Here is a 44,658-nt window from a genome sequence, read left to right on the forward strand (position 1 = left end):
GAAGAAGTTCAGCGCGAGGGTCTTCTGCGCCCGGAACGGGTCGATGAACGCGGTCGCCACGTCGGGCAGCAGCAGCATGTCCGACTCGTGGATCGCCTGGAAGCCGCGGATCGACGAGCCGTCGAAGGCGAGGCCGTCGGTGAACAGGCTGTCGTCGACCGACTCGACCGGCAGGTTGAAGTGCTGCATCACGCCGGGCAGGTCACAGAAACGAACGTCGACGAACTTCACGTCCTCGTTCTTGAGGTAACGCAGCAGTTCCTCGGGATTGGCGAACACAGGTCCTCCTGGCGGGTCCACTCCGGTCGCTGTCTACCTGGCGACGCTATGGCCGCGGGGTTGCCCGGCCGTGTCTCCTCTGTTTCCGCCGTGTTACGTCCCTCGCGGAGCGTCATCCTGGCCGATCAGCCGCCTCCGGCTCGCCGTTCGACCGTACCCGCTGCTCCACTCTTGCGCTGTTTGATGGGTTTGGTCCAGTTTCCCGCTGCGTGCCGAAGCGGCGTACCCGGGCAGTGATCCACACCCCGGCCCGCCGCGGCGCTCCCGGCCGTGGGCCGGCCGCTGGCTACCCTGGCCGCTGTGACCGATACCGCCGCCGCGCCGGTGCCGCCCGCCGCGGACCCGACCTTCACGCCCCCGAGCATCGGCCGCCGCTTCGGCGCGCTGATCATCGACTGGGTGCTCTGCCTGCTGATCGCCAACCTCTTCGCCGACCCGGTCCGCGACGGTTGGGCGCCGGTCCTGGTGCTGATCCTGGAGTACGGCTTCTTCCTCGGCCTCTTCGCCCAGACCCCCGGCATGTACATCACCCGGATCCGCTGCGTGTCCTGGGCCGACGGGGGCCGGATAGGGCTGATCCGGGCGCTGCTGCGCGGCGTGCTGCTGGCCCTCGTGGTGCCCGCCCTGATCATGGACGGGCACCGGCGCGGCCTGCACGACCGGCTCACCGGGTCGGTCGTCGCCGACGCTCCCCGCCCCACCCGCCGCTGACCCGGGCACAGACGACGAAGGAGCCGGCCCCGCGCGGGACCGGCTCCTTCTCGCGTACGACGGGGGTCAGCGACCCCGGGTCTGGCGGAACGCGCCCCGCGGCGGCCGCATGTTCTTCGGGATCGCGCCCTTGGGCATCTGCGGGCGGGCGGTGAGCGCCTTGAGCCGCTTGTCGAGAGCGTTGACGTCCTTGGGGGCGAGGCTGCGGGGCAGCCGCATCAGGGTCATCCGCAGCTTGCGGATCGGCAGCTCGCCCTCGCCCTGCCCGATCACGTAGTCGTGCAGCGGGGCGGAACCGATCACCTTGGCCAGCCGGCGCTTCTCCTGGCCGAGCAGGCCGCGCACCCGCTGCGGGTTGCCCTCGGCCAGCAGGATCACGCCCGGCCGGCCGATCACCAGGTGCACCATGTCCATCTGCGTGGTGGAGCTGACCGCCGGGGTGACCCGCCAGTCGCCGCGCATGCTCTCCATGATCTGGGCCGCGGCGCCCGGCTGCCCCTCGGCGGCGTTCATCATCGCCTTGTTGGACCGCAGGTTGAGCACGATCAGCACGGCGAGCAGGATGAACAGGATGCCGATCGGCAGCCAGATCCAACCCCAGAGGAGCACCGCGACCACGGTGAGCGCGAGCGGAATCAGCACCGCCGCCGCGGTCAGCGGCGCGAACCACCGGTCCTGCTTGGCGGTGAACTGGAACACCATCCCGATCTGCTTCAGCCGCTGGCCGAACGAGACCTTCTCCTGGGGCTTTGCCATGCCGCAGAGTCTAGTGGTCGTCGCCCGGCCCGTTGATCCGTGGCCGCCCTCCGCCGCGCGGCTGAGTACCTTACGTCGCCGCCGGGCCGCTGAGGCCCCCGGGTAAGGAGGGGGAACGGCCGAAGATCAGGCAGCGCACCCATGCCCCGGGGGCACCTTCGCGCGGAAAGTCGATGTCGACAGCGAGAGACACCGCACGACAGGAGAACCGAGATGTTCGGCAACGACGCAGACCTGCTCCTCAGCATCCACCGCAGCCACGCCTCCGAGCTGCAGGCCGACGCGGCCCGCGACCGGCTCGCCCGGTCCCTGCCCCGCCGCCACCCGCGCGGCTGGCTGGGCCGCCGGCAGCACGCCGCCCGCGTCTCCGACACCCGCCGGTGACCGCCCCGGCGCTGCCGGCGCCCCCGACCACCACGCCGCCCGCCCCGGACCCACCCACCCCGGCCGTCGCCGACCGGAGCGGTGCGGCCGGGGCGGGCTCCGTTCCCGCCGGTCCGGCCGGGTCGGGTTCCCACAACGTCGGTCCGGCCGTCTCTGACGGGATTGGTGCGGCCGGGTCTGGTTCCCACAGCGTTGGTCCGGCCGTCTCTGACGGGATTGGTGCGGCCGGTTCGGGTTCCCACAACGTTGGTCCGGCCGTCACGGGGGCGGCCGGGCCGGCGGGGAACGGGCCGGTCGGCCGGGCCGGTGCGGGCGTGCGTCATGGCATGCTCGACGGCGTGACCGCACGCGCCGCCAGCACCGTCCTCGTCGGCCGCCAGTCCGAGCTGACCGGGCTGCGCGAGGCCCTCGGCCGGGCCCGCGCCGGGGACCCGGCGACCGTCCTGGTGGGCGGTGAGGCCGGGGTCGGCAAGACCCGGCTGCTGGAGGAGTTCGGCGTGCACGCCTCCGCGACCGGCGCGCGGCTGCTCGTCGGCCAGTGCCTGGAGCTCGGCGAGGCCGGCCTGCCCTTCGCGCCGTTCGCCGCCGCGCTGCGCGACGTGCTGCGTCACGACGGCCCGGCCGCCTTCGCCGGCTACGAGGCCGAGTTCGCCCGGCTGCTGCCCGAGCTGGCCCGGGTGCCGGCCGGGGTCGCCGCGCCGGCCGGGCTGCCCGTCTCCGACACCCCGCGCGGCTACCTGTTCGACCTGGTCGCCGACCTGTTCCGGCGGCTCGCCGAGGAGCGGCCGCTGGTGCTGTTGATCGAGGACCTGCACTGGGCCGACCGGTCCACCCGCGACCTGATCGGCTTCCTGGTCCGCGCCGCCCGGGCCACCCGGCTGCTGCTGGTCTGCACCTACCGCACCGACGAGCTGCACCGCGGGCACCCGCTGCGCCCCTTCCTCGCCGAGCTGGACCGGGCCCGGGGAGTGGACCGGGTCGAGCTGGGCCGGCTGGACCGGGACGGTACCGCCGCCGTCCTCGCCGACCTGCTCGGCGTCGAACCGGCGTCCCGCGCCGTCGACGACGTGCACGGGCGTACCCAGGGCAACCCGTTCTTCATCGAGGAGCTGGCCGCGGCCGGCGACCCGGTCGGCTGTGCGGTGCTGCCGGAGACGCTGCGCGACCTGCTGCTGGCCCGGGTGGACCGGCTGCCCGAGCCGGCCCAGCGGGTGCTGCGGATCGCCGCCGCCGGCGGCACCCGCTTCGCCCATCAGCTGCTCGCCGAGGTGGCCGGCCTGCCCGAGGCCGAGCTGGAGGACGCGCTGCGCGCCGCCGTGGCCGGCCAGCTCGTGGTGGCCGACCCGGACGGCGACTACGAGTTCCGGCACGCGCTGGTCCGCGAGGCGGTCCACGACGACCTGCTCCCGGGCGAGCACGCCCGGCTGCATGCCCGGTACGCCGCCGCGATCGAGGCGCAGCCGCACCTGGTGGCCGCCGGCCGCGCCCCGGCCGAGATCGCCCACCACTGGTACGCGGCACACGACCACCCGCGCGCCCTGCTCGCCGCCCGGACCGCCGCCGCTGCCGCGGCTGACCGCTACGCGTACGCCGAGCAGAGCCGGCTGCTGGAACGGGTCCTCGAACTGTGGGAGCTGGTGCCCGACGCCGCCGACCGGCTGGGCATGGACCACCTGCGGGTGCTGGAGGAGACCCTCGCGGCGGCCACCACGGCCGGCGACTACAACCGGGCGCTCACCCTGACCCGGGCCGGGCTGGCCGAGGTGGACAGCGCCGCCGAGCCGCTGCGCGCCGCCGGCCTGCTCTACCGGCGCGGCCGGCACCTCGCCCTGCTCGGCAAGAGCGACGGCACCGCCGAGGTACGCGAGGCGTACCGGCTGGCGGCCGGGGTGCCGGACACGCCGGAGCGGGTGCGGCTGCTCGCCGACATCGCGGCGCACCTGGTCAAGATCGACCCCGAGCAGGCCGCCTCGGTCGCCGACGAGGCGATGGCCGCGGCCGAGGCGGTCGGCGAGGACGTCGCCCTGCTGCCCACCCGGATCGCCCTGCTCTGCCGCACCGACAAGGCACCCGATCTGGGGCTGGCCGAGCTGCGCCGGGCCGAGGCCCTGGCCCGGGCCACCGGCAACGCCCCGGCGCTGGTCAGCGCCCTGGTCTACCTCTCCGACGTGCTCTACGAGCTGGGCCGGTACGCCGAGAGCGAGGAGGCCGCCGCGGCCGGGGTCAGCGAGGCGCGCCGGGTGGGGATCAGCCGATCCACCGGGGCGTACCTGCTGTCGAACCGGGCCGAGGCGCTCATCGCGCTGGGTCGCTGGGACGAGGCCGACGCGGCCTGCGCCGAGGCGTCCCGGATCGACCCGCCGGGCGTCTCCGGGCTGCACTGGCTCCAGCTCCGGGCCGGGCTGCGGCTGGCCCGGGCGCATCCCGCCGCCGACGAGCTGGTCGGCCGGGCACTGGCCTTCCTGGCCCGGCCCTACCTCTGGCCGAACCACCGGCTGCCGCTGCGCGAACTGCGCATCGAGGCCGCCCTGGCGGCGGACGACAAGGTGGCGGCGCTCGCCGCGAGCCGGGCCGCCCTGGCCGACGAGCGCCTGGTCGACCTGCCCCGCGAGGGCTGGCCGGTACTCAGCGCGGTGGCCCGCGCCGCCGCGTTGGCCGGCGACGCCGGGCTGGCCGCCGAGGCGTCCGCGGTGGCCGCCGCGCTGCCCGCCCGTTATCCGGCGGAGGAGGCGCACGCCGCCCAGGTCACCGCGATCCTCACCGGCGTCGCCCCCGCCGCCGACGGCGCGTTCCCCGCTCCGGCCGAGCTGTCCGGATCCTCCGGCGAGCGGCCCGGTGCGGCCGCTGACCGTCGCGGCGGGCCCGCCCGGCCGCCGGATGGGGCGCTGCCGGCCTGGCGGACGGCCGTGGCGCGGTGGCGCGCGGTCGGGCAGCCGTACCCGCTGGGCCGGGCCCTGCTCGCGCTCGCCGAGACCGCCGCGGCGGCCGGCGAGCGGGACGAGGTCGCCGCTGCCGTCCGTGAGGCCGCGGACATCGCCACCCGGCTCGGCGCCGCCCCGCTGGGCGAGCAGGCCGCCACCCTGGCCCGGCGGGTCGGGCTGCGCGGCGCCGGCCGCCCCGGCCCGGACCTGCTGACCAGCCGCGAGCAGGAGGTGCTCCGGCTGGTGGCCGAGGGGCACAGCAACAGCCGGATCGCCGAGCGGCTCTTCATCTCGCCGAAGACGGCGAGCGTGCACGTGTCCCGGATCATCGCCAAGCTGGACGTGACCAACCGGGTGGAGGCCGCCGCGCTGGCCCACCGCCTCGGCCTGCTCGACCCGGCGCCGCCCGCCACTCCGGCTCAGCGGCGGGGCAGGTAGATCCGCCAGCCCGTGACGTCGATGACCCTGAGTGCGCCCGGCCCGGGCCCGAGCCGCTCGTCGAGCCGGGCGGCCAGCGGCGACCCGGCCGGGGCCACCCAGGCCGCGCCGGGGTCGGCGTCCACCGCTCGCCGGTATTCCGGCAGGCGGTCGAACCCGGGGCGCAGCTCGTCGTCGACCACCGCGCAGCGCACCTCCTCGCCGCTGGCGAAGGCGAGCCGGTTGCAGGTCCAGTAGCCGGCGCGGACGTGGCGCAGGCTCAGGTCGCCGAGGGCGTCGACGAGCACCCGGTGCCGGTCGGCCTCGGCGTGGGTGGCCGGCACGGTCCCGACCGCGCCGGCCGTCGCGACCGCCCCGGTGCCGAGCATCCCGGCCAGCACGGCGACCGCCGCCACCCCGGCCACCCGGGTCCATGTCCGGCCCCCCGAGCCCGGATTGATCGACTCCCGCTCGCCGGGCTGGCGGGGTGCAAGTCGACGGGCGGCCTGCCAGAGCGGCCAGAGCAGCGCCGGCGTGGCGACCGCCAGGACGGAGAGGTAACGGGCGCTTTCGCTCGGCGTCCGCCCGGCCGCGTTACTCGCCGCGTAGGCGGCCAGCACCGCCGCCGCCCCCGCGAGCAGCGCGAGCCGGACCGCCGCCGACACCCGCCGGTCCGCCGCTACCGCGGGCGGGACCGGCGGGACCGGCCGGCGGAGGGTGCGCCCGGCGGCGACCGCGGCGAGCAGCAGCAGGACGAGGAACGTCGGCGCCCACCAGAGTTGCCAACCGGTGCAGTGGCCGGGGGAGCAGAAGCCCATGGCCAGGGGTGGGCCGAGCACCAGGCCTCCGTACAGCCGCTCGCCCCAGCTCGCCACCTCGTCGGCGCCGCTGGCCGCCAGCACGGCGGCGAGCGGGTCGCGGCCGTGCCGGAGGCTGTCCAGCAGCATCGGCGCCGCGCCGAGCAGCAGCCCTCCAGCCAGGGCTGCCCCGGCCCGCCCGGCCAGCTCCCGCCGGCGCCACCCCACCAGCACCGCGCCGAGCACCAGCACGAACGGCAGGATCAGCGGGTCGACCCAGAGCAGCAACCCGGAGACGAACCCCCAGCCCGCCCAGCGCAGCAGCCGCCCCCGCTTTGGGGACGCGGCCGCCCGAAGAGGCAGCCGCGCGCCCGGCCCGCCTGCGCACAGCCCCACCGTGAGCAGCGCCAGCGCCGCCCCGGCCGGGTTCAGCTCCGGGTAGCCGCCGCCGGCGATGAGCTGGTTCTTGACCACCCGGTCCGAGCCGAGCGCGAGTACGGCGACGACCAGCAGGGCGTACCAGCGGTCGCCGCCGAGCCGGCGGGTGAGCCGCCAGGACAGGGCGAGGAAGAGGGCGTACAGGGCGAGGGTCGGCAGCCGGAGGGTGAGCACCGACGGCCCGGCCAGGGCGACCAGCGGCGCGGCCAGGTACGCCTCCAGCGTGCCCATGTACGCCTGGCCGTAGAACCAGACCGGGAAGTCCTCGGCGCGGGCAATGTGCAGGGCGGCCAGCCCCATGGTCGCCTCGTCGCTGTTGCTGGGCGGCGCGTCGGCGAGCAGCAGGGCCAGCCGGTAGCCGATCCCGGCGCACCCGACCAGCAGGGCGAGCAGCGCCGGCAGCCGGGTACGCCGGGGTGTACGCGGGCGGGTGGCCTCGCGTGGCTCCTGGCGTACCCCGGCGGTCATCCCTGGGATCATGGCATCCGGCGGGCGGCCGGCGGTGCGTGACGCGGTGGACGGCCGGCCTCAGCCGGCGGCGACGACCTCGTCGCGGGCGGCGAGCGCCTGCTGGTAGAGCCGCCCGGCCCGGTACGACGAGCGGACCAGCGGGCCGCTCATCACGCCGGCGAAGCCGATCTCCTCGGCCTCCTCGCGCAGCTCGACGAACTCCTCCGGCTTGACCCAGCGGGTGACCGGGTGGTGCCGGGGGGAGGGGCGCAGGTACTGCGTGATGGTGATCAGCTCGCAGCCGGCCTCGTGCAGGTCGCGCAGCGCCTGGGAGACCTCGGCCCGCTCCTCGCCCATGCCGAGGATCAGGTTGCTCTTGGTGACCAGGCCGTCGGCGCGCGCCTGGCGGATCACGTCGAGGGAGCGCTCGTAGCGGAACGCCGGGCGGATCCGCTTGAAGATCCGCGGCACGGTCTCCACGTTGTGGGCCAGCACCTCGGGGCGGGACCCGAAGACCTCGGCGAGCTGCTCGGGCACCGCGTTGAAGTCGGGGATCAGCAGCTCGACGCCGCAGCCGGACTGGAGGGCGTGGATCTGCCGGACCGTCTCGGCGTAGAGCCAGGCGCCGCCGTCGGGCAGGTCGTCGCGGGCCACGCCGGTGATGGTGGCGTAGCGCAGGCCCATCGCGGCGACGGACTCGGCGACCCGGCGGGGCTCGTCGGCGTCGAACTCGGCGGGCTTGCCGGTGTCGATCTGGCAGAAGTCGCAGCGCCGGGTGCACTGGTCACCACCGATGAGGAAGGTGGCCTCCCGGTCCTCCCAGCACTCGTAGATGTTGGGGCAGCCGGCCTCCTGGCACACGGTGTGCAGCCCTTCGCGCGAGACGAGCCCGCGCAGCTGGGTGTACTCCGGGCCCATCTTGGCCTTGACCTTGATCCACGGCGGCTTGCGCTCGATCGGCGTCTCGGCGTTGCGCGCCTCGATCCGCAGCATGCGCCGCCCCTCGGGGGCGACCGTCGCGGTGCGCGCTGCCTGCTCAGTCGTCGGCGCGGAGTGCTCGATCGTCACAAAAGCGAGCCTACGCCGGTCGGTGGCCGTCGATGAACGTCGGGCGACGGGCGTCACGCCGCGAACCATGTGACACCGGACACCAGCCGTCAGAAATCCCCGTCACACGTGCCAGGGAAGGGTGCTAGCGTGCCGGGCAGAGCTGCGACGGAGCCGAGTAGCGCGCCGATCCGCCAGCGCAGAGAGCCGCCGGTTGCTGAGAGGCGGTCTGGCGCCGGTGCGTGAAGACCCTCCCGAGCTGCGGGAAGAACGGCGCCCTGCCTAGTAGAACCCGCCCGGCTGGCCCCGGTGAAAAGGCGACGAACGAGGCCTCCGCTTCGGCGGAGGTAAAGGTGTGGTGGCACCGCGAGGTTTCCCGCTCGCCCACACCTCCCGGGGATCGCGTTGCGATTGATCGAGGAGGTAACCGCCGTGCAACGCATCCTGTCCTCCCAGCTCAACCACCATGTCGGCGCGACCGTGCGGATCGCCGGCTGGGTGCACCGCCGCCGGCTGCTCAAGTCGGTGGCCTTCCTGATCGTCCGGGACGCCGCCGGTCTGGCCCAGGTGGTCGTCACCGACGCCGCCGTGCGCGCGGCCGTCGAGTCGCTGCCCGAGGAGACCGTCGTCGAGGTCACCGGCACGGTGGTCGCGAACGCCACCGCGCCCGCCAGGGTCGAGCTGGCCGACCCGGCGGTACGGCCGCTCGGCCCGCCCGCCGTCCCGCCGCCGTTCGACCTGTACCGGCCGGTGCTCACCGCCACCCTGCCCACCCAACTCGACCACGCGCCGACCGCGCTGCGCCACCCGACCCGCTCGGCGGCGCTGCGGATCTCGGCGGCGGCGGTGGCCGGCTTCCGGGCCGCCCTGGACGCCCGCGGGTTCGTGGAGATCCACACCCCGAAGGTGGTCGCCTCGTCCACCGAGAGCGGGGCGAACGTGTTCGCGCTGGACTGGTTCGGCCGGCCGGCGTACCTGGCCCAGTCGCCGCAGTTCTACAAGCAGCTCATGGTCGGCGTCTTCGAGCGGGTGTACGAGGTCGGGCCGGTGTTCCGCGCCGAGCCGCACGACACCGTCCGGCACCTGGCCCAGTACACCTCGCTCGACGTCGAGCTGGGCTTCGTCGCCGACCACCGGGACGTGATGGCCGTGCTGCGGGAGACCCTCGCCGGGATGCTGGCCGAGGTGGCCGTACGGGCCGGCGGGGCGCTCGCCACCCTGGACCTGGCCCTGCCCGAGGTGCCCGCCGAGATCCCGGCCGTGCACTTCACCGAGGCGCTGAAGATCGCCGGGGCCCCGGCCGACGAGCCGGACCTCGCCCCGGCGCACGAGCGGGCGCTGGGCGAGTGGGCGCGCCGCGAGCACGGATCGGACTTCCTCTTCGTGACCGGGTACCCGATGGCGAAGCGGCCGTTCTACACCCACCCGGACCCGGCCCGGCCCGCGTACTCCAACGGCTTCGATCTGCTGTTCCGGGGGATGGAGCTGGTCACCGGAGGGCAGCGGCTGCACCGCCACGAGGACTACCTGGCCGCCCTGGCGGCCCGCGGCGAGCCGGTCGAGCCGTACGCCGGGTACGTGGACGCGTTCCGGCACGGCATGCCGCCGCACGGTGGCTTCGCCATCGGGCTGGAACGCTTCGTCGCCCGGCTCACCGGCGCGGCCAACGTGCGCGAGGTGACCGCCTTCCCGCGGGACCTGCACCGGCTCACCCCCTGACCGGGGATCACGCCGCCGCGATCCGGGTACCCCGGGTCGCGGCGGCGGCCGGGAGGTGAGGGGCGGCATGGGCGAGCAGATGCGGGCGACGCTGCGCGGCCTGCTGCACGTGCGGCCCGCGCCCGGCGCACACCGGGTCGCGCTGCGGGCCGGGGTCAGCGTCCTCGTGCCGCTGCTCGCGGTGCTCGCGGCCGGCCGGCCCGGCTGGTCGGTGTACGCGGTCTTCGGGGCGTTCACCTCGCTCTACGGCCGCAACCACGTGCACCTCTCCCGGGCCGCCATGCAGGCCAGCGCCGGAGCGGCCCTCACCGCGACGGTCGTCCTCGGCGTGCTGGTCGGGGCGCTGCCGTCCCGGGAGTGGGTCGCGGTGCCGGTGGCGTCGGCCGTCGCGGCGCTGGGCGCCGTGCTGGCCGCCGCGCAGGACTGGCACCCGCCGGGGCCGCTGTTCCTGGTGTTCGCGTTCGGCGCGGTGGCCTCGGCGCCGCACGCCGTGTCGGACGTGCCGGTCGCCGCCGCGCTGGCCGGGGCGAGCGCCCTGTTCTCGCTGCTGGTCGGCAGCGTGGGCAGCGTGCTGCGGCGGCAGCGCAGCCGCCCGGCCCGGCTCGCGCACGTGTGGACCTGGCAGCCGGTGCGCTACGCCCTGGCCGTGGTGCTCGCCGGGGGCGTGGCGACCGCCGTCGGGATCGGCCACCCGTACTGGGCGATGGTGGCGGCGGTCGCCCCGCTCAGCGCGGCGGGGGTCACCGCCCAGCTGGTCCGTGCCGCGCACCGGATCCTCGGCACGCTGCTCGGGCTGCTGACCAGCGCGGTGCTGCTCGCCCCGGCGCTGTCGCCGTACGCCGTCGTGCTGGTGGTCGCGGTGCTCCAGATCGTCACCGAGCTGCTGGTGGGCCGCAACTACGGGCTGGCGCTGCTGTTCATCACCCCGATGGCGCTGCTCATGGGGCAGCTCGCGGTGGCCCGGCCGGCCGGGCAGCTGCTCTACGACCGGGGCGTGGAGACGGTCATCGGCGGGATCGTCGGCGGCGCGATCGTGCTCTGCGAGCCGTGGTTGCGGTCGCGGTTCGCCGCCGGCCCGCCCGCCGGCCCCGACATCTAGGGCGCGATCGGGAGCCGGCGCTTGTGGTCGGTGGCGCGGTAGCGGGCCACCAGCGCCGCCTCCACCCCGGCCGGCACCGGCCGGCCCTCCAGGTAGTCGTCGATGTGCTCGTAGGCCAGGCCGAGGGCGTCCTCGTCGAGCTTGCCCGGGGCCAGGGTCTCCAGGTCGGCCGTGGGCGCCTTGCCGACCAGCTCGGCGGGCGCGCCGAGCGCCGCAGCCAGCGCCCGCACCCGCCGCTTGGTCAGGCCGGTCAGCGGGACCAGGTCCGCCGCACCGTCGCCGTGCTTGGTGAAGAAGCCGGTGACCGCCTCGGCGGCGTGGTCGGTGCCGACCACCAGCCCGGCCTCGGCGCCGGCCACCGCGTACTGGGCGATCATGCGCTGCCGGGCCTTGACGTTGCCGAGCACGAAGTCCTGCTGGGCGTCGTCGCGGAAGGTCAGCCCGGCGGCGACCAGCGCGGCCAGGGCGGCGTCGGCGGCCGGCTTGACGTCGACGGTGAGCACCCGGTCCGGACGGATGAACGCCAGCGCCGCCTGGGCGTGGTGCTCGTCGGCCTGCACCCCGTACGGCAGGCGCATGGCGAGGAAGGCGGCCGGGTGACCGGCGGCGCGGGCCCGTTCCGCCGCGAGCTGGCAGAGCCGGCCGGCCGTGGTCGAGTCGACGCCGCCGCTGATGCCCAGGACCAGCGTGGTGAGGCCGGTGTCGACCAGGCGGTCGGCGAGGAAGACGACCCGGCGCTCGATCTCCTCGGCGGCGTCGAAGGTCGCCGGCACCTGGAGCTCCTCGGCGATCCGGTGCTGGGTCGACATCACGTCGGTCATCGGGGTCCTCTCCTCGTCAGGCGGGACCGAGCAGGTCCCAGGGGTTGCCGGCGAGGTCGCGGAAGACGGCGACCCGGCCGTACGGCTCGGTGCGCGGAGGCTTCACGAACTCGACCTTCGCGTCGACCATCCGCCGGTAGGTGGCGTCGAAGTCGTCGACCTGGAGGAAGAAGCCGACCCGGCCGTGGGTCTGGTCACCCACGGCGCCGGCCTGCCGCTCCCCGTCGGCGCGGGCCAGCAGCAGCCCGGTCCCGCCGCCCGGCGGGCGGACCACCACCCAGCGCTTCGGCCGGCCGTCGTTGGTCAGCGACGGCTTGTCCTCCACCAGCTCGAAGCCCAGCACCTCGGTGAAGAAGGCGATCGCCGGGTCGTAGTCGGCGACGACCAGGGTGACGAGATCGATCCGCACCCGGTCAGTCCTGGACCGTGACCAGGGTCGGCAGGTGCCGCTCGACCACCGGCAGCACGTCGGCGACGGTGATCGGGCGGCCCAGCTCGGCGGTGAGCGAGGTGACGCCGGCGTCGCGGATGCCGCACGGGACGATCCGGTCGTAGTACGTCAGGTCGCAGTCGCAGTTGATCGCGAAGCCGTGCAGGGTGACGCCCCGGGCCACCCGGATGCCGATGGCGGCCACCTTGCGGGCCGGACCCCGGTCGTCCTCCGGCACCCAGACGCCGCTGCGCCCCTCGACCCGGCCCGCGGCCAGCCCGAACTCGGCGCAGACGTCGATCAGGAGCTGCTCGGTGCGCCGGACGTACGCCACCACGTCGACCGGGTCGGGCAGCTTGACGATCGGGTAGCCGACCAGCTGCCCCGGCCCGTGCCAGGTGATCTTGCCGCCGCGGTCGACGTCGACCACCGGGGTGCCGTCCATCGGCCGGTCCCACGGCTCGGTCCGCTTGCCTGCGGTGTAGACGCTGGGGTGCTCCAGCAGCAGCACGGTGTCGCCCCGCTCGCCGGCCACCACGGCCTCGTGCAGCCGGCGCTGCTCGTCCCAGGCGGCCTGGTACTCCAGCAGCCCGGCACGCACGGCACTCAACCCGGATGTCGTCACGCTCACGGCTCCACCCTAGTCCTGACGGCGCCGGTCGGTCCGCGTGAGCCTCGTCGCCCTCCCGCGCGACCTTGCACTTCCGGCCGCCGGTTCGCGGGATCCGCACCCGATGCCGGGGCGGCTACCGCACGATCGCGGCGGTCAGGACGGCGGGACCCGCCACACCCAGACGTCCTCGACCCGCTCGGGCGGGCCGAGCAGGGCCGTGGCGGTGCGGCGGATCGCGTCCTCGTCGACGTCGAACTTCGCCCCGTGCACCCGGTCGGCCAGCACCACCGTCTCGACCCCCCAGTAGCGCAGGTCGGCCCGGGACTCCCGGATGCTGCCCTCGGTGACGATCGGCACCAGCCCGGTCCGGCCGGCCTGGTCCATGAGTGCGCTGAACGTACGCGGCACCGGGCCGATCCGGCCCCGGCCGTCCGGCCCGCCCGGGCCGAGGAAGAAGCCGGCCGGGATGCGGAACTCGCCCTGCCGGTGCGCCAGGGCGTACGCCTGCCAGCGCTGGCCGTCCGGATAGAGGTCCACGGTCAGCGGCAGCGGGGTGAGCACCCCGCCGGGGGAGACGTAGCGCTGCCAGGCGCCGGTGGTGATGAACGCGGGCACCGGCTCCCGATCGTGGGTCAGCAGCGGGGTGGGCAGCAGCGGCAGCAGCGCGGCGGTGAAGCCGAGCGCCCAGGCCAGCGCGGTGGCGCGGTGCCGGGGCGGCCGGGCGCGCAGCGCGTCGACCGTGTACGCCAGCAGCAGCCCGATCACCGGGGCCACCACCAGGGCCAGCCGGGAGGGCAGCGCCGCGTTGATCACCGGCAGGTTGTCCAGCACCCCGAACGGCAGCAGCTGGTCGGTGCGCCGGCCGTTCCACTTGGCCGTGGGCCCCCAGGAGAGCACCGCGAAGACCACGGCGGTCACCCCGAGCGCGGTGAGCGTGGCCCGGAACGCCCGGTCGGCGCGCCGCCAGAGCAGGGCGAAGCAGGCCACGGCGAGCAGCAGCAGCGGGATGCCGAAGAAGGAGTTCTCCTCGGTCGGGTTGGGCGCGAGGGAGGTGCCGAGCCCGGCCCAGCCGGCCAGCGACCGCCGCGGGTACGACCCGTACGCGGCGATGTCCTCGGAGTGGATGAGCGGGTCGAAGCCGGTCCCGTGGAACCGCTGCGGCCCGGCGAAGTGCAGCCACAGCGGGTACGCCAGCAGCACCCCGGAGACGAGCGCGGTCACCCCGAGCCCGCGCAGGAAGCTGGGCAGCGCCTCCCGTACCTCGGCCCGGCGTACCGGGTGCAGTGCCCACACCAGCAGGAACAGCGCGACCGCCAGCGCCGTGAAGAAGAGCCCCTCGGCGGCGATCGAGAAGGCGACCGCCACCAGCACGCCGAGCACCACCCCGCCGAGGATCGCCCGGCCGGGGCGGCGCAGCCGGAGCACGCCCCAGATGAGCAGCGGCACCAGCCAGCCGGCGGTCCAGTTCAGGTGCGCGTTGGCGTGCGACACCATGGCGGGGCAGTAGGCGATGAAGAGCCCGCCCACCCCGGCGGCCAGCCGGCTGGTGACGAGGTGCCGGCTGAGCAGCCAGTACCAGGCCACCGCGGTGGCCGCGAGGTTGAGCGTGAGGATCACCAGGAACGTCGCCGGCGGCCCGACGAGGTACGTCAGCGGCGCGAAGACCACCGCGTACGCGGTGATCGAGGTGTTGACCGCCAGGTTCACCCCGTCCGGGACGTTGATCAGGTGGGTGAAGAACGGGTTCTCCCCGTGGGTCACGGCGTGGCCGCCGAAGGCCAGCAGCCACTCGAACAGGGCCTGGTCGCTGGAGTTCACGGTGATCGTGCGGGTGTTCGGGTCCCGCCACAGCCCGCTGGTCACCCAGAGGGCCAGCGCCACCGCGGCGAGCACCAGCAGCAGGTCGGCGCGCCGGTTCCGGGAAGCGGGCGCGGTCGACGGGCCGGTGGCCAGGGACGGGGAGGACGGCACGCAGCGGACGTTACCAACCGGACCTGGACACGCCGGTCAGACACGAAACCCGGTGGGCACAAAGCCATCAGCACACTTCGGCGTTCATGAATGTGTGAGCCGCGGCCATTCCGGGGCGTGAAACACGGACGTAACGTCGCGGCAACTCGAAGGTGACCCAGTTCACAATTCGCCGTCAGGAGGTCGCCGTGCGCCGCTCCTCATCCCTTCTCACCCGCCTGGCCGGGGTGGCGGCCGGGGTCGTGCTCGCCGCGGCCACCGTCCTCGTCGCCGCTCTGCCCGCGCAGGCCGCCACGCTCACCCAGGTCACCGGCTTCGGCTCGAACCCCGGCAACCTGGCCATGTACGCCTACCGCCCGGACGGCCTGCCGGCCAACGCCCCCGCCGTGGTGCTGCTGCACGGCTGCACCCAGAACGCCACGACCTACTTCACCAACTCCGGCTGGCAGAAGTACGCCGACCAGTGGAAGTTCGCGCTGATCGTGCCGCAGCAGCCCTCGGCCAACAACGCCAACTCCTGCTTCAACTGGTTCGAGACCGGGGACACCGCCCGGGGCCAGGGCGAGGCGCTGTCGGTCAAGCAGATGGTCGACTACGCCAAGGCCAACTACTCCGTCGACGGCAGCCGGGTCTACGTGAGCGGCCTGTCCGCGGGCGCGGCGATGAGCGCCGTCATGCTCGCCACCTACCCGGACGTCTTCGCCGCCGGCTCGGTGATCGCCGGCCTCCCCTACCGCTGCGCCACCAGCATGACCAACGCCTTCAGCTGCATGAACCCGGGCGTGGACAAGACCCCGGCGCAGTGGGGGGACCTGGTCCGCAACGCGTACGCCGGCTACACCGGCAAGCGCCCCCGGGTGGCCATCTGGCACGGCACCTCGGACACGACGGTCGCGCCGCTGAACGCCGCCGAGTCGCGGGACCAGTGGACCAACGTGCTGGGCGTCTCCCAGACCCCGACCAGCACCGCCTCGCTGCCGGCCGGCACCAGCCTGGAGGTGTACGGCAGTGACCAGGTGCGGCTCTACCGGGTCTCCGGCATGGGCCACGGCACCCCGGTCGACCCGGGCTCGGCGGCCGACCAGTGCGGCACCGCCGGGGCGTACTTCCTGGACACCATCTGCTCGACCTACCGCGACGCGCTCTTCTTCGGCTTGAACGGCGGGAGCACGCCCAGCCCGACCCCGACGGCGACCGCGTCACCCTCGCCGACCCCGACCCCGAGCCCGACCCCGACGACCGCGCCGGTCTGCGTGACCGCCAGCAACTACGCGCACGTCACGGCCGGCCGCGCCTACCAGTCCGGCGGCTACGCCTACGCGCTGGGCAGCAACCAGCGGATGGGCCTGTACAACACCTTCTACACGAGCACCCTCAAGCAGACCGGCCCCGCCTACTGGGTGATCGGCTGCTGACCGTGCCGCCGCCGCCCTCGCCGGCTCAGTCGGTGAGGGCGGCGCGCAGCGCCCCCGGCAGGTCCGGATGGGTCCAGGCGAAGCCGGCCCTGCCGAGCACGCCGGGCAGGACCCGGGTGCTGGTGAGCGCCTCGTGGGCGAAACCGCCGAGGGCCACCTTCAGGGCCAGCGCGGGGATCGGCATGATCGCCGGCCGGTGCAGTTGGCGGGCCAGCTCGCGGGTGAACTCGGCGTTGGTGACCGGGGCCGGGCCGACCACGTTGACCGGGCCGGCGACGTCGCCGCGGGCCAGCAGGAAGGCCACCGCGTCCAGCCAGTCGTGCAGCGAGATCCACGGCAGCCACTGCCGGCCGTTGCCCAGCTTGCCGCCGACACCCAGCCGGAACGGCAGCAGCTGCGGCTTGAGCATGCCGCCGTCGCGGTGCAGCGGCAGCCCTGTGCGCAACCGCACCACCCGGGTCCCGGCGTCCTCGGCCGGGCGGGTGGCGGCCTCCCACACCCGGCAGACGTCGGCCAGGAAGCCCTCACCGGCCGGCGAGTCCTCCTCGACCGTCCGGTCGCCGGTGTTGCCGTACCAGCCGACGGCGGAGGCGTTGAGCAGCGTCGCGGGCCGGTCGGCGGCGGGCAGCCCGGCGACGGTGATCGCCAGCGTGGTGGTGCTGTCCACCCGGCTGGACCGGATCAGACCCTTGTACGCGTCATCCCAGCGCTTGTCGCCCACCCCGGCGCCGGCCAGGTTCACGACCGCCTCGGCGTCGGCCACGACCTGCGGGTCGAGCTGGGCGGCGGACGGATTCCACTGCCGCTCGTCGGGGGTGCGCGGTGGGCGGCGGACCAGGCGGGTGACCTGGTGCCCGTCCGTGGTGAGCCGGTCGACCAGTCGGGTGCCGAGGAAGCCGGACACTCCGGCCATGAGGATCCGCATGGGCATATCTTCGTGTACGTATCCGGACTTGGCTGCGTTGAGCGAAATCACTCACTCGTCGTTCGCGCTCCGGCCGGCGTGGGACGGCCGTTCACTCCCCGGTCCGGCCGTCGATCGCCTCGCGCAGGATGTCGGCGTGTCCGAGGTGGCGGGCGTACTCGTCGATCATGTGGGCGAGGATCCAGCGCAGCGGGTATTCGCGCCCGCTGTCGGGGTGGCGGCCCACCGCGTCCAGCGGGCGCTCGGCGGTGATCCGCCGTGAGGTGGCCACCTCCGCCCGCCAGAGCGCGAAGGTCTCCGCCCCGGTGGCCCCGGCGACGTCGGTGAACGGGGCGTCCGGGCCGCCGGTGAGGTCGAAGAGGTCGCCCGGGAAGGCTTCGGCCAGCACCGCCTGGAAATACCACCGCTCCACGGTGGCCAGGTGCCGGACCAGGCCGATCAGCGACAGGCCGGACGAGGGCACCGGCCGCAGCCGCAGCTGCGCGTCGGTGAGCCCGGCGCACTTGCGGACCAGGGCTTCACGCTGGAAGTCCAGGAAGGTCTCCAGCAGCGCGCGTTCGTCCACGGTGGCCGCCAGCGCGAAACGTTCGTCGTCCACGGCCCGCATCGTACGCGTGTTCGACGTGTGGCGGGTGCCCCCGGCTCAGCCGGCGAGACGGGGGAGCAGCGGTCCGAGCTGGTCGACGGCGTCGGTGCGTACCACGAAGCGGGTGATCCCCCAGCGGCGCCGGTGCTCCGCGACGGCGGCGACGATCTCCTCCGCCGTGCCGATCAGCACGAACGGGGTGGCGAGCACGTCGGCGACGGTCAGCCCGGTGTCGGCGGCGATCGCGGCGGCGGCGGCCTCCGCGTCGTCGGTCACGGTCACCTGCTGCACGAGGGCCTCCAGCGCGGGCGGCACGTCCCGCCCGGCCGCTCCGGCCGCCACGTGCGCGAGCTGCGCCTCGATCTGGTCGGCGCGCCACCGCACGTCGTGCTGGTGGCCGTCGGCGAGGGTACGCCCGAAGCCGGTCAGGCCGACCACGTCGGCGTGCGCGCCGGCCCAGCGCAGCAGCGTCGAGTTGGCCGTACCCATGGTGAGCGGCACCCGGTGCTGGACGGGCCGCAGTTCGGTGAGGCGCGCCGCATGGGCGGCCAGCTCCGGGGTGTCCACGGTGACCTCGTCGCCCGCGAGCAGGGCCTGCAGGGCCTCGGCGACCGCGACGCAGCGGCGGACCCGGGCGGCCACGTCGGGGCGCTCCCGGCCGACGGCCCGCCACTCGGCCGGGGTGTGGCCCGCCCCGAGACCGAGCCGGGCCCGGCCCCCGGAGACCACGTCCAGGGTGGCCACGTCGGTGGCGAGCAGGATCGGCTCCCGCACACCGGCGTTCGACACGTACGAGCCGAGGCCGAGCGTCGACGTCACCGCCGCCGCGGCGGCGAGGGCCACGAACGGCGACGCGCCGTGCCCCGGGTGGTCGGAGGCCAGCAGCGCGTCGAAGCCGGCGGCCTCGACCCGCCGGGCCAGGCCGGTCCAGCTCGTCGCGTCGATGGGCCGGGCCTGCACGGAGAAGATCACCATGGCCCCAGCATCGTCGGAGACCCGCCGCTCCGGCCAGCCCGGGCGGGCTGATTCTGCCGACGGCCGAACCCGGCCGGAGGTGGGAAGGGGCCCCCGCGCGGGGGCCCCTTCCTCTCACGCGGACTCGTGCACGGCGGCGAGGCGGGACAGGTCGTCGTCGGTGAGCCGCAGGGCGCCGGCCGCGACGTTCTGCTCCAGGTGCGCCGGGTTGCCGGTGCCCGGGATGGCGAGCACGTTCGGCCCCTGCCGCAGCGTCCAGGCCAGCCGGACCTGCGCCGGGGTCACTCCGTGCTCCCGGGCCACGGCGCGCACCTCGTCGTGCTCCTCGCCGCTCGCCCCCGCCTCCCGCCCGCTGGTGGCGAGGGAGAAGAACGGCACGAACGCGGCGCCGTGCGCGGCGCAGTCCCGGATGAGCGCGTCGTTGCTCCGGCGGTAGCCCAGGCCCCACGAGTTCTGCACGCAGACCACGGGGGCGATGGCGCGCGCCTCGGCGACCTGGCCCAGCGTCACCGCCGAGACGCCGAGGTGCCGGATCAGGCCGGCGTCGCGCAGCTCGGCGAGCGCGCCGAAGTGCTCGGCCAGCGGCTCCGGGCCGTACACCCGGAGGTTCACCACGTCGAGGTGGTCACGGCCGAGCTGGCGCAGGTTCTCCTCGACCTGGCCGCGGAGCTGGTCCGGCCGGGCCATCGGCAGCCACCGGCCGGACGGGTCCTTGCCCGGCCCGACCTTCGTGACGATGACCAGATCCTCCGGGTACGGCGACAGCGCCCGGTTGATCAGTTCGTTGGCCGAGCGCAGCGGCGAGAAGTAGAAGGCCGCCGTGTCGATGTGGTTGATGCCCAGCTCCACCGCGCGGCGCAGTACCGTCACCGCCCGGTCCCGGTCGCTGGGGCTGCCGTCGGCGTTCGCGGTCAGCCGCATCGCGCCGAAGCCGATCCGGTTGACGGTGCGGTCGCCGAGCCGCCAGGTGCCCGCCGCGGCGGTGTCGACGGTGTCGATGGTCATGCGGTCTCCGTCCGATCGAGAAGGTCCCCGGTGTCGGGTGGCGTGACGCCGAGCAGTTCCACGGGGTCGCCGGCCAGCCGGTTCAACGCGGCGACGATCTTCCTCTCCTCGTAGCTGAAGTGGGACTCCAGCAGCGCCGCCAGCCCGTCCAGCTCGGTGCGGACGGTCCGGCCGTCGGCCGCCCCGGCGAGCAGGGTGTCGATCCGGCGCAGCAGGTCGGCGACCATGCGGTGATCGGCGCTCAGCTCGGCGAGCACGGGCCGCAGCTCGGGCACCTGCTCGGCGAGGGCCCGGAACGCGCCGCCGTCCTCGCCGGTGTGGTGGCGGTCCAGCGCCGCGCAGAACCCGGCGCAGTGCGCGCGCAGCTCCCGGGTCAGCGTGGCGGTGCCGCCGCCGGGGGAGTCGAGGCTCGCGCGGAGCCGGGCCAGCTCCTCGCGGAGCCAGTGGTGGATCTCGATCAACTGGGTGCCGAGCGCGGTCAGCCGCCCGCTCGACGGATGGGATGGGTGCACATGGTCCCCTGCAGTCCCGCGCCTCCATGCCCACGACGGCCTCCGTGCCGGGTGCACCGCGACGCTGCCGGGAGTCTACGCGCCGTCGCGTCGGGGCGGGGACCGTGATGAGTCCGGCTCCCGGTCAGCGGCCGGCGGCGGGCCGGGTTGCGGGCTGGAGCCGGAACGAGACGCCCTCCATGAGGCGCTGGTGCCGGGTGTTGTGAAAGGTGGCGACCCGCCAGTCGCCGTCCGCGCCCCGGACGAGGGTCCAGGTCTGGATCTTGTCCGGCTTCCCCGGCCGCCCCTTGCCCGTGGCGCCGCGACTCACCAGCACGGCCACGTCGTCGGTGAGGAACCGCAGGTCGTCGACCTCGATGGTGAGCCGGGTCCCCTTGAGGAAGCTGTCGAAGAGCGCCTGGTGCGCGGCGCCGATCTCGGCCGCTCCCCGGTAGTGGGTGCCGGCGTAGGTGACGTAGCTGGCGTCGTCGGTGAAGGCGGTGCCGTAGCCGGTGCCGTCCCCGCGGGCCCAGGTGTCGGCGAGCTGGTCCAGCACGGTGTGGATGGCGGCGATGTCCCGCTGGCTGTCGGCCTGTCGCATGGTCTAACCTCCGTTGGTAGCTGCTTCAAGGAAGCCTCTTCCTTGAAGAAGTCTCTTCCTTCAGGAAGAGATTAGAAAGAGGGTCGGTTCGTGTCAACTCCGCAGACGCGCCCGGACGCCGCGGTCTACCGGCGCTACCTGAGCGCGGTGCTGCTGCACGGCCACGCGAGCGCGAAGGAGTGCGGCCTGGGCGGCACCGACCTGTACGCGCTGAACATCCTGGAGCTGTCCGGGCCGATGACGCCGGGCGAGCTGGGAGTGCGGACCGGCCTCACCACCGGGCCGACGACGCGGCTGATCGACCGCCTCGAACAGGCCGGCTACGTACGCCGGGTGCCGTCGCCGGACGACCGGCGGAAGGTGATCGTCGAGCCGGTCGGCAAGCCGGCCGGCCTGGACGAGGTGCTGGCCCCGGCCCGCCGGAGGATCGGCGAGATCCTCCAGGGCTACGCCCCGGAGCAGCGGGAGGTCCTGTTCGACTACTTCGCCCGCGCCGCGGCCGCGTACGAGGAGGCCGCCGCCGAGCTGCGCCGCTGAGGCCGGAGCCGGCTCACTCGCCCTCGTCGCGCTCGTGCGGCTCGTGCCAGCGCGCCCGGTAGGCCGCCTCGTGCGCCTCGTGGCTGGTGCGCTCCTCGAAGACCAGCCCCCGCAGCGCCCGCCGGCCCTCGTCGAAGACGATCACCTCGGTGGCCACCATGCCGACGGTGATCGCCGTCAGCAGGGTCAGGGCGGCCAGCGCGGGCAGGTGTACGGCCAGCGGGATGCTCACGGCCAGCAGCAGCACCGTGCCGACCCGGGTCCAGCTCAGGGTGCGCAGGGTCCGGAGCTGGAAGAGCATGTTGCCGCAGAGGTAGCAGATGACCCCGCCGAAGAGCAGCGGTACGCCGGGGCCCTGCGTCGGCAGGTGCTGCGGCACGTGCGGGTCGGCGACCTGGTGCACGATCATCTCCGCGCCGAGCGCGAACAGGATGATGCCGGCGATCATCGGCAGGAACAGATACGCGTAGGCATCCCGGGCCATGGCGACGCGGGGACCGTCCTCGGCGGCGTGCAGGGCGATCCGGGCGGCCGGCCCGATCATGTCGTAGTGCGCCCACCAGAGCGCGGCGGTGAAGAAGATGCCGAGCACGGCAGCCGCCACGGCCTCCCAGGTCGGCGGCTGGCCGAGCAGGTTGCTGCCGACGCCGACCGAGATGACCGACTCGCCCAGCGCGATGATGAGGATGAGGTCGTACCGCTCGGTCCAGTGCTCGGCGGAGGCCACGCCCCAGCCCCAGGTGCCCGCGATGAGGCCGGTGGAGTACTGGAGCACCACGACGGTCGCCCACAACCCGTCCCGGACCGCCGCCGCGGAGAGCAGGTCGTCGATCTTCGGCGGGATCAGCGCGGCGACGCCCAGCAGCAGGGTGCTGCCCACCAGCTCGGGCATGAACCGGAGGAGCTGCCGGCGCTCGTTCGGGCTGTCCCGCACCGCGTGCAGGTAGAGCAGCAGGTGCACGCCCCGGATGACGGTGTAGCTGACCGCCGCGACGATCGGCCCGGCCGCGTTGCCCCGCGGGTCCCGGAACGCGTTCGGCAGGGACAGGGCGAAGGTGAACAGGGCCGCCATGCCGACCGTCATGAGGACCGGGACGAAGCCCTCGCCGAGCCGGATCCGGGTCGCCACGATGCTGTGCACCACCCACGACCACCAGAGCACGGCCAGGACCAGCAGCGCGTGCAGCAGCGCGCTGCCGCTGACCTGGAGCGCGGTGGCCCGGGTGATGATGAAGAACGAGAAGACGAAGACCAGGTCGAAGAAGACCTCGAACCGGTCCACCCGGGCCCCGGGCGCCACCGGCACGGCGGGCCCGAGGCGCCCCCGCCACCCGAAGCCGCTCACCGGACGAGTCTGTCAGCGCGGGGTCGCCGCCGGGCCGGATTCTGCCCAGGCCGGCCGGTGGCGCGGACCGCCGACCGGCGTTACCTCGCCGCCGGCCGGGGAAACCGCGGGAACCGCGGCGTCCAGCAGCCGCGCGACCGGCCCGTGCCGCCACCGACAAGGATGGATCATGACCAGCAGCGCACCCGTCAGCACGCCGTACTCCCGTGAGACCACCGCCCTGGAGGTGGTCCGTGACCTCGACCTGACGGGCCGGCGGGCCGTCGTCACCGGCGGCGCCTCCGGCATCGGCATCGAGACCGCCCGCGCGCTCGCCGCCGCCGGGGCCGACGTCACGATCGCGGTCCGCAACACCGAGGCCGGACAGCGCGCCGCCACCGACATCACGGGCAGCACGGGCAACGACCGGATCCTGGTCGCACCGCTCGACCTGGCCGACCTCGGCTCGGTCGCCACCTTCGTCCGGACCTGGGACGGGCCGCTGCACATGCTGGTGAACAACGCGGGCATCATGGCCTCGCCCGAGATGCGCACCGAGCAGGGCTGGGAGATGCAGTTCGCGACTAACCACCTCGGGCACTTCGCGCTGGCCACCGGGCTGCGCCCGGCGCTCGCCGCGGCCGAGGGCGCGCGGATCGTCTCGGTCAGCTCGGCGGCCCACCTGCGGTCGCCGGTGGTCTTCTCCGACATCCACTTCCGGCAGCGGGCGTACGACCCGTGGCTGGCGTACGGGCAGTCCAAGACCGCGAACGTGCTCTTCGCGGTGGACGCCACCCGGCGCTGGGCCGATGACGGGATCTACACCAACGCGTTGATGCCGGGCGCGATCCGGACCAACCTCCAGCGCTACATCAGCGAGGAGGAGCTGGACCGGATGCGCTCGCAGAGCGGCGGTGGGGCGGCGTACTGGAAGAACCCCGAGCAGGGGGCGGCCACGTCGGTGCTGGTCGCCGCCTCACCGCTGGTCGCCGGGGTCGGCGGCCGGTACTTCGAGGACTGCCAGGAGGCCGGGCCGAACCAGCCGGGCACGCGCACCGGCTACGCCCCGTACGCGCGGGACCCGGAGGCCGCCGAGCAGCTCTGGGACGTCTCCGAGGAGCACCTGCGCGGCTGACCCGGAGACGACGAGAGGGGCGCGCGGCCGAAGCCGCACGCCCCTCTTCCGTCCGGGGGGTCAGAGCCCCAGTTCGGCCTCGAAGTTGCCGGCCTCCAGCCGCTCCTTGACCGCGACGAGGAAGCGGGCCGCGTCCGCGCCGTCGATCAGCCGGTGGTCGTACGACATGGCCAGGTAGACCATCGACCGGACCGCGACGACCTCGCCCAGCTCCGGGTCGTTGACCACGACCGGGCGCTTGACCACGGCACCCGTGCCGAGCATCGCCGACTGCGGCGACGGCACGATCGGGGTGTCGAAGAGCGCGCCCCGGCTGCCGGTGTTGGTCAGCGTGAAGGTCGCACCCGCGAGCTCGTCCGGGCTGATCTTGTTGGTCCGGGTGCGCTCGGCCAGGTCGGCGACCCGCTTGGCGATCCCGCCCAGGTTGAGGTCACCGGCGTTGTGGATGACCGGCACCAGCAGGCCCCGCTCGGTGTCCACGGCGATGCCGAGGTGCTCCGCGTTCGGGTAGGTGATCGTCCCGCCCTCCAGGTCCAGCTGGGCGTTGACGATCGGGTAGGACTGGAGCGCCTCGACGGCGGCCAGGGCGAAGAACGGCAGGAAGGACAGCTTCACGCCGTGCCGCTGCAGGAAGGAGTCCTTGGCCTGGGCCCGCAGCTTGGCGATCCGGGTGACGTCCACCTCGATCACCGTGGTGAGCTGCGCCATCTCGTGCAGCGACTCGTGCATCCGGTTGGCGATGGCCTTGCGGATCCGGGGCAGCTTCTCGACGGTGCCACGCTTGCTGCTCGGCTGCGGCTTCGCGGCCGGCTTGGCCGGGGCGGGAGCCGCGGCGGCAGCCGGCGCGGCCTGGGCGGCCTTCGCCTTCTCGGCCGCCTCCAGCACGTCCTGCTTCCGGATCCGCCCGCCGACGCCCGTGCCGTTGACCGAGGAGAGGTTCACCCCGTGCTCGGCGGCCAGCTTGCGGACCAGCGGGGTCACGTAGCCGGCGCCCTCCTCGCCACCGGCCTGGGCCGGGACGGTCGGCCGCTGCGGCGTGGCGGTCGGCGCGGCCGGCTGGGCGGCCTGCTCGGCCTTGACCGGCTGCGCGGCCCGCTCCGTCTCGGCGGCCGGCTCGTTGTAGGACATGCCCGGGGTCGGCTCCTCGACCTTCGGCTCGGGCTTGGGCTCCGGCTTCGGCTCGGGCTTCGCCTCGGCCTTGGGCTCGGGCTTCGGCTCCGGCTTCGGCTGGGCCGGCGCGGCACCGGCCGCGCCCACGATCGCCAGGACGCCGCCGACCTCGGCGGTCTCGTCCTCGGGAACCTTGATCTCCAGCAGCGTGCCGGCGACCGGCGACGGGATCTCGGTGTCGACCTTGTCGGTGGAGACCTCCAGCAGCGGCTCGTCCACCTCGACGGTCTCGCCGACCTGCTTGAGCCAGCGGGTCACCGTGCCCTCGGTGACGCTCTCGCCCAGGGCCGGCATGGTGACCGGGGTGCCCTCGCCGGACGGCGCGGCGGCCGGGGCGGGCTCCTCGACGGCCGGCTGCTCCGCCTCGGCCTGCGGCTCGGCGGCGGCCTGCTCGGCCTGCTCCGCCGGGGCCTCCTGCTGCGGGGCGGCCCCGCCGGCCTCCTCGCCCTCGCCGGCGATGACCGCAAGCTCGCTGCCGACCTCGGCGGTCTCGTCCTCGCCGACCACGATCCGGCTCAGCACGCCCGCCGCGGGCGACGGGATCTCGGTGTCCACCTTGTCGGTGGACACCTCAAGCAGCGGCTCGTCGACCTCGACGGTGTCGCCCTCCTGCTTGAGCCAGCGCGTGACGGTGCCCTCGGTGACGCTCTCGCCGAGCCGGGGCATGGTGACCGATACCGGCATGTTCTCCAGACTCCTTCATTTCCCTGGTGGGATCATCGCCCGTCGCCGGACGCCGCGGTTGTCGTGTCAGGCGTGCGCGTGCAGCGGCTTGCCGGCCAGGGCCAGGTGTGCCTCGCCCAGAGCCTCGTTCTGGGTCGGGTGGGCGTGCACGAGCTGCGCCACCTCGGCCGGGTAGGCCTCCCAGTTGTAGATGAGCTGCGCCTCGCCGATCAGCTCGCCGACCCGGGCGCCGACCATGTGGACGCCGACCACCGGGCCGTCCTCCACCCGGACCAGCTTCACGTGGCCGGCGGTCTTGAGGATCTGGCTCTTGCCGTTGCCGCCCAGGTTGTAGTTGTAGGTCTTGACCTTGTCGGCGCCGTACTGCTCCTTGGCCTTCGCCTCGGTCAGGCCGACCGACGCCAGCTCGGGGTCGCAGTAGGTGACCCGCGGGATACCGGCCTCGTCGATCACGGCCGGGTTCTTCCCGGCGATCTCCTCGGCGACGAAGATGCCCTGCTGGAAGCCGCGGTGGGCGAGCTGGAGGCCGGGCACGATGTCGCCGACGGCGTAGACGTTCGGCACGCTGGTGCGCAGCCGCTCGTCGGTCAGCACGTAGCCGCGGTCCATCTTGACGCCCTGCTCCTCGTAGCCGAGGTTGGCGGTGGTCGGGCCGCGGCCGACGGCGACGAGCAGCAGCTCCGCCTCGACCGTGTCGCCGCCCTGGATGGTCAGCTTCACGCCGTTCTCGGTCTTCTCGACCTTCTCGAACGGCTTGCCGACCTTGAAGTTGATCTTCCGCTTGCGGAACGCCCGCTCCAGCGCCTTCGAGGACTCCTCGTCCTCGGCCGCGACCAGGCGGGGCAGCGCCTCGACGATGGTCACGTCGACACCGAAGGACTTCCAGACGCTGGCGAACTCCACGCCGATCACGCCGCCGCCCAGCACGATCGCCGAGGAGGGGACCCGGTCCAGGGTCAGGGCGTGGTCGCTCGTGATGATCCGCTCGCCGTCGATCTCCAGGCCGGGCAGGCTCTTGGCGTACGAGCCGGAGGCCAGGATGATGTTGCGGCCGGTGTAGCGCTTGCCGTCGACCTCGACGACGTTCTTCCCGACCAGCTTGCCGGCGCCGGCCACGAAGGTGATCTTCTTGGCGCCGCCCACCAGGCCCTGGAGGCCCTTGTAGAGGCGGGAGATCACGCCGTCCTTGTACGAGTTGACCGCCGCCATGTCGATGCCGACCAGCTCGGCCTTGACGCCGAACTGCTCCGACTCACGGGTCTGGTCGGCGATCTCGGCGGCGTGCAGCAGGGCCTTGGTCGGGATGCAGCCGTTGTGCAGGCAGGTGCCCCCGAGCTTGCCCTTCTCGATCAGCGCGACGGACAGGTCCAGCTGGGCGGCACGCAGCGCCGCCGCGTAGCCGCCGCTACCACCTCCGAGGATGACGATGTCGAAGGTTGCGTCGTTCGGCTCGCTCACGTCCAACTCCCAGGTCGCGTCGCTGCATCGGGGGTTACGGCGGAGTAACAGGCACACCCCACCTCGGTCATCTTGTCACCACCGGGGTCGGAGCGCGTACCGAGGTGCCCAACGACACGTCCGCGACACGTACGCTTGGCACCGTCTTCGATGACGGACGGGGGAGGAGTGGGTTCGGTGGGGCTGTTCCGACGACGCAAGCAGGCGGGCGCGGTGAGTCGCGACCGGGCCGCCGACCGCGCCGATCTGGACCATCTTGAGAGCTTCGTCCGCACCCGGCGGGGCGTCGAGGCGTATCTGGAACCCCGGACCACGGTCACCGAGACCACGATCATGCTGATCGCCGACGACGGCGAGTGGACCCGGCGGCGGGTCGGCGGGCCGGAGGAGGGCCGCCGGTTCGCGCACCGGCTGGCCATCCCGATCTACGACGTCCGGCTCATGGGCTACCCGCAGCGGATGCGCGACTACAACGAGCGCCGCAAGCGCCGCCCCGAGCTGTTCTGAGCCCGGCACGCCGACGGGGCGCCCCCCGGCGAGGGGAGCGCCCCGTTGCGGCGTGCGTGCGCGTCAGCCGTTGGCGGCGACGTCGTCGACCAGGTGCAGCAGGGTGCGCACCGGAACGCCGGTGCCGCCCTTGGTCCAGTAGCCGGTGGCCTCGCCCGAGTGGTAGCCGGGGCCGGCGATGTCGATGTGCGCCCAGGCCACCTCGTCGGTGACGAACTCGCGCAGGAAGACACCGCCCTGGAGCATGTGGCCCGCCCGGTCCATGCCGGCGTTGACCTGCGAGATGTCGGCGACCTCGGAGTCCATGCCCTTGCGTACGTCGTCCGGCAGCGGCATCGGCCAGGCCGGCTCGCCGGTCGCGTCACCCGCGGCCCGGACCCGCTCGCACAGCTCCGGGGTGCCCATCACGCCGGCGATCCGCTTGCCCAGCGCGATCACCTGGCCGCCGGTCAGCGTGGAGGTCTCGAACAGGTAGTCGGTGCCGTCCTCGCAGGCCCGGGCGATCGCGTCGGCCAGGATCATCCGGCCCTCGGCGTCGGTGTTGAGCACCTCGACCCGCTTGCCGCTGTACATGGTGATCACGTCGCCCGGCCGGTAGCTGGTGCCCGACGGCATGTTCTCCGCCATCGGCAGGTAGCCGGTGACCGCGACCGACGGCTTGAGCGCCGCGACGGCCAGCATGGCCGCGCCGACCGCCGCCGCGCCCGCCATGTCGGACTTCATCTCCCACATGCCCTGGGCCGGCTTGATCGAGATGCCGCCGGTGTCGAAGGTGATGCCCTTGCCGACCAGCGCCACCCGCTTGCCGTTGCCGCCGCCCTCCGGCGTGTAGGTCAGCTTGACCAGCCGCGGCGGGGCCTCCGAGCCCTGGCCGACGGCCAGGATGCCGCCGTAGCCACCGGCGGCCAGCGCCGCTTCGTCGAGCACCTCGACACCGAGCCCGGCCTCCCGGGCGGCGGTGGCCACGGCCTCGGCGAACGACGGCGGGCGCAGCTCGTTCGGGGCGGTGTTGACCCAGTCCCGGCTGGTCAGCACCGCGCCGGCCACCGCCTGCGCGCGGGTGACCTCGCCCTGCGCGGTCGCGTCGGCCGCGTCCGGCACCGCGACCAGCACCTCGGCCACCGGCTCGCGCCGGGCCGGCTGCGGCTTGGTCTTGTAGCCGGCGAACCGGTAGCCGCCGAGCAGCGCGCCCTCGGTCACCGCGCGCAGCGCGGCCGGGGCGTCGGCGTCGTCGGGCAGCGGCAGGGCGAGCGCGACGCGGGACGCGCCGGCCAGGGCGCGGACCGCCGCGCCGGCGGCCCGGCGCAGGGTCTCCGGGGCCGGGGCGGCGCCGGACGGCTCGGGGCCGAGCCCGACGGCGGCGACCACGGGCGCGGTGACCGTGCCCAGCGTGGCCAGCTTGATCACCTCACCGGGACCGCCGGTCGCGCCGAGCAGGGCCAGCGTCTCGGTCAGCTTGCCGTCGAACGCGGCGGCGATGCTCTCCGCGCCGCTGGCCAGCAGCAGTGCGCCGGCGGGTGAGCCGGAATCCTGCTCGGTGGTCTGGCTGTGCACGCCGATCACGATCGCGTCGACGGCGAGTTCGGCGGGGTCGGTGTCGACCAGGCTGAGGGTGGTGCGGGGCGATGTCACGAAAGCTACTCCGGGCGGGCCGGGCCGGCCGCGGCGTCGCGTACCGGCGATGAAGGTCTCCGGCGGCGAACCTACCCGCCGGACGCGTGGCTGTCCCGCCGAAAGGCACAGGCGGGCGTCCCGCCTGCACCTGACGGGTACCGGCGGGGGTCCCGCCGATGCTAACCAGCCGGTCATCGGCCGGTAAGTTCGCACCCATGACCGAGGTGACCTCCGACGCCGCCGCGACCCGGCTGCGCCGTTCCCCCCTGCACGAGCGGCACACCGCGCTCGGCGCCAAGTTCGCCCCCTTCGGGGGCTGGGAGATGCCGCTCGAGTACGCCGGCGGTGGCGTGCTGAAGGAGCACACCGCCGTGCGTACCGGGGTCGGCGTCTTCGACGTCTCGCACCTCGGCAAGGCCCGGGTCACCGGGCCGGGCGCCGCGGACTTCATCAACTCCTGCCTGTCCAACGACCTCGGCCGGATCGGCCCCGGCAAGGCGCAGTACACGCTCTGCTGCGACGACGCCACGGGCGGCGTGGTGGACGACATCATCGCCTACCTGTACGCCGAGGACCACGTCTTCCTGGTGCCGAACGCGGCGAACACCGCCGAGGTGGTCCGCCGGTTGCGCGCCGCCGCGCCCGACGGCGTGGTCGTCACCGACGAGCACGAGGCGTACGCGGTGCTGGCCGTCCAGGGGCCGCGCTCGGCGGAGCTGCTGGGCGCGCTCGGCCTGCCCACCGGGCACGACTACATGAGCTTCTCGGCCGCCACGCTCAACGGCGTCGAGCTGACCGTCTGCCGCACCGGCTACACCGGCGAACTCGGCTACGAGCTGGTCGTGCCGGCCGGCGACGCGCTCGCCGTGTGGGACGCGCTGTTCGCCGCGGGCGAGGCGGAGGAGCTGCGCGCCTGCGGTCTGGCCGCGCGGGACACGCTGCGCACCGAGATGGGGTACCCGCTGCACGGGCAGGACCTCTCCCTCGACATCACCCCGGTGCAGGCGCGCTCGGGCTGGGCGGTCGGCTGGGACAAGCCGGCCTTCTGGGGCCGCGACGTGCTGCGCGCCGAGAAGACGGCCGGCCCCGCCCGTACGCTGCGCGGCCTGGAGGCCGTCGACCGGGCCATCCCGCGCCCCGGCATGGCCGTCTACGCCGGCGACAAGCAGGTCGGCACGATCACCAGCGGCACGTTCAGCCCGACGAAGAAGCAGGGCATCGCCCTGGCCCTGGTCGACACCGACCCGAAGCTCCCCGACGGCGAGGTGCTGGAGGTCGACATCCGCGGCCGCCGCGCCCAGATGCGCCTGACCCGGCCACCCTTCGTCCAGCCCAGCGTCCGCTGACGCACCCTTCCCGTTGATCAAGAGGTTTGCGTCAGGATCCGGCCCGCCGGAGACGCAAACCTCTTGATCGACAAGGACGACTCAGTCCGTGGGGGGTTCGCCGGCGTCCAGGACCGCCTGGGTCCAGCCGCCCTCGATGACGCCGGTGCCGTCCAGCACGGCCCAGTCGACGACGTCGTCGGCCTCCACCACGACCGGGGCGCCGATCCGGACCGTGGGGTCGCCGGCGGCGTCGCTGGCGCTGGCGCCGACGATCCGCTCCGGGGTGTCCCACGAGGTCACCCCGGCCCAGACGTACTCGGGGCCGTCGTCGCCGGGCAGCCCGTACTTGACGACGAGCTGGCTCTCGGCGGGCAGCAGGCCGGCCAGGAAGCGCGCCCGGATGTCGTCCAGCGCGGCCCGGGCCGTGGCGATGGCCCGGCTCATGGCGTCGCCGGAACGCGCGTACCGGACGTCGGGCTGGATGCCGTTGAACAAGGTCGCGCAGGCGGCGGCGAAGTAGCGGCCGGGCGGGCCGGGGTGCCCGGGCGGCGGGTTGAGGGTGAGGAACGAGTCGGCGTCCGGGTCGGTCGCCGGATCCAGCTCCAGCCGCAGCAGCACCGGCGCCGTCGCGCCGTGCTGTTCCGGATTGCCGTACGCCACCGCGATGTCGTGCCCGGTCACCGTGGCCAGCACCGGGAGCTGCACGAATGCCGGCACCTCCTCGCCGGCCAGCCCCTCGGTCCAGTCCCGCAGCAGGCGCCGGGCGGCCCCGGTCATCACGGCGCCCCAAGCCCGGGTGAGGTGGTCCGGCACGCCCTGCGCCTGGAGCTCCAGCAGCCCGAAGCGGCGCAGCCCCTTCGTGGTGAACCAGAGTCCGTCGGCGTCCGACGAGTAGGGCACCAGCACCCAGTCGACCAGCCGGATCCGGCCCTGCTCGTCGGGCAGGGACCGCAGCGCGGCCGCCGGGTCGAGGAACTGGAGCCCGAAGACGTCCACCACGTCCCCGTCGACCGTTTCGGCGACCGCCGCGGCCACCGCCCGGGCCGCCCACTCGTGCGCCGGCGGCCAGCCCGGCCGGTATTCGGCCTGCACGACCACCAGGTGCGTGGCGGCGGCCAGCCGGGCCAGCTGCGGCTCGGTCGCCCCGAACGCGGTGAGCAGATCCGGCGGCAGCTCGGGGAACTCGCTGACCGGGCGGGTGTCCACGGTCATCAGCGGGCTGTCGAGCATCTGCCGGGCCAGCCCGTGCACCGGCTCGGCGAGCCGGCCGGCCAGCCGCTCCACGGCGGTCTTCGGGCTCACCTTCGGCAGGCCGACGATCGGCACCAGATAGGTCGCGTCCAGCGACTCGGGCACCGGTACGGGCAGGAAGTCGTCCGTGATGAGCATGCCGTCCCCCTCGACCGCGCCGGTGCACCTCGCCTGAGAACGCTACCCGCCCGGACGGGTGACCCTCAGCCGGACAGCACCAGTCCCAGGTAGGACAGCGTGGTGACGATCTCCACGAGGGCGCCGAGCACGTCGCCGGTGATCCCGCCGAGCCGGCGTACCAGGTGCCGCAGCAGCCCGGCCGCGACGGCGAGCGCGGCCAGCACGGCGACCGGCCCCTGCCACGGGCGGCCGGGCACCGCCGGCACGGCCAGCAGCGCGACGAGGGCCGCGCCGGCCACCAGCGCGACCGGTCCGACCGTGCCGGCCACCAGCGCGCCCAGCCCCTCCGGCCGCGCGGCCGGCACCCCGCGGCGGCAGGCCAGCGTGACACCCAGCCGGCCGGCCGCCGTCGCCGCGACCACCGCCGCGAGGGCCGCCGGCCGAGACCGCCCGGCCAGCTCTGCGAGCACCGCGGCCTGGAGCAGGAGTACGACCACCAGCGCGACCACGCCGAACGGCCCGACGTCGGGCTTCTTCATGATCTCCAGCGCGGCCGGCCCGCGCCGGTAGGAGCCGAGCGCGTCCACCGTGTCGGCCAGCCCGTCCAGGTGCAGGCCCCGGGTGAGCAGCGCGCCCAGCGCCACCGTCACCCCGGCGGCGACCAGCGGGGGCGCGACCGCCGCGGCGAGCAGCAGCACCGCCCCGAGGAGCGCGCCGAGCAGCGCACCGACCGCCGGGGCGAGGGCCATGGCGGCCCCGGCCGCGGCCCGGTCCACCCGGCCGGCGCGCACCGGCGCCGTGGTGAAGGTGGTGAGCGCCAGCCGGACCCCGTCGCCGAGCCGGAACTCAGTCGGCACGTCGGCCGGGGGCGACCGGCTCGTCCGGCTCGATCGTGGTGGGCCCCGGCCCGGCCGGCTCCGGCTCGGCGAATTCCGGCTCGGCCTCGGGTTCGGTGCTGGTGGGCCCGGGGCCGGCCGGCTCGGGCTCGGTGTAGTCCTCGTCGTCCCCGCCGCCCAGCGCCGGGTGCACGGGCAGGCCGGCGGCGAGCGCCAGCGCCGAGCGCAGCAGCGGCAGGGCGGCCAGCGCGGTCGCTCCCTCGCCGAGGTCGAGGCGTAGGTCCAGCAGCGGGGTCAGACCCAGCACGTCGGCGGCGAGCCGCACGCCGGGCCGGCCGCCGTGGTCGGGCAGCAGGCACCAGTGCCGGGCTTGCCCGGCCAGGTCGCGGCTGACCATGCCCGCGGCCACCCCGACCGGCCCGTCGAGCAGCACCGGGACGCGCCGGGCGGTCGCGCCGAGCAGCACGCCGGTGGCCACCGCGATGTCCCCGCCGCCCAGCTCGGCCAGCACGTCCTTGGCCTCACGGGCGGAGCGCCGGGTGCGGTGCAGCGCGTCCCGGACGGCCGCGCAGCGGACCATCCAGGCCGTGTCGTCGAACTCGCCGTGCTCGGTCACCACCCGGCCGAGCACCGCCGGGGGCTCCGCACCGGCCGTGGCCGCCAGCACCGCCGCGGCGGCCGTCTCGGTGCCGGCACCGCACGCCGCCAGCACCAGCAGCTGTACGCCCGCGTCGGCGGCCTGCTCGGCGAGCCGCCAGCCGTAGCGCAGGGCCGACTCGACCTGCTCGCCGGTGAGCGCCGGCCCCTCCTCGATGGGGGCGGAGGTGGGCGCCTCGACCACCTGGAGGCCGGCGCCGTTCTCGGCCGCCAGCCGGGCGAGGGGCCCCTTGCCGGCGCGCGCCTGCCGGGCGCGGCGGGCCGACTCGCCGGGCGTAGCGCCGGCCGACGCCCCGCCCTCGTGGTCGCCGTGCAGCAGCAGCACCCGGACCGAGCTCCAGGGCGCCGGGGTCGCGGTGCCCTGCGTGGCGCCCGCGAAGGCGACCACCCGCTCCAGCACGCCGAGGCCGGCGCCGGGGATGTCCAGGGTGGCGAGCCGGTCGACCGCCTGCGGGCCGGTGTAGTCGTCGGGCATGGGCAGTTCCATGCCGGGCTGGATGACCAGGCCGGTGGCGACCATCGGCAGCGCCATGGTGGGCGCGGCCCAGTCGGCGGCGGGAGCCCCGGTCACCGGCGCCGGGGCCGGGGCCGCCGGCGCGGTGGGGTGCAGCACCTCGGGCAGGGCCTCGTCCGGCACGTCCGTCACCGGCCGGGCCTCGGCGCTCGCCGCCGGCTCCGGCGCACCCGCCGGAGCGGGGCCGGCCTGAGCCGGAGCGCCCGGCGCGAGATCCGCCTGCGGGGCGCCGGCCTGTGCGGGGACGGCGTGTGCCGGGAGAGCCGTGGGCGCGGCGGCCGGCTTCAGCCAGGCGGTCTGCCCGGCCACCACCAGCGCGACGGCGTCGCAGGCCTCGGCGACCGCCCGGTTGGTCGCGCCCAGCGCGTCGGTGAACGCGCGGCCCAGTGGCGTGGTGGGCACCAGGGACAGGCCCACCTCGGGGCTCACCACCACCAGCCGGGCGGCACTGGCCCTGATCGCCTCGGCCAGCTCGGCGATGGTGGCCGTGTCGTCGGCCGGCTGATGGGCCGGGTCGAGCAGCACGGTCACCCAGCCGCCCAGGTCGTCCACCAGCAGCGTCTCGTTGGGCCCGGCCCCCGCGATCACCTCGGCCAGGCGGCCGGGGTTCGCGGCGGTCTCCTCGGTGGTCCAGCTCCCGGGCCGGCGGGCCCGGTGCGCCGCGAGGCGGGTCGCCCACTCGGTGTCGTCCGGGTCTCCCTCGGGGGCGGTGGCCACGTACCGGACCGTGGGCGCGTCGGCGACCACCGACTCGGCGAACTCCGACTTGCCGGACCGGATACCACCGAGCACCAGGAGCGTGTTCCACCCGTCTACGGACATGCCCGTACCTTAAGGCCGCCCGGCGGGTCGCCGCCCGCCGCCCCGGGGTCAGTCGCAGTGCTCGAACGGGCTGGCGTAGCTGGCCCCGCCCGCCGAACCGCCCCACTTCACGCACACTCCGCCGGCGGTGGCCCGTACGGGTCCGGCGTAGTACTGGTAGCCGCCGCTCTCGGTGTGCCGCGTCTTGCCCTGCACCTCCAGGTACGCCACCACGGTGGTGGCCCGCCCGACGTCGGCGTCCTTGAGGGTGACCACGCAGTTGGTGCCGCTCGCCGTGCTGTAGAGCAGGTAGACCCGCCCCTGGCGGACCCCGCCGGCGGTCAGCGTCGCCGAGTCGATCACCTGGTAGCCGCTGCCGCACACCTGCACCGCCGTGTACGGCTGCTTCGGGCTGGCCTTGCTTCCGGTGGGCGCGGGCGCGGCGCTGGTCGGCGCGGGGTCCCCGGCCGACGGGGTGGTGCCGGTGTCGGCGGCGGGACGGCTCGGGGTGGCCGACGGCGACCGGCTCGGCCGCCCGCTCCGGCTCGGCGTCGGCTGGGTACCGGCACCGGCGCCCGCACTGGCGCTGGCCGGCGCCTCCGGCTGGGCGGGGTCGGCGACCGCGGACTCCCCGCCCAGCGCGGCCGGGCTCCGCCCCGGATCCGTGTCGTCGGGGGAGCGCACCACCGCCACGATCACGGCGGTCAGCACGGCGACCAGCACCACGCCGGCCGCTCCGGCCAGCGCCAGCACCCGGCCGCGACCCCGGCGTTCCGCCGGCTCCTCCAGCGTCGGCGGCACGCCTGAACCGGCGTGCCGGTCCCGCAGCGACCCGTGACCGGGCGGCCCGCCCGGCTGCGCGATGCCGACCGACCAGACCGGCCCCGGCGCGGGCGCCGGACCGGGCGCCGCCCCGAGGTGCCCGGTTGCCGGCCCGAATGCGGGGGCCTGCCCGGGAGCGGGGGGCGCGGCCGGACCGGAACCGGCGTGGGCACGTCCGAAAGCCCCGGCGGCCTGCCCGGAAGCCGGGGTCGCCGGAGCGGAACCGGCGGGCGCGGGCCCGAAAGCCGCGGCGGCGTGTCCCGGCGCGGGCGTCGCGCCGCTGGCGGGCCGGTCCTGGCCGGCGGGGGGAAGCGGCGCGGCCGGGAACGCCGCCGGCGGCGCGGCGGCGGGCGGCTGCCCGGTGGGTGGCGTACCCGTGGGCGGGTCGGGGGCCGGCGGGGGCGCCGGAACGGCCGGGCCCGCAACCGCCCACGGCGGCCGGGGCGGGGCCGGGAGCCGGGCCAGCGTGGCGTCCCGGGCGTCCTGGGCGGCCTCGGCCAGGGCCAGCGCGGTCGGGAACCGGTCGGCCGGACGCTTCGCCAACGCCCGGCCGACCACCTCGACCACGGCCGGCGGGGTGCCCACCAGCGGCGGCGGCTCGTCCTGGACGTGCCGCATGGCCACCTGGAGCGGGTTGTCGCCCTCGAAGGGCGGCCGCCCGGCCAGGCAGTAGTAGGCGACGGCGCCGAGCGCGTAGACGTCGGTGACCGGCGACACCGGCTCGCCGGCGGCCTGCTCCGGCGACATGTACGAGGCGGTGCCGAGCACCATGTGCGCGGCGGTGATGCCCGCCATGGTGGTGGCCCGGGCGATGCCGAAGTCGACCAGCACCACCGTGCCGTCCCGCTTGACCAGCAGGTTCCCGGGCTTCACGTCCCGGTGGACGATCCCGGCGAGGTGGGCGGCGTGCAGCGCGTGCGCGGCCTGCCCCACCACCGACATGGTCGACGCCGGGTCGAGCCGGCCGGCGCGCCGGATCCAGGTGACCAGCGGCTCGCCGTCGACGTACTCCATGACGAGGTAGCTGACCTGGCTGCCGTCGGCGAGGGTGGCGGAGCCGAAGTCGTGGACCTGCACGATGCCGGGGTGCCGCAGCGCGGCCAGCATCCGGGCCTCGGCGTGGAAGCGGGTGGTGAACTCGGGGTCGGCGACCAGCGAGGGCAGCAGCACCTTCACCGCGACCTCGCGGCCCAGCAGGGTGTCGGTGCACTTCCAGACGGCCCCCATGCCGCCCGTCGCGATGCGTTCGCCCAGCCGATAGCGGTCGCTGAGCACCACTCCTTGAGTCAGCACCGGGCCACCGTACCGGCCCGGGCGCGAGCATGATCCATGGCGGCCGGGCCGTCCCGCGTCAGTCCGACTAGGCTTGCGGGGGTTTCCGTCCCAGGGCGACGGCGGCGAGGGGAGACGCGGCATGGCGTGGAGCTGGCGGTACGAGGGCACGAACGGCGCTTCGGTCGACGGGCCGGGTGAGTCGTTCCCCAGCCAGGCGGACGCCGAGTCGTGGATCGGCCAGGCCTGGCGGGAGCTCGCGGCGTCCGGCGTCACCTCCGTCGCGCTGCTGGAGGACGACCGGGTGGAATACCGGATGAGCCTGCTGCCCCCGGCCGAATGACGAGCTACGACCGCCCGCGCGACCCGCTGGTGCTCGGGGTTCCCCGGGCGGCGTTCCGGCCCAGCGCGATCTTCCTCGCCCTGGTCGCGATCTTCGTGGCCAGCGGGGTGATGGCCTGGAACCGGTTCGGCAACGTGCGGTTCGACGTCTTCCTCTTCGTGGTCTCCGGCTGGCTGATCTCGCTCTGCCTGCACGAGTACGCGCACGCCGTGGTCGCCTACCGGGCCGGGGACCGGGACATCGCGCACCGGGGCTACCTGACGCTGAACCCGCTGAAGTACACGAACCCGCTGCTGTCCATCGTGCTGCCGGTGGTCGTGGTGCTGCTCGGCGGCATCGGCCTGCCCGGCGGCGCGGTCTGGGTCGACCGGCACGCCATCCCGGGCCGGCTGCGGCACACCCTGGTGAGCCTGGCCGGGCCGGCCACCAACGTGCTGTTCACCCTGCTGCTGGTGCTGGCCGTGCGGATCGGCCTGCACGTCGGCGGCCCGCTGGAGTTCTGGTCCGGGGTGGGGCTGCTGGCGTTCCTCCAGCTCACCGCCAGCGTGCTCAACCTGCTGCCGGTGCCCGGCCTGGACGGCGGCAACATGATCCAGCCGTGGCTGAGCCCCCAGTACCGGCGGATGTACGACCTGTTCGCCCCGTACGGGTTCATCCTGCTGTTCGCGCTGCTGTGGAGCCCGCGGATCGGCGGCTGGTTCTTCGGGGCCGTCTTCGACGTGGCCGACTTCCTCGGGCTGCCGCCCCAGCTCTACGTCCTCGGGCTCGAACTCATCCGGTTCTGGCGGGGCTGACCCACCGCCGGCGGGAGCCGCCGCGCAGCGGCGGGGTGCCCGGGGCCGCGCGTACCCCCGTGGGGTCCCGGGCCGGCGCGGAGGCCGCGCCGGCCCGGGGAGAGCGTCACGGACGCTGCGCCGGGCTCTCGGTCTTCGCCGGGTCCCGCTCGGTGACCGGCTCGACGATCTCGTCGATCGCCTTGAGCAGGTCGGCGTCGAGCTTCACGCCCGCCGCCTTCACGTTGTCGTGCACCTGCTCCGGCCGGGACGCCCCGATGATCGCCGAGGAGATGTTCGGGTTCTGCAGCACCCACGCGACGGCGAGCTGGGCCATGCTCAGACCGGCCTGCTCGGCGAGGGGCTTGAGCCGCTGCACCCGGGTGAGCACCTCGTCGGTCATGAACCGGGCGATGAAACCGGCGCCCGACTTCTCGTCGGTGGCACGGGAACCGGCGGGCGGCGGCTGGCCCGGCAGGTACTTGCCGGAGAGCACGCCCTGGGCCATCGGCGACCAGACGATCTGGCCGACGCCCAGCTCCTCGCTGGTGGGGATGACCTCGGCCTCGATGACCCGCCACAGCATCGAGTACTGCGGCTGGTTGGAGACCAGCGGGATGCGCAGCTCGCGGGCGAGCGCGTGCGCGGCCCGGATCTGCGACGCCTTCCACTCGGAGACGCCGATGTAGTGCGCCTTGCCGGAGTGCACGATGTCGGCGAACGCCTCCATCGTCTCCTCCAGCGGGGTGCTGTAGTCGTAGCGGTGGGCCTGGTAGAGGTCGACGTAGTCGGTCTGCAGGCGGCGCAGCGAGCCGTTGATCGACTCCATGATGTGCTTGCGGGACAGGCCCCGGTCGTTGCGGCCCGGCCCGGTCGGCCAGAACACCTTGGTGAAGATCTCCAGCCCCTCGCGCCGCTCGCCCTTGAGCGCGCGGCCGAGCACCTCCTCGGCCTTCGTGCCGGCGTACACGTCGGCGGTGTCGAAGGTGGTGATGCCGGTGTCCAGGGCGGCCCGCACGCAGGCGGTCGCCGCCTCCTCCTCGACCTGCGACCCGTGGGTGATCCAGTTGCCGTACGAGATCTCGCTGACCAGCAGGCCCGAGCGGCCTAGGTGTCGGAATTCCATGCCTCGACCCTAGCCCTGCCCGATCATGGTCGGCGTGCGGCGCGACGGGGTGTGACGCTCCCGGCCGTCGTCAGAGCACCGGGCTGGCGTCGGCGAGCAGCCGGTCGATCTCCGCGACCACCCCGGCGCGATCCGGGTGGACCGGGTCGATCAGCGGGTCACCCCGCCGGTCCAGCGCGCCCCACCGACCCGACTCGTCGGCCACCAGGAACGCCACCGGATGCACCACCAGCACCGGGTACGCCGGCGTGACCACCACCCGCCCGGTCCGGTCCACCACACCGCGGCGACCGGCCAGCTCCACCCCGGCCAGGCCGTCCTCGGTGAAGCCGTCCACCTGCCGGCCGTCGGCCAGCGCGGTGGTGAGGCCGTGGTAGCGGGTCGGCACCACCACCTGGCCGGTCCGATCCACCGCGCCCCAACCGCCGTTCTGCCGGACCGCCGCCAGGCCGCCCCGGAACGGCCGGACGTCCTCGTAGCCCGGCGGGATCTTCACGATGTTGGTGGGGTCGACCGCCATCCACCGGCCCTTGCCGTCCATCGACACCCAGGCCAGCCCCTCGGAGAACGAGCCCACCGCCCGGTAGCCGTTGTTCGCCTCGATCAGCGCCGCGCCGGTCGTGTCGATCAGCGCCCAACGGGACGCCTCCGGGCGGCGTACCCACGCCAGGCCCTCGCGGAACGGCTGCACCTCGGCGTACCGGTGGGCGATCACCAGCTCGCCCTCGGCGTCCGCGTACCCCCAGAGCTCCTGGTCCTCGTCGAACGTCGGCACCGGGTGCTGCGCGCTGCCCAGCAGCTCCTCCCGGCTGCGCGGCTTCGGCCCGAACCCGCCGACCGCGGCCCGCTCGGCCACCGCGTCCAGCGCCAACGTGGTCCGCGCGTTCAGCTCACCGTCCTCACCCTGCCGCAGGTCCAGCGCCCGCTCGAAGTGCAGGCACGCCTCGGTCAGCCGGCCCTGGTCGTAACAGGACCGGCCCGCGTGCTCGTGCAGCAACGCGCGCAGCCGGTCGGGCAGCTCCGGTGAGTTGGCCTCCGCGAAGAGCCGGTCGGCCTCCGCGTGCTCGCCCCGCCAGCGCAGCACCTCGGCCAGCCGCGCCCGGGCCAGCGCGGTCCGCCGCAACTCGCCCGTGGCCTCCGCGTACGTGAGGGCGAGCCGCGCGTCGGCCAGCGCGTCGTCGAACTCGCCGAGAACCCGGGACGCCACCGAGCGCAGGCTGAGCAACCGGGCCCGGCTGCGGTTGTCCACCGCGCCGGCGAGCTTGGCGGTGAGGCCGTCCCGGATCTGCCGCAGCGCCGCGGGATCGGGGGCCTCCTCACGGAGGGTCTCCGGATGCAGCCGCCAGCGGACGGCGGCGAGGGCCTGCTCCGGGTCCGCCGGGCGGGCCTCCTGCTCGTCGTTGCCGGCGTCCTCGGCCACTGTGCGGTCGGCCGTCTCGTGGCTGGCCGCGTCCGGGTCGATCGCCTCGTGGTCGGCCGTGTGCTGGTCGGCCGTGTGCTGGTCGGCCGTCTCGTGGTCGGCCGCTTCCTCGCCGGACGGTCCGGTCGTTGCCGCCGTGGATGGTGCGTCCCCGACCGTGGTGGCCGGTGCCGGTTCCTGTGTCTGTGCCGGTGTGACGGGACGTGGCTGGTTGGTCGTGGTGGTCGGCTCCCGCGGGGTGGCGGCGGTCCCGTGCGACGCGGCCGTTGGCGCGGCGGCGTCGTCCGGCGCCGGCGCCGTCCGTTTCGGCACCCCGGCCTGCTCCGGTGCGCGCGGCGCCGGACCGACGGCGGCGGGCCTGCCCTCCTGGATCATCGCGGCCGGCGCGTCGGCCCCGGCCGGCGAATGCGGCGTCCGGGCGACCGGCACGTTCCCGGCGGCGGCCTGTGCGGGCGTCTCGACGTCGGCGGGCCGCCCGGCGGTGATCGACCCCTGCGTTGCGGGCGTGGGCTCGGAGTGCGGGACGCCGTGGACGGGCGGCTCGGAGACCGGCACGGCCGAACCGGCTGCCGGTGCTTCGGAGCCGGACGCGGCGGGGTGCGGCCCGGGGGCTGCGGATACCGGGTTGGCCGGTGATCCGGGGACGGGCGTGGCGGGGCTCGGCGTGGAGGTTCCGGATGCCGGGTTGGTCGGGGTCGGTGATCCGGGGACCGGCGCGGCGAGGTTGGGCGCAGGGGCTCCGGACACCGGATCGGCCGAGGCCGGTGGGCCGGAGGCAGGCGCGGCGGGGCTTGGCTCGGGGGCCACGGGCAGGGGGCTGCCCGGGGCCGGTGGGCCGGAGGCGGGCGCCGCGGGCGCTCCGGACACCGGGCTGCCCGGGAACGGCTCGGGTGGGCCGGCGGCGGGCGCTGCGGGGCCTGGTGCGGGCGGTGCGGAGACCGGCGTGGCGCGGTTCGGCGTGGGCGCGGCCGAGACGGGTGTGGCCTGGGCCGGACCGGTTTCTGCGGCGGGCCGCGCGGTGGCGCCGGAGGGGCCGGCCGCCGGTGGGGCCCACGGCGCCGGAGCGGGTCGCCCCGGGGCGCTGGCGGTGGACGGTGCTGCGGCCGTGGCGGTAGACCCGGCCGCGTCGGACAGCGGACCGGCAGTGGCCGGTCCCGGCTGCGCCGGGACGTCGGTCCCGGGCCTGGGCGGGCCGGAGACGGGCCGGGCGTCGGGCGCACGGCCGGCGGGGCCCGGGTCGACCGGGGCCGGCGCGGCGGGTTCGGGCGAACGCCGTTCCGCCTCCGCCTCGACGTCGTCGTTTTTTCTCGGGGACCGGGGAGTCGGCTCGACGTCGAGGGCAGGGGCGGACGGCGCCCTGCCGGGTGCGGTCGCCTCTGGACGTGGCACCACCTGCGCCTCGGGCGCCGGACGGGACGGCTCCGACGTCGGCACGGTGCCGTCGGGTTCCGGGGCGTCGTCCGGGGTGTCGAGCGTCGGGGCGGACGCCTCCGTCGACACGGCCGGCGACAGCGGCTCGTTCGGTCCGAACCAAGCGTCCGCGTCACCGGCCGCCGGTCCGGCCGGCCGGACCGCTGCTTGATCCTCCGGCCGGTCGGTGACCTCGCTGAGCGCGCCGTGCCCGTCGGCCGGGGCTGCCTCGTAGACCCGGTCTCCCTCGGCCGGCAGACCCGGGCCGGCCGGCCCGGTGGCACGGCCGTCGCCCGTCGGCCGGACGGCCTCGGCGGGTGCGGCAGGGCCGGCGGCGCTGCGCGGCCGGTCCCTCTCGGCAGGCGCGGCCGGCCTGGGCTCCGGGGGTACGACTCCGGCGCCGGGGTAGGCCGGTGGGGCGGGCCGGGCCGGGGCCGGTGCGGCCGCTGCCGGCGCCTCGACGGGGCCGGCCTGCTGCGGCGGGGTGGCCCGGGGACGGTCCACCGCCGCCTGCCCGGCGGGATAGGCGGACGGTCCCACCGCCGGTCCGGCCGGCCGGTCGAACCGGTCGACCGGCGCCGGTCGGTCAGCGGGGCCGGTGGGCCGACCCGAGACGGGTGCGCCGGAGGTGGGCGCGCCGGCGGCGGGCGCCCCCGGGACGGGCGTCCCGGCGGTCCGTGGGTCGGACACGGGTGTGCCGGACACCGGCCGCTCGGGCACGGGCGCGCCGAAGACCGGCGGCGCGGACACCGGTGTCCCCGACACCGGCATGCCGGATACAGGCGCGTTGGCGACCGGCGCACCCGACACCGGAGCGGCCGGCTGCGGCGCACCGGACACCGGCGCGGCCGGCTGCGGCGCATGCGACACCGGCGCGGCCGGCTGCGGCGCACCCGATACCGGCGCCGCCGGCAGCGGCGCACCGGACACCGGCGCCGCCGGCAGCGGCGCACCCGAGGTGGGTGCCGCCTCGCGCGGGTCCGGCCGGGTCGCCGGCGCCACGGGTGGGCGCCGGACGGCGTCGGGCCGGGTTCCTGCGACCGGCATGGCCGGCGGACGCAGCTCGTCCGGCCGCGCAGGCTGACGCGGCTCGTCCGGCCGCGCAGGGGGCCGCTGGCGGGCATCGTCGGGACGCGGCGGAGGCGGCGCCATCGGCCGGTCCTGCCGCTCCCCGGGGCGGGGCGGGGCGGCCGGCGCGGCGGCCTCGCGCCCCTGGTCCGGTCGCGCGCCGGACTGGGGCTGCTGCCCGACCTCGTCGGGGCGTGCCGGCCGGTCCCGAAGCTCGTCCGGGCGGGTACGCGCGGCCGGCTCGACCGGCGGTCGCCAGCCGTCGCCCGGGCGGGCCGGCCCGGACTCGCCCGGCCGTCCCTGCCACCCGTCCGGCCTCGGCCGGAACTCCGGATGCGGCCCGACCGGCTCGGACCGGGGCCCGACCGACTCGGAACGCGGACCGTTGACCTCGGACCGGACACGGCCCACCTCCGGGCGGCCGTCCACCGGCTCGGGGCGGGGACGAACCGGCTCCGGGCGGCCGTCCACCGGCTCGGGACGGGGACGAACCGACTCCGGCCGTGGGCCAGCAACGTCCGGCCGCGGGCCGGAAACATCGGGCCGTGGACCCGCGACCTCCGGCCGCGGGGTGCCCGGCTCGGGGCGGCGACCGTCGTAGCGGGCCGCCTCGTCCATCGGACGGGTGAGGCGGCCGTCCGGGCCGGGCCGGTCGACCGGCGGGCGGTGCCGCTCGTCGGGCCCGTACGCGGCCGGCTCGGTACGCGGTCGCCGCTCGACAACGGGCCATTCGCCGTGCTGGGGGCGGGTGCGGTCGCCCTGGGGGCGCTGGCCCTCCCGGCGCTCGTCCGGCCGGGACGCGGCGGGCCGCGACTCCCCGTATCCGCCCGGCTCGGCGCGGTACGGGTCGACCGGCCGGCGCCCGGCCTCGGGTGCCTCCCGGTACGTCTCGGCCCGCGCAGCCGCCTCCCGGCGCGGCGGTCCGTCGTAACCGCGGTCCGGTTCCCGGCGCGGTGCTCCCTCGTAGCCCCGGTCCGGTTCCCGCCGCGGCGGGCCGTCGTAGCCCCGACCCGGCTCGCCACGCGGCGGTCCCTCGAACCCGCGGCTCGGCTCCCCACCGCGCGGTGGGCCGTCGAAACGTGGGTCGCCGGGCTGGCGGAAGTCCTGGTTCCACCGGTCCGGGCGGGACGGCCCGGCGTCGCGGCGGCCGGCGGACCCCTGCTCCGCCCGCCGGGGCATGTCCTGGTCGCGTCGCTCCACCGGGCGCCCGGGGTCGGCCTCCCGCCGACCGGCCCGCCCGTCGAAGCCCGGATCCCGCCGGCCGTCGAAGGCCGCCACGCGCCCGCCGTCGAACCCCGCCTCCCGGCGGTCGTCGAACCCCGGATCGCGCCGGCCGTCGAACGCCCGGTCCCGCCGGCCGTCGAACGCCGGCGCGCGCCGGTCCCCGGGGCCGCCTGCGGGCGGGTTGGCCCCGCCGTCGGCCGGGGCGCGACGTTGCTCGGGCGGGCCCGATCGCGGCCCGTGGTGGGAGTACTCGTCGGGTTCCGGCATCCAGCCCGGCTCGGGAGCGGGGGAGACCGGCCGGTGCGGCGCCGTGCCGCGCGCCGCCTCGGGGCGCACCCACCGCTGGTCGAATCGCTCGTCCGGAGCGCCGCGCCGGGGACCGTCCTCGGGCCGCCGCCCGCCGCGCCGCCGGT

35 protein-coding genes and 1 pseudogene are annotated in these 44,658 nt (G+C 75.4%); 12 read left to right on the plus strand and 24 right to left on the minus strand.

Annotation, left to right across the window (positions count from 1 at the left end; all coding sequences use genetic code 11):
* Positions 1-279 (minus strand): glutamine synthetase (locus tag ABZW14_RS04015; protein WP_355339443.1); only part of this gene is annotated, 279 nt, incomplete at its 3' end.
* A 324-nt stretch (positions 280-603) separates the two neighbouring features.
* Here ABZW14_RS04015 and ABZW14_RS04020 point away from each other — a divergent pair.
* Positions 604-990, plus strand: a complete 387-nt coding sequence (locus ABZW14_RS04020) for an RDD family protein (protein WP_355340167.1) — start codon at positions 604-606, stop codon at positions 988-990.
* A 66-nt stretch (positions 991-1,056) separates the two neighbouring features.
* Here ABZW14_RS04020 and ABZW14_RS04025 read toward each other — a convergent pair whose 3' ends face one another.
* Entirely contained in the window at positions 1,057-1,746 is a 690-nt protein-coding gene (locus tag ABZW14_RS04025; RefSeq protein WP_091268389.1) for a DUF4191 domain-containing protein, read from the minus strand.
* A 213-nt stretch (positions 1,747-1,959) separates the two neighbouring features.
* On the opposite strand from ABZW14_RS04025, the gene ABZW14_RS04030 reads away from it, so the two are divergent.
* Both ABZW14_RS04030 and ABZW14_RS04035 read left to right on the plus strand, forming a co-directional pair.
* A complete protein-coding gene (locus tag ABZW14_RS04030) occupies positions 1,960-2,130 on the plus strand; it encodes a hypothetical protein (RefSeq protein WP_167364328.1) in 171 nt (56 codons plus the stop codon).
* A 338-nt stretch (positions 2,131-2,468) separates the two neighbouring features.
* Positions 2,469-5,489 carry an AAA family ATPase gene (locus ABZW14_RS04035; RefSeq protein WP_355339447.1) on the plus strand — a complete coding sequence of 1,007 codons (3,021 nt, stop codon included), beginning with the start codon at positions 2,469-2,471 and terminating at the stop codon, positions 5,487-5,489.
* Here ABZW14_RS04035 and ABZW14_RS04040 read toward each other — a convergent pair.
* On the minus strand, positions 5,471-7,171 hold the full coding sequence (locus ABZW14_RS04040; protein ID WP_355339450.1) for a DUF423 domain-containing protein: 1,701 nt from the start codon (positions 7,169-7,171) through the stop codon (positions 5,471-5,473). The two genes, ABZW14_RS04035 and ABZW14_RS04040, sit on opposite strands and share 19 nt — an antisense overlap.
* 60 nt (positions 7,172-7,231) lie before the next feature.
* Positions 7,232-8,290, minus strand: a complete 1,059-nt coding sequence (gene lipA / locus ABZW14_RS04045; RefSeq protein ID WP_355339453.1) for a lipoyl synthase — start codon at positions 8,288-8,290, stop codon at positions 7,232-7,234.
* A 342-nt stretch (positions 8,291-8,632) separates the two neighbouring features.
* On the opposite strand from lipA, the gene aspS reads away from it, so the two are divergent.
* Complete coding sequence (gene aspS, locus ABZW14_RS04050) at positions 8,633-9,919, plus strand: aspartate--tRNA(Asn) ligase (RefSeq protein WP_355339455.1); 1,287 nt, start codon at positions 8,633-8,635, stop codon at positions 9,917-9,919.
* A 67-nt stretch (positions 9,920-9,986) separates the two neighbouring features.
* Positions 9,987-11,018, plus strand: a complete 1,032-nt coding sequence (locus ABZW14_RS04055; RefSeq protein ID WP_355339458.1) for an FUSC family protein — start codon at positions 9,987-9,989, stop codon at positions 11,016-11,018.
* Here ABZW14_RS04055 and nadE read toward each other — a convergent pair.
* From nadE to ABZW14_RS04075, 4 genes are all read right to left on the minus strand, one after another.
* Positions 11,015-11,839 carry an ammonia-dependent NAD(+) synthetase gene (nadE, locus tag ABZW14_RS04060; protein ID WP_355339461.1) on the minus strand — a complete coding sequence of 275 codons (825 nt, stop codon included), beginning with the start codon at positions 11,837-11,839 and terminating at the stop codon, positions 11,015-11,017. The genes ABZW14_RS04055 and nadE overlap by 4 nt on opposite strands.
* 16 nt (positions 11,840-11,855) lie before the next feature.
* Positions 11,856-12,248 carry a VOC family protein gene (locus ABZW14_RS04065; RefSeq protein WP_355339464.1) on the minus strand — a complete coding sequence of 131 codons (393 nt, stop codon included), beginning with the start codon at positions 12,246-12,248 and terminating at the stop codon, positions 11,856-11,858.
* A 4-nt stretch (positions 12,249-12,252) separates the two neighbouring features.
* The gene (lipB, locus tag ABZW14_RS04070; RefSeq protein WP_355339468.1) at positions 12,253-12,900 is read right to left on the minus strand and encodes a lipoyl(octanoyl) transferase LipB; all 648 of its coding nucleotides are present in this window, start codon (positions 12,898-12,900) and stop codon (positions 12,253-12,255) included.
* 135 nt (positions 12,901-13,035) lie between these two features.
* Positions 13,036-14,853 (minus strand): DUF2079 domain-containing protein, encoded by a 1,818-nt coding sequence (locus ABZW14_RS04075; protein WP_355339471.1) that lies wholly within the window; start codon positions 14,851-14,853, stop codon positions 13,036-13,038.
* A 188-nt stretch (positions 14,854-15,041) separates the two neighbouring features.
* On the opposite strand from ABZW14_RS04075, the gene ABZW14_RS04080 reads away from it, so the two are divergent.
* Positions 15,042-16,268 (plus strand): PHB depolymerase family esterase, encoded by a 1,227-nt coding sequence (locus tag ABZW14_RS04080; protein ID WP_355339474.1) that lies wholly within the window; start codon positions 15,042-15,044, stop codon positions 16,266-16,268.
* A gap of 25 nt (positions 16,269-16,293) precedes the next feature.
* On the opposite strand, the gene ABZW14_RS04085 is transcribed toward ABZW14_RS04080, so the two are convergent.
* The 6 genes from ABZW14_RS04085 to ABZW14_RS04110 form a co-directional block, all read right to left on the minus strand.
* A complete protein-coding gene (locus ABZW14_RS04085; protein WP_355339477.1) occupies positions 16,294-17,193 on the minus strand; it encodes a TIGR01777 family oxidoreductase in 900 nt (299 codons plus the stop codon).
* 91 nt (positions 17,194-17,284) lie between these two features.
* Complete coding sequence (locus ABZW14_RS04090) at positions 17,285-17,791, minus strand: DinB family protein (RefSeq protein WP_355339480.1); 507 nt, start codon at positions 17,789-17,791, stop codon at positions 17,285-17,287.
* Between the two features lie 45 nt (positions 17,792-17,836).
* Positions 17,837-18,754: an LLM class flavin-dependent oxidoreductase gene (locus ABZW14_RS04095; RefSeq protein WP_355339483.1), complete on the minus strand. Its 918-nt coding sequence runs from the start codon at positions 18,752-18,754 to the stop codon at positions 17,837-17,839.
* A gap of 114 nt (positions 18,755-18,868) precedes the next feature.
* Positions 18,869-19,759, minus strand: a complete 891-nt coding sequence (locus ABZW14_RS04100; RefSeq protein ID WP_355339486.1) for an oxidoreductase — start codon at positions 19,757-19,759, stop codon at positions 18,869-18,871.
* Positions 19,756-20,271 carry a hemerythrin domain-containing protein gene (locus tag ABZW14_RS04105; protein ID WP_355339489.1) on the minus strand — a complete coding sequence of 172 codons (516 nt, stop codon included), beginning with the start codon at positions 20,269-20,271 and terminating at the stop codon, positions 19,756-19,758. The genes ABZW14_RS04100 and ABZW14_RS04105 overlap by 4 nt, the downstream gene beginning before the upstream one ends.
* A gap of 124 nt (positions 20,272-20,395) precedes the next feature.
* A complete protein-coding gene (locus tag ABZW14_RS04110) occupies positions 20,396-20,851 on the minus strand; it encodes an SgcJ/EcaC family oxidoreductase (RefSeq protein WP_355339492.1) in 456 nt (151 codons plus the stop codon).
* 90 nt (positions 20,852-20,941) lie between these two features.
* Between ABZW14_RS04110 and ABZW14_RS04115 the strand changes: the two genes are divergently transcribed.
* Complete coding sequence (locus ABZW14_RS04115) at positions 20,942-21,388, plus strand: MarR family transcriptional regulator (protein WP_355339495.1); 447 nt, start codon at positions 20,942-20,944, stop codon at positions 21,386-21,388.
* Positions 21,389-21,401: 13 nt separating this feature from the next.
* Here ABZW14_RS04115 and ABZW14_RS04120 read toward each other — a convergent pair whose 3' ends face one another.
* Positions 21,402-22,733, minus strand: a complete 1,332-nt coding sequence (locus tag ABZW14_RS04120) for a low temperature requirement protein A (protein WP_355339498.1) — start codon at positions 22,731-22,733, stop codon at positions 21,402-21,404.
* 169 nt (positions 22,734-22,902) lie between these two features.
* On the opposite strand from ABZW14_RS04120, the gene ABZW14_RS04125 reads away from it, so the two are divergent.
* Positions 22,903-23,847 (plus strand): SDR family NAD(P)-dependent oxidoreductase, encoded by a 945-nt coding sequence (locus tag ABZW14_RS04125; protein WP_355339501.1) that lies wholly within the window; start codon positions 22,903-22,905, stop codon positions 23,845-23,847.
* Between the two features lie 60 nt (positions 23,848-23,907).
* Here the strand turns inward: ABZW14_RS04125 and sucB are convergent, their stop codons facing one another.
* Both sucB and lpdA read right to left on the minus strand, forming a co-directional pair.
* On the minus strand, positions 23,908-25,701 hold the full coding sequence (sucB, locus tag ABZW14_RS04130; protein ID WP_355339504.1) for a 2-oxoglutarate dehydrogenase, E2 component, dihydrolipoamide succinyltransferase: 1,794 nt from the start codon (positions 25,699-25,701) through the stop codon (positions 23,908-23,910).
* Between the two features lie 66 nt (positions 25,702-25,767).
* Entirely contained in the window at positions 25,768-27,159 is a 1,392-nt protein-coding gene (gene lpdA, locus ABZW14_RS04135; RefSeq protein WP_355339507.1) for a dihydrolipoyl dehydrogenase, read from the minus strand.
* Between the two features lie 177 nt (positions 27,160-27,336).
* On the opposite strand from lpdA, the gene ABZW14_RS04140 reads away from it, so the two are divergent.
* Entirely contained in the window at positions 27,337-27,666 is a 330-nt protein-coding gene (locus tag ABZW14_RS04140) for a hypothetical protein (RefSeq protein WP_355339510.1), read from the plus strand.
* Positions 27,667-27,729: 63 nt separating this feature from the next.
* Here the strand turns inward: ABZW14_RS04140 and ABZW14_RS04145 are convergent, their stop codons facing one another.
* Positions 27,730-29,298 carry a leucyl aminopeptidase gene (locus ABZW14_RS04145; protein WP_355339513.1) on the minus strand — a complete coding sequence of 523 codons (1,569 nt, stop codon included), beginning with the start codon at positions 29,296-29,298 and terminating at the stop codon, positions 27,730-27,732.
* A gap of 197 nt (positions 29,299-29,495) precedes the next feature.
* On the opposite strand from ABZW14_RS04145, the gene gcvT reads away from it, so the two are divergent.
* Positions 29,496-30,626, plus strand: coding sequence for a glycine cleavage system aminomethyltransferase GcvT (gene gcvT, locus ABZW14_RS04150; RefSeq protein WP_355339516.1), 1,131 nt, complete (start codon positions 29,496-29,498; stop codon positions 30,624-30,626).
* Positions 30,627-30,707: 81 nt separating this feature from the next.
* Here the strand turns inward: gcvT and ABZW14_RS04155 are convergent, their stop codons facing one another.
* The 4 genes and pseudogenes from ABZW14_RS04155 to ABZW14_RS04170 form a co-directional block, all read right to left on the minus strand.
* Positions 30,708-31,997, minus strand: coding sequence for a DUF2314 domain-containing protein (locus ABZW14_RS04155; protein ID WP_355339519.1), 1,290 nt, complete (start codon positions 31,995-31,997; stop codon positions 30,708-30,710).
* Positions 31,998-32,062: 65 nt separating this feature from the next.
* The gene (locus ABZW14_RS04160) at positions 32,063-32,836 is read right to left on the minus strand and encodes an adenosylcobinamide-GDP ribazoletransferase (RefSeq protein WP_355339522.1); all 774 of its coding nucleotides are present in this window, start codon (positions 32,834-32,836) and stop codon (positions 32,063-32,065) included.
* Positions 32,826-34,808 (minus strand): bifunctional adenosylcobinamide kinase/adenosylcobinamide-phosphate guanylyltransferase, encoded by a 1,983-nt coding sequence (locus tag ABZW14_RS04165; RefSeq protein WP_355339525.1) that lies wholly within the window; start codon positions 34,806-34,808, stop codon positions 32,826-32,828. The genes ABZW14_RS04160 and ABZW14_RS04165 overlap by 11 nt, the downstream gene beginning before the upstream one ends.
* A gap of 1,284 nt (positions 34,809-36,092) precedes the next feature.
* Positions 36,093-36,902 (minus strand): annotated as a pseudogene (locus ABZW14_RS04170) (serine/threonine-protein kinase); the annotation flags it as partial.
* A gap of 121 nt (positions 36,903-37,023) precedes the next feature.
* On the opposite strand from ABZW14_RS04170, the gene ABZW14_RS04175 reads away from it, so the two are divergent.
* Together ABZW14_RS04175 and ABZW14_RS04180 are read left to right on the plus strand one after the other, a co-directional pair.
* Entirely contained in the window at positions 37,024-37,224 is a 201-nt protein-coding gene (locus ABZW14_RS04175) for a hypothetical protein (protein WP_091268332.1), read from the plus strand.
* Positions 37,221-38,018, plus strand: coding sequence for a site-2 protease family protein (locus tag ABZW14_RS04180; RefSeq protein WP_355339528.1), 798 nt, complete (start codon positions 37,221-37,223; stop codon positions 38,016-38,018). Before ABZW14_RS04175 ends, ABZW14_RS04180 begins: the two co-directional genes overlap by 4 nt.
* 106 nt (positions 38,019-38,124) lie before the next feature.
* On the opposite strand, the gene ABZW14_RS04185 is transcribed toward ABZW14_RS04180, so the two are convergent.
* Both ABZW14_RS04185 and ABZW14_RS04190 read right to left on the minus strand, forming a co-directional pair.
* Positions 38,125-39,123, minus strand: coding sequence for an aldo/keto reductase family protein (locus ABZW14_RS04185; RefSeq protein WP_355339531.1), 999 nt, complete (start codon positions 39,121-39,123; stop codon positions 38,125-38,127).
* A gap of 70 nt (positions 39,124-39,193) precedes the next feature.
* A complete protein-coding gene (locus ABZW14_RS04190) occupies positions 39,194-41,098 on the minus strand; it encodes a WG repeat-containing protein (protein WP_355339534.1) in 1,905 nt (634 codons plus the stop codon).
* Positions 41,099-44,658: the final 3,560 nt, after the last annotated feature.

Source organism: Micromonospora sp. NPDC004551 (assembly GCF_040609975.1).
Taxonomy (GTDB): domain Bacteria; phylum Actinomycetota; class Actinomycetes; order Mycobacteriales; family Micromonosporaceae; genus Micromonospora.

Bases quoted from the DNA above. Each gene is read 5' to 3' on its own strand.
- ABZW14_RS04025 (WP_091268389.1), bottom strand. From the start codon at position 1,746: ATGGCAAAGCCCCAGGAGAAGGTCTCGTTCGGCCAGCGGCTGAAGCAG.
- ABZW14_RS04030 (WP_167364328.1), top strand. From the start codon at position 1,960: ATGTTCGGCAACGACGCAGACCTGCTCCTCAGCATCCACCGCAGCCAC.
- ABZW14_RS04040 (WP_355339450.1), bottom strand. From the start codon at position 7,171: ATGACCGCCGGGGTACGCCAGGAGCCACGCGAGGCCACCCGCCCGCGT.
- lipA (WP_355339453.1), bottom strand. From the start codon at position 8,290: ATGGTTCGCGGCGTGACGCCCGTCGCCCGACGTTCATCGACGGCCACC.
- ABZW14_RS04055 (WP_355339458.1), top strand. From the start codon at position 9,987: ATGGGCGAGCAGATGCGGGCGACGCTGCGCGGCCTGCTGCACGTGCGG.
- nadE (WP_355339461.1), bottom strand. From the start codon at position 11,839: ATGACCGACGTGATGTCGACCCAGCACCGGATCGCCGAGGAGCTCCAG.
- ABZW14_RS04085 (WP_355339477.1), bottom strand. From the start codon at position 17,193: ATGCGGATCCTCATGGCCGGAGTGTCCGGCTTCCTCGGCACCCGACTG.
- ABZW14_RS04095 (WP_355339483.1), bottom strand. From the start codon at position 18,754: ATGGTGATCTTCTCCGTGCAGGCCCGGCCCATCGACGCGACGAGCTGG.
- ABZW14_RS04100 (WP_355339486.1), bottom strand. From the start codon at position 19,759: ATGACCATCGACACCGTCGACACCGCCGCGGCGGGCACCTGGCGGCTC.
- ABZW14_RS04110 (WP_355339492.1), bottom strand. From the start codon at position 20,851: ATGCGACAGGCCGACAGCCAGCGGGACATCGCCGCCATCCACACCGTG.
- ABZW14_RS04125 (WP_355339501.1), top strand. From the start codon at position 22,903: ATGACCAGCAGCGCACCCGTCAGCACGCCGTACTCCCGTGAGACCACC.
- sucB (WP_355339504.1), bottom strand. From the start codon at position 25,701: ATGCCGGTATCGGTCACCATGCCCCGGCTCGGCGAGAGCGTCACCGAG.
- gcvT (WP_355339516.1), top strand. From the start codon at position 29,496: ATGACCGAGGTGACCTCCGACGCCGCCGCGACCCGGCTGCGCCGTTCC.
- ABZW14_RS04155 (WP_355339519.1), bottom strand. From the start codon at position 31,997: ATGCTCATCACGGACGACTTCCTGCCCGTACCGGTGCCCGAGTCGCTG.
- ABZW14_RS04165 (WP_355339525.1), bottom strand. From the start codon at position 34,808: ATGTCCGTAGACGGGTGGAACACGCTCCTGGTGCTCGGTGGTATCCGG.
- ABZW14_RS04175 (WP_091268332.1), top strand. From the start codon at position 37,024: ATGGCGTGGAGCTGGCGGTACGAGGGCACGAACGGCGCTTCGGTCGAC.
- ABZW14_RS04180 (WP_355339528.1), top strand. From the start codon at position 37,221: ATGACGAGCTACGACCGCCCGCGCGACCCGCTGGTGCTCGGGGTTCCC.
- ABZW14_RS04185 (WP_355339531.1), bottom strand. From the start codon at position 39,123: ATGGAATTCCGACACCTAGGCCGCTCGGGCCTGCTGGTCAGCGAGATC.